Origin of the sequence: Streptomyces sp. NPDC050842 (genome assembly GCF_044456565.1) — a bacterium.
Taxonomy (GTDB): domain Bacteria; phylum Actinomycetota; class Actinomycetes; order Streptomycetales; family Streptomycetaceae; genus Streptomyces.
In genome coordinates, this window is record NZ_JBITGA010000006.1 from 1 (window position 1) to 54978 (window position 54978).

Consider the following 54978-nt stretch of genomic DNA (forward strand, 5'->3'; position numbering starts at 1 on the left):
GCGTACTGCCGCATCGTCCACGGCCGACCCGTGTACATCGACGGATAGACGCCGCGCGTGAAGGGGTACGCGCCCGGCTCGCCCAGCTTCTCGGCGGGATCCCACCCCTCCTGAGCCCCCGGCCCGTAGACCGGCTCGATCGGCAGCCCCGACTCCGACTCGCGCGCCATGTGTTGTGCCTTCCCGATAGACCTGCTGCTCAGCGGTACCGACCCTCGCGACGGACTGTAGCGGCGGGCGTGCGGCCGGTGGAGGGCAGCACGCTGGGACCTTCCTCACAGCTTGCGCGCGCTCGCTTCCGTTCCTTCGTACGCGCGTGCGCAACCGCACGCGCGCGGGAAGCATCCCTACGTACACACGACTCGTCCCGGGGGGCAACAATGAAGCGGACCACGTCCGTCATACGCAGAGCGGTACTGGCGGCGGCAGCGGTGGCACTGGCCGCCGGCTGTACGGCCCAGGCGGCCGATCCGGCAGGCGGCGGCGCGAGCCCGTCGTCGACGGCGCCGAAGGCGACGACGTCCGACTCCCCCAGCGCGACGGCGTCCCCGACCGACGCGCCCACCGACGCGCCCACCACCACGCCGACCGTCTCGCCGACGACGGACGACAAGCCGCCGTCCCCCTCCGCCACCCCCAGCACCGGGGCGCCGACACCCGACGCCCTCATGAAGGACGGCGACGAGAGCCAGCAGGTCCGCGAGCTCCAGGCCCGGCTCCGGCAGCTCGGCCACTTCGACCGGGCACCCACCGGTTTCTACGGGACGATGACGGCGGCCTCGGTCACGGCGTTCCAGAAGAAGCAGGGGCTGCCGCGGACGGGCTCGGTCGACGCGACGACCTGGGAGCGGCTGCTCTCGGCCAGCCGGAAGCCGACCGCCGACGAACTGAAGCCGTCGACGACGAACAAGCTGGACACCCCGGACGCGCGCTGCATGACCGGCCGGGTGCTGTGCATCAGCAAGGAGAGCCGGACCCTGGCCTGGATGATCGACGGCCGGGTCGTCTCGTCCATGGACGTCCGCTTCGGCTCGGAGAACACCCCGACCCGCGAGGGCACGTTCAGCGTGGGCTGGAAGGCCCGCAAGTGGACGTCGACGATCTACCACACGCCCATGCCGTACGCGATGTTCTTCAGCGGAGGCCAGGCGGTGCACTACTCGGCGGACTTCGCGGCCCGCGGCTACAACGGGGCCTCGCACGGCTGCGTCAACGTCCGGGACCGGGCGAAGCTCTCGGCGCTCTTCGACCAGGTGAAGGTCGGCGACAAGGTCGTCGTCCACTGGTAGCGGCGGGGAGAGGAAGAAGGGGCGCGGGTGGGACCGGGGGAACGTGCCCCACCCGCGCCGGGTGCGCGGAGCCGTAGGTACGGGGGGAACCCCGGCTCGTCGCGCGGCCGATGACCAGTCGGCTCACTCAGTACTGCGCCGACGGCCCGGAAAGTGTCACACCTGCTGCGGGAAACGTCCCGCGGAGGCTCTGGTCGGTGTCCTCGGAGCCGCTGTTCCGGCGCTCGGCGCCGTCGTTCCCACCGTCGTTCCCGCCGTCGTTCCCGCTGTCCTTCTTGCCGTCGCGCGTCCCGTCACGCTTCCCGTCGGACGTGTCGTCGTCCTTGCTGCCGTCGTCCTTGCTGCCGTCGTCCGTCTTGCCGTCCTCGCGGGGATCGGCGGACGCGCCCGTGCCGCCGGAGCCGAGGAGCCGGTCGCAGTAACGGCTGAGGGTCTCGCCGCCGCGCAGGGTGCCCGCCAGCTTCCGGCGGTCGGCGGCGTCGAGCCGGCCGGACCGGTAGTCCCGGCAGGCCTTGAGGGCCTTCTCCCGCACGGTCGACCCGCCGGTGCCCGTGTCCCCGCCCGGGCGGGACGTCGTCCGGCCGGGTTCCGGGGTGTGCCGGGTGGCGGGCGGTGCGGTGAGCGAAGGGGACGCGGGCGAGGAGGGCGAGCCGGGAGAGGTCGTGACCCCGGGCGAGGGTGACGAGCCGGGCGAGTGGTGGACGTCGCCCGGTCCCGCCGAGGGCGACTCGGGGTCCTTCCGTACGCCGTGCGAGCCCGTCACGACGGGGTCCGGGGTCTCCGCCGCCGTGACGGAGGCCGCGGGCTCGGGGGTCATCAGCGGCAGCACGCCCGTACCGGCGGCGACGGCGACGCCTCCGACCGTGACGGCGGCGACCGCGGCGGCCAGCCCGTACCGCACGGAACGTCCCCAGCGGCGGCGCGTGGCCGCGGCGGCGGGGGCGAGCCGCACATGGCCCAGTTCGGCGTGGTCGGCGGCACGGCCGGCGCCGGCCGGGGTCGCGGTCCCGGCGAGGGCGGCGCGTTCGGCCGTGGCCCGGCGGAAGGCGGCGAGCGCCGCGGCCTCGCCGGGCAGCTCTGCCCGTCCGGCCTGGACGGACGGCGTACGGGCCGAGTCGAGGGCCTCCGCGAGACGTCTGGCCTCGGGGTGCGCGGGGTCGTCGAGGGCGTCGACCGGCTCGCCCCGGAGCAGCCGCTCCGCCGCCTCCTGGTCGAGCCACTGGTAGCGCTCGTCGGCCATCACATGTCCTTCTGCGTACGCGGACGTGAATGCGTCACACCGCCGGGGCCCGTGGCTCCCGGCCCGCGCCCGCGTTGCGGAGGCACACCGTCCAGTGGAACGACGTCCCCACCGGCCCCGTCCGCTCCGTCCAGCCCGTCCGCCCCGTCCGCCCCGAGGAGTTCGGCGAGTCTCTTGAGCCCCCGGTGCGCGGCGGTCCGTACGGCGCCGGGGCGCTTCCCGAGGGTGTCGGCGGCGCTCTTGGCGTCCAGGCCGACGACGACGCGCAGGACGACGGCCTCGGCCTGGTCCTGCGGGAGTTGGGCGATCAGGTGCATGGTGCGGCCGGTGGCCAGGGCTTCCAGCGCCTCGTCCGCGGTGTCGGACTCGGCGGGCTTGTCGGTGAGTTCGGTGTCGTCGGCTCCCACGGCGGGCCGCCGGCCGCGCATCCGGATGTGGTCGAGCGCGCGGTTGCGGGCGATCCGGGCCGCCCAGCCGCGGAAGCGGTCCGCGTCTCCGCTGAAGCGGTCGAGGTCGCGCGAGATCTGGAGCCAGGACTCCGAGGCGACATCCTCGGCGTCGCCCTCGCCGACCAGTGTGCGTATGTAGCCGACCAGCCGAGGATGCACGGCGCGATACACAGTACGGAACGCGTTCTCGTCCCCGTCCTGCGCAGCGAGCACCGCGGCGGTCAGCTCCGCGTCGTCCCCCAGCACTCCCCAAACCCTGTTCGTCGGTCGCGTCGTCGCGTCATCGCGGCTGGTCACCACCGCCACGCTGCCTCGCGCATCTGCACGCTACGTCGTGTGCCCGCGCCGCGTCCACGCGGTCCGGGGTCTTTGTACAACTCGAAACCTTCGAGAACGGTGCCGGGATGCACGTGCGGGTGCACGTGCCGGTGTGACAGAAAGCGCAGCACCGGCGCTGTATGGAGTACGGAGCCGTGCTGCGGCTCCGTGGATGACGACCGGGGCCTCTCCTGTGGGGGGTGGCGGCCCCGGTCGTCTCCCTTTTCCACCTCCCCCACCATCCAGGCCGACGGCCACCCGTCCCGGGCTGGGCGCAGTGCACCCACTTCACTGTCAACCGACAGTTGACACCCCCTGGGTGTCAACCTAGGGTTGCCTCATGACGAATCCAGTCGGCATGAATGTCCCCGTCCGCCTCGACGAGCTCATCGACGCGATCAAGAAGGTCCATCCGGACGCCCTGGAGCAGCTCTCCGGCGCGGTCATCGCGGCGGACCACCTCGGCGATGTCGCCGACCACCTCATCGGCCACTTCGTGGACCAGGCCCGGCGCTCCGGCGCCTCCTGGACCGACATCGGCCGCAGCATGGGCGTCACGCGCCAGGCAGCCCAGAAGCGGTTCGTCCCCAAGGAGCCGGACGCGGAGAAGATGGACCCGAACGCGGGGTTCAGCCGGTTCACCCCCCGGGCGCGGAACGTGGTCATGGCCTCCCAGAACGAGGCCACGGCCGCCGGGAACGACGAGATCACCCCCGCCCACCTCGCACTCGGCCTGCTCGTCGAGCCCGAGGGGCTCGCGGCGCACTGGATCCTCTCGAAGGGCGTGACCCTCGACCGGGTCCGCGAGGCCGTCGCGGCGACCCTGCCGCCGGCCGCCGCCGAGGCGCCCGCGCTCGTCCCGTACGACGCGGCGGCGAAGAAGGTCCTGGAGCTGACGTTCCGCGAGGCCCTGCGCCTCGGCCACAACTACGTCGGCACCGAGCACATCCTGCTGGCGCTCCTGGAGCACGAGGACGGTACGGGCGTACTGACCGGCCTCGGCCTCGACAAGGGCACGGCGGAACGGGAGATCGCCGAGACGATCGCCTCGGCGACGATCCAGGAGCCCTAGGGGATCAGGCGGTGCGGGCCCGGCGCGAGACGACCGCGCGGAGGACCCGGCCGCCCTCGACGGAGAGCTCACGGGCCCGGCGCAGACCGGTCGGGCCGTGGGCGGCCGATTCGAGGACGGCCTGCTGGCGGCGGAGCTCCCCGGCGAGCAGCGGGCCCGCGCCGTCCGCGTCGCCCGCCCGGCAGCGCTCGACGAGCCCGTCGGGGACGCCGGCGGCGTCGAACCGGCCGTGCAGAACGAGGGCGGTGACGGAGCAGGCGCCGGCCCAGGTACGGAGGGCCTCGACGGTCCACGCGGGCGGGGCGGTGGCCAGCATGGCGCGTACGCCCTCGGCGCCGTCCGTGCGGGCCGCGTCCAGCTCGACGAGGGCCTTGGCGGTGGCCTCGCCCCACGCCGCCCCGTCGCCGCGCGCGACGGCCGCCCACACGGGCCGCAGGGCGTCGCCCCCGTCGGAGGCGAGCAGCGGCAGACAGCGGTCGAGGCAGGCGAGCCCGGCCGCGGCCAGCCCTCGCTCGTCGGCCCCGTCGATCAGTTCCAGCAGGCTCCGGCCCGACCCTGACGTCATGGACGCCTCCTCGCCACCCGATGCGGACGCAGTACTTCCCCTACTGCGCCGAGGGGCGGTTTTTCGTCACTGCGCGGCCGGAATCATGCCAGTGGCCTTGGCGTGCTGCATAGAGGTCAGACGCCGCACGAAGAGGATCGCGAGGACGGCGGCGACGATGTCGAGGGCGTATGCGGCGAGGGACCAGTAGGCCGCAGTGGTGTACGCCTCGGCCGTCTCCGCGCGCTTGTACAGCTGCGCGGCGATCCGGTCCACCACCATGCCGACGGCGAAGAACGTCCACCAGCTACGGAGGAGCGTCATCTCTCCCTTGCCGTCGGCGGCGTACGGCTGCCAGCGGCTGGCCCGCCAGATGTCGGCGGCGATTCCCTGCGGGATCCAGAGGTTGGCGAGCGGGATGAACCAGCCGCCGATGGCCCAACCCGGCTTCCGGCTCTGCAGGTCACCGGCCCAGACCTCGGCGTTCTTCCGCAGCCGGTGGAACCAGACGATGAAGACGATCCCCGTCGCGACGAACAGGGTGAACGCCATGCTGTAGGCCACGTTCAGGTCGAGAGTCCCGAAGACGGCCGGGTCGAAGAAGTCCGTGGTGACGTCGGTGAACAGGAAACGGACCTCGATCGCGCCGAGCAGGACGTCGAAGACGATGTCGGCCGCGAGCAGGACCATCACGGCGTACGAAAGGCCGTTCGGATTGCGGAGCATGGGTGTGCGGTTCCCCCCAGGAACGTGCGGCGCCCCTCCCCGAGGCACCGGCGGCGGCCGCTCGGCCGCCGCCGGGGGAACGTACGCGATCCGGAGTGGCCGCGTCCATGGAGAGGCCTCAGCGCACCCGCGCCGCAAGGGCCCGGAACTGGTCCCAGGTCAGGGTCGGTTTCGTCGGGTCCCAGACCTTCTGGGCCAGGGCCGTCAGGGGCAGGCGGATGCCGTTCGCGACCTGGGTCTGGGTCTGTGCGCCCGAGAGGTCGCACCAGACGGCGAAGCGGGCGCCGAGGATCTGGGGGTCGTAGCGGGCCGGGACCGGTGTCGTGCCGCGGAGCACCAGCGGGGTCCACTGCTCGTAGATGCGGCGGCCGGTGGGGTACGTGAACTCGTTCGGCTCGCCGAGGACATAGTAGAGGTACTCGTCGTTGAGGTTCACGACATCGCGGCCCTCGCTCAGGTACTCGGCCGGCGGCCGGGCCCCGATCTCCTTGCCGGTCCAGTACTCGACCTCGATGCCCTTGTCGGCGTTGACGACACCGCCCCGGAAGAAGCCGTCGTTCCAGGCCTTCGCCACCTTGCCCGTGTCGCGCACCACCGCCGCGCGGTCGTTCAGCCAGCCCTCCGCCAGGTCCTGGACGCGGGCCTGGGGGCCGTACTTCTGGCGTGCCGCCGTGGCCAGCTGCGGGTAGGAGGCCTCCGGGGAGCGGACGGTCAGCGCCTGGTACTCGTCGGCGCCGACATGGAACCAGCCGCCGGGGAAGAGGGCGGCGTACTCGCGCAGCAGCTCGTCCACGAGCCGCGCCGAGGCGGGCTTGGAGATGTCGATCGCACCCTGGCGCGGGACCCCCTGGACGTTGAGCAGGCGCAGGTCGGGGTAGGCGCGCAGGACGGCACCGAGGTGTCCGGGCGAGTCGATCTCGGGCACGACGGTGATGTGCAGGCTCTGCGCGAGGGCGAGGATCCGGCGCACCTCGGCCTTGGTGAGGTGCTGGGCCGAGACGATCTCGGGGTGGGTGTCCGAGGCGATCCTGAAGCCCTGGTCGTCGGAGAAGTGCAGACCGAACTGGTTGAGCTTGAGGTCGGCCATCTCCCGGAGCCGGGCCTCGATCCACTCCGCGGTGAAGAACTTGCGGGCGATGTCGAGGTTCAGTCCGCGCTGGGGCTTCGCGGGGGCGTCGGTGACGGTGCCCTCGGGCATCGCGCCGGTGGCCTTGACCGACTGCTTGAGCGTCCGGGTGCCGTAGAAGACCCCGGCCTCGTCGGGCCCGCTGATCCGCACCCGGCCGTCGCGGACGACGAGGGTGTACGACTCGGCGGCGCCCGTCCCGCCCAGGGCCAGCTCCACGTCGCCGGGTCCGGCGGCGACGGCCCCGCGGTACGGGACGCCGAGCTCGCCGGCGAGCAGCTTCCCCTCGTCGGCGAGGCCCGCGCTGTTCGGGCCGAGGACGATCCCGGCCGTGGGCGCGGGCTTCCAGCCGGGGCCGCGGGCGGCCTCGTGGTCGCGGACGGCGGGGATGGTGCGGGGCTCGGTGGAGAGGGGGTACGTCCGGGTCGGCGTCGGAGTGGGCGTCGGTGTCGGGGAGGGCGGCGCGCTGCTGGGCGCGGCGCTCGTGGCCGTACCGCCGGGGGGCGACGAAGGGGACGGCGCCCCGGAGGGAGAGCCGTTCGAACAGGCCGCCACGGTGGCCAGTGCCACCGCGGTCGCCATCAGTGCGGGGCCCCGGCGGGGCACCCGTATGGAGTACCGCATCATTCGGAATCCTCCCGTACGGAAGGCGGTCCGGCCAATCGGGGGAACGGAACCGGATCGTCCATCACATGTTCCGAAACTCTCCCTTCCGGGTGAAATTCGCGCATCCGTCGGACACTTCCCTCGTCCCGTCGATAACGTTGCGTCACGTCCACCCCACCCGTCCCGGAGTACCGGAGCCCACGCTGACCAGCGACACCCACGCCCCCTGCCGGAAGCCGGGCTCCACGGACACGCCTGGCATACCCGCGCAGAACAAGGGCCCCGCCGCTCGGCCATCCGCTCAGCCGTCCTCGCACCCCTCCCACCTCTCGCCCCATGGGCTCACGCGCTTCAACGCCGCCTCGGCCGCCGAGGCGGAGACCCTGCTCCTCTCCTGCTGCCACAGCCCCCGATGGGCCGAACGGGTGGCCGCGCACCGCCCGTACCCGACGGTCGACGCGCTGCTCGCCGCGGCCGACGAGGCCGGCTACGACCTGTCCCGCGCCGATCTCGACGAGGCGCTGGCCGCCGAGTCCTCCGCCCCTCCGCACCCCGACGCCCCGCCGGCGGCGCGGACGGCGCTGCGGGCCGCCCACGCCGCGTACGAGAGCAGTTTCGGACACGCGTTCGTGATCAGCCTCGAAGGAGTGCGGCCCGGAGAGCGTCTCGACCAGGTATTGGCAGGCATTCGGTCACGTCTCGGCAACGAACCAGAGGAAGAGCGCGTGATCGCCGCCGACGAACTGAGGCGGCTCGCCCGCGCCCGCCTGGCCTTCCGCTTGTCCGAGGGCCTCACGCTCCGACACTCCGAAGCGTGATTCCGACCGGAACAGGGCGATTTCGGCTTGTGGGATAGCCCGTCCGTGCCTGTTTGATCACACCGATGGACCCCGCGCGAGCGAACCGACAAGTCGTCGCTACGATGACCGGGGCCGGTGGACCGTACCCGGCCGGGTCAGACCGACAGAGAAGCCGGCCGACCCTGATCCCCGCTCCCGGAGGGTTTTTCCGTGCCGGCTGGAACGCTGTACCGCGGCCGGGAAGGAATGTGGAGCTGGGTGGCTCATCGAGTCACCGGCGTCCTCATCTTCTTCTTCCTGTTCGTACACGTGCTGGACACCGCTCTCGTCCGCGTCTCTCCCGAGGCGTACGACGAGGTCGTCGCGACCTACAAGACGCCGATCGTCGCTCTTCTGGAGTACGGCCTCGTCGCCGCCATCCTCTTCCACGCGCTGAACGGTCTCCGTGTCATCGCCGTGGACTTCTGGTCCAAGGGCCCGCGCTACCAGAAGCAGATGCTCTGGACCGTCGTGGGCATCTGGGTCGTGCTGATGGCGGGCTCGCTGTACCCCGTCCTCGGCCACGCCGCACGTGAACTGTTCGGGAGCTGACGCCAGATATGTCTGCTGACACCACCTCCTCCGCCGCCATCGGCCCCGTCGAGGGCGCCGTGTACGACGTGGACAACCCCGCGCCGTACATCGAGGCCCCGCGCAAGCGCACCGGCAAGACGCCGAAGGCGACCCGCGGCAACTTCGAGATGGCCGCGTGGCTCTTCATGCGCCTCTCCGGCGTGGTCCTCGTCGTCCTGGTCCTGGGCCACCTGCTGATCCAGCTCTTCCTCGACGGCGGCGTCTCCAAGATCGGCTTCGCCTTCGTGGCCGGCCGCTGGGCGTCCCCGTTCTGGCAGGTCTGGGACCTGCTGATGCTCTGGCTCGCCATGCTGCACGGCGCCAACGGCCTCCGTACGGTCATCAACGACTACGCGGAGCGGGCCAACACGCGCCTGTGGCTCAAGGGCCTGCTGTACACCGCCACGGTGTTCACCATCCTTCTGGGCACGCTGGTGATCTTCACCTTCGACCCGAACATCCGCTAGGCACGGGGCTGAGGTAATCCACGTCATGAAGATCCACAAGTACGACACCGTCATCGTCGGCGCCGGTGGCGCGGGCATGCGCGCCGCGATCGAGTCGACGAAGCGCAGCCGCACCGCCGTGCTGACGAAGCTCTACCCCACCCGCTCCCACACGGGCGCGGCGCAGGGCGGCATGGCCGCCGCGCTCGCCAACGTGGAGGAGGACAACTGGGAGTGGCACACCTTCGACACGGTCAAGGGCGGTGACTACCTGGTCGACCAGGACGCCGCCGAGATCCTGGCGAAGGAGGCCATCGACGCCGTCCTCGACCTGGAGAAGATGGGCCTGCCGTTCAACCGGACCCCGAACGGCACCATCGACCAGCGCCGCTTCGGCGGTCACTCCCGCAACCACGGCGAGGCCCCGGTCCGCCGGTCCTGCTACGCCGCGGACCGCACGGGCCACATGATCCTCCAGACGCTGTACCAGAACTGCGTCAAGGAGGGTGTGGAGTTCTTCAACGAGTTCTACGTCCTGGACCAGCTCATCGTCGAGGTCGACGGCGTGAAGCACTCCGCGGGCGTCGTCGCCTACGAGCTGGCCACCGGCGAGATCCACATCTTCCAGGCCAAGGCCGTGATCTACGCGTCCGGCGGCACCGGCAAGTTCTTCAAGGTGACCTCCAACGCCCACACCCTGACCGGTGACGGCCAGGCCGCGTGCTACCGCCGCGGTCTGCCCCTGGAGGACATGGAGTTCTTCCAGTTCCACCCGACGGGCATCTGGCGCATGGGCATCCTGCTGACGGAGGGCGCCCGCGGTGAGGGCGGCATCCTCCGCAACAAGGACGGCGAGCGCTTCATGGAGAAGTACGCGCCGGTCATGAAGGACCTCGCGTCCCGTGACGTCGTCTCCCGCTCCATCTACACGGAGATCCGCGAGGGCCGCGGCTGCGGTCCCGAGGGCGACCACGTCTACCTGGACCTGACGCACCTTCCGCCGGAGCAGCTCGACGCCAAGCTCCCGGACATCACCGAGTTCGCCCGTACGTACCTCGGCATCGAGCCGTACACGGACCCGATCCCGATCCAGCCCACCGCGCACTACGCCATGGGCGGCATCCCGACCAACGTCGAGGGTGAGGTCCTGTCGGACAACACCACGGTGGTCCCGGGTCTGTACGCGGCCGGCGAGGTCGCCTGCGTGTCGGTGCACGGCGCCAACCGCCTCGGCACCAACTCGCTGCTCGACATCAACGTCTTCGGCAAGCGCTCCGGCATCGCCGCGGCCGAGTACTCCGCCAAGCACGACTTCGTCGAGCTGCCGGAGAACCCGGAGTCCCTCGTCGTCGCGACGATCGAGAAGCTGCGCGAGTCCACGGGTCACGAGCGCGTGGCGGACATCCGCCGCGAGCTGCAGGAGACCATGGACGCCAACGTCATGGTGTTCCGCACCGAGCAGACGATCAAGACGGCCGTCGAGAAGATCGCCGAGCTGCGCGAGCGCTACGAGAACGTGTCCATCCAGGACAAGGGCAAGCGCTTCAACACGGACCTCCTTGAGGCCATCGAGCTGGGCAACCTGCTCGAACTGGCCGAGGTCATGGCCGTCTCGGCCCTCGCGCGCAAGGAGTCCCGCGGCGGTCACTACCGCGAGGACTACCCGAACCGCGACGACGTCAACTTCATGCGCCACACCATGGCGTACCGCGAGGTCGGCGACGACGGCTCCGAGACCGTCCGTCTCGACTACAAGCCGGTCGTCCAGACCCGCTACCAGCCGATGGAGCGTAAGTACTGATGGCTACCCCCGTACTGGACAAGGTCGAGGCGGAGTCCGCCGCCTCCCCGTACATCACGGTCACGATGCGGATCCGCCGCTTCAACCCCGAGATCTCGGACGCCTCGGTCTGGGAAGACTTCCAGATCGAGATCGACCCGAAGGAGCGTGTCCTCGACGCCCTCCACAAGATCAAGTGGGACGTCGACGGCACGCTGACCTTCCGCCGGTCGTGCGCGCACGGCATCTGCGGCTCGGACGCGATGCGGATCAACGGCAAGAACAGGCTCGCCTGCAAGACGCTGATCAAGGACCTCAACCCCGAGAAGCCGATCACGGTCGAGGCCATCAAGGGCCTGACGGTGCTGAAGGACCTTGTCGTCGACATGGAGCCCTTCTTCCAGGCGTACCGGGACGTCATGCCGTTCCTGGTCACCAAGGGCAACGAGCCGACGCGCGAGCGTCTGCAGTCCGCCGAGGACCGCGAGCGTTTCGACGACACCACCAAGTGCATCCTGTGCGCCGCGTGCACGTCGTCCTGCCCGGTCTTCTGGAACGACGGCCAGTACTTCGGTCCGGCCGCGATCGTCAACGCGCACCGCTTCATCTTCGACTCGCGTGACGAGGCGGGCGAGCAGCGCCTGGAGATCCTGAACGACAAGGACGGCGTGTGGCGTTGCCGCACGACCTTCAACTGCACCGACGCGTGCCCCCGTGGCATCGAGGTCACGAAGGCGATCCAGGAAGTCAAGCGTGCGCTGATCACGCGCCGCTTCTGACATCTGGTTCGGCTGCAAACGCCCGCTTCTGTACGCTGCGCGTGCAGGAGCGGGCTTTGTCGTTGCGGAGTTTCGTGGAAAGCGGGGACTGATGAGCGAGCCGAATCCTTACGCGGACGGGGAGTACCAGTGGGGGCCCGGCCAGGGTCCCGGGACTCCCGCGTACGGGTATCCGCACGACGCGACGCCGGGAGCGGGCACGGGACCGGGGCCGTACCAGGCGCCCGCCTACCAGCCGACTCTGCCGGGCGGCGTGGCCCTGCCGCCGCCGTACCCGACGGGCGGGGCGCCGTCGTTCGCCATCGGGGACATCAGCGTGGTCGGTGACCAGATCCTCACCCCGTCCGGGCCGATGCCGTTGAGGGGCGCGGTGTGGAACGCGATGGACCTGTCGCGTACCGAGGAGAAGATCTCGACGGTCGGCATCGTGCTGGCCTGTCTCTTCGTCGCGGTCTGCGGCCTGGGGCTGCTGTTCCTGCTGATCAAGGAGAAGGCGACGACGGGCTTCGTCCAGATCACCGTGAACAGCGGGGGCAGGCACCACTCCACGATGATCCCGGCGATGCACCCCGACACCATCCACTGGGCATTGGCGCAGATCAACTACGCGCGCTCGCTGAGCGTCTGACGGCCTGACGCGCTTCCCGGAGCGCGGTCAGTCCCAGTGGCGGACGTGCTCCGCGCTCTCCGCCTCGACCATGATGCGCCGCAGCAGGTCGTTGAGCTGATTCCGCTCCTCGGCGGAGAGGACGCCGAGGAGGCGGTACTCCTCGTGCCCGAGGACGTCCATGGCGCCGAGCCAGGTCTGATGGCCGGCGTCGGTGAGCTCGACGACGACCCGGCGCCGGTCGGTCGTGGACTGCGTACGGCGGACGAATCCGCGCTTCTCCAGGGCTTCGAGGCGGCCCGAGACGGAGGCGGGGGCGAGGTCGAGGTCCTGGGCGAGTTCGGAGGGGGCGGCGCTGCCGCCGCGGCCCGCGAGCTTGTGGAGGGTGTCGAACTCGTATCGCTCCAGGTCGAAGTCGGCGAGCGACTGCTCCCTGACCCGGCGGAAGTGGACGGAGAGCTTCTTCATCCGGGTGACGGCGCCCTCGACGACGGGGTCGAGGCCGGGCAGGACGGGCTGCCAGCGGGCGACGTGGTCGTCGGTCCAGTCGCGGGGCTGACGGGATTCGCCTGGGGCACGCGGTTCCTCGGGGAGCGCCATGAACTGATCGTACGTCGGCGGACGGGCCCCTTCTCAGGAGAAGTATTTCGTTGACTAATTATTCGGTACCGAAATACTCTGCGGTCCATGCCTGCCGCTCCCGTGCGCGACGCCGCGCCCGCCGCCGTCCCCCACCCCCTGCGCACGCGCTCCTTCCGCCTCCTCTTCACCGGCCGCGCCCTCTCCCTCCTGGGTGACGCGGCGATCCCCGCCGCCCTCGCCCTCGCCGTCCTGGAGGCCACCGGCTCCACGTCGGCGCTCGCCCTCGTCCTCGGCTGCGCGATGGTCCCCCGGCTGCTCCTGCTGCCCCTGGGCGGCGTCGTCGGCGACCGCTTCGACGCCCGTACGGTCGCGCTCGTCACCGACCTCGTGCGCTGCGCCACGCAGCTCCTGGTCGGCCTCCAGCTACTCGGCGGCGCCCCGAGCCTCGCCGTCCTCGCGGTCGCCGAGGCGCTCGGCGGCGCCGCCGGGGCCTTCGCGATGCCGACCGGCTCACCGCTCGTGAAGGGAACCGTCGCGCCCGAGGCGCTGCACCGCGCCAATGCCGCGATGAGCGTCGCCCGGAGCGCCAGCCGCCTCGGCGGACCGGCGCTCGCGGGCACCCTCGTCCTGACCGTGGGGCCCGGCTGGGCGTTCGTCCTGGACGCGGCCACCTTCGCCGTCAGCGCCCTGCTCCTGACGGCCGTACGGGTCGAAAGGGTGCCGATCCCGCGCCGCTCGCTCCGCGCCGACCTGGCGGAGGGCTGGCAGGAGGTCCGCTCCCGGGACTGGTACTGGACCAGCCTGATCGGCCACAGCGCCTGGAACGGCGCCGCGGCCGTCCTCATGACCCTCGGCCCCGCCGTCGCCGTGCAACGGCTCGGCGGCGGCGGGACCTGGGTCGTCCTGCTCCAGGTCGGCGCCGTCGGCTTCCTCCTCGGCGCGCTGCTCGCCGACCGGGCCCGCCCCCGGCGCCCGGTCCTGACGGCGAACCTCGGGCTCGCCACGTACGCCCTGCCGCTGATCCTGCTCGCCGTGGCCGCGCCCGCGCCGCTGACGATCGCGGCCTACGGGCTCGCGCAGGCGGGCCTCGGCTTCCTCTCCCCCGTCTGGGACACCGCCGTCCAGCGCGCGATACCCGACCACGCGCTCGCCCGGGTCACCTCGTACGACTGGCTGCTCTCGCTGGCCGCGATGCCGCTGGGCTACGCCCTGGCCCCGCTCGCCGCCGCCGCGTGGGGGCCGGAGGTGCCACTGCTCGCCGCCGCGGTGGTGGTGGGCGGCTGCTGCCTCGGCACGGCGCTCGTCCCGGGGGTGCGGCGCTTCCGCTGAGGCTCAGACCCCCGCCAGGAAGGCGGTGAGCAGCCGGGCGGTCTCGTCCGGGCGCTCCAGGGCCGGGAGGTGTCCGGCCCAGTCGAGGTCGACCCGGCGGGCGGCGGGCAGGAGGCCGGCCAGGTCGTCGGCGACGGCCCGGAAGTCGGGCACGTCGTGGACGCCGCTGGCGACGAGCGCGGGGACCTCGATCCGGGCGAGCTCGTCCCGGGTGACCTCGGGGTCGACCGGGCCGAACTCCTCGGGCGCGGCGAGCTGGACGTCGAAGGCGCGCCGCTGCATCCGCCGTACGAGGGCACGGGCGGTCTCGTCGGCCTCGGGGCCGAGCCAGGTGTCGACGTTGAGCTCGACGGCGGCGTCGATGTCGCCGGCCTCCAGGAGCGCGTCCTCGCGGCCGCCCCAGGCACGCAGCTCCTCGCTCGGCTCCATGCAGGGGCTGCCGGAGCCGAGCAGGGCGAGCGCGGTGACACGGCCGGGGTGGCGGGCGGCGAACTCCAGGGCGACGACTCCGCCGAAGGAGGAGCCGACGAGGGCGGCGCGGTCGGCGCCGAGGTGGTCGAGGAGGTCGCGGACGTCCTCCGCGTGGGTGTGCGGGGCGTCGACGGGGGTGTCGCCGAAGCCGCGGAAGTCGCAGCGGACGACGCGGTGGCCCGCGTCGGCGAGCGCGTGGAACTGTCCGTCCCACATCCGGCGGTCGCAGACCCCGGAGTGCAGCAGGACGACGGTCGAGGGGCCTTGGCCGGCCAGGTCATGAGAGAGCGTCACCCGCCGACCCTAGAGGGGGCGGGGCCGGGCTGCCACTGATTTGGACATGCGACTTGAACACGTTCAAGAGGAGGTCTACAGTCATGCCCAACAGCTTTTGAACGCGTTCAAAGGAGGGTGGGGCATGGACCTCACTGTCGTCGCGTATGTCGTCTACCTGGTGATCAGCGTGGCGCTGACCGTCTGGGTCGCCCGCACGCTCAGCCGTAACGGAAGGATCTTCCTCGCCGACGTCCTGCACGGGAACGAGAAGCTCGCGGAGGCCGTCAACCACCTCCTCGTGGTCGGCTTCTACCTCGTCAACTTCGGCTTCGTCGCCCTCTATCTGAGCCAGGACGAGGCCGTCCTCGACGCCCGCTCGCTCTTCGAGGCCCTCTCCGTCAAGCTCGGGGTCGTCCTGCTCGTCCTCGGCGTGATGCACCTGGGCAACGTGTACGTGCTCAACAAGATCCGCCGCCGGGGCGTGATGGAGCGCGAACAGGTCCCGCCGGTCGGCCCGCAGGGCTGGACCGCGAGCCCCAAGGTCGGCCCCTGGGCCCCGCCCGCGCCGCAGGGCTGAGGGGGGCCGAGCCGTGCCGACCCCCGTCGGACGCCTGACGGTGCTGTACGACGCCGACTGCCCGCTCTGCGTCCACCTGAGGCACTGGCTGCTGCGGCAGCGGCAGCTCGTGCCCCTGGACCTGGTCCCGGCCGGCTCCCAGGAGGCCAGGCGCCGCTTCCCGGAACTCGACCACTCCGCCACCCTGCGGGAGATCACGGTGGTCGGGGACCGGGGGCAGGTCTACCGGGAGACGAACGCCTGGATCGTCTGCCTCTGGGCACTCGCCGACCACCGGGCCAAGGCCCACTGGCTGGCCACCCCGGCCGGACAGCCCTTCGCCCGGGTGACCGTCCTGGCCGCCGCGAAGTGGCGCGAGGCCCTCAAGGGACCCGCCTGCGAGGACGAGGACGGGCGCCGCGGGGCACCCGGCCGACCCGACTAGGCTCGGGACCGTGAAGGACGTGAAGGAAGAGAAGAAGGCCGACGAGAAGAAGGCCCCGAAGAGCGAGCAGACCCGCACGCTCATCCTCGAAACCGCGCTCCGGCTGTTCAAGGAGCGCGGTTACGACAAGACGACGATGCGGGCCATCGCCCAGGAGGCCGGGGTCTCCGTCGGCAACGCGTACTACTACTTCTCGTCCAAGGAGCACCTCGTCCAGGGCTTCTACGACCGGATCGCCCAGGAGCACCAGGCAGCGGTCGAGTCCCTCCTGAACGGCCCCGAGAAGGACCTCACGGCCCGGATCCGGGGCGTGTACCTCGGCTGGCTCGACATCGCCGAGCCGTACCACGAGTTCGCCGCGCAGTTCTTCAAGAACGCCGCCGACCCGGACAGCCCGCTCAGCCCGTTCTCACCGGAGTCGGAGGGCCCGCGCGAGGCGGCGATCGAGGTCCACCGGCGGGTCATCCGCGGCGCTTCGGTGAAGGTCGACCCGGAACTCGCCGAGGCGCTCCCGCAGTTGCTGTGGCTCCAGCAGATGGGCCTCGTGCTGTTCTGGGTGTACGACCGCTCGGAGGGCGCCGCGAACAGCCGGCGGCTGGTCGAGCGGCTCGCACCGGTCACGGCCCGCGCGATCTCGCTCTCCCGCTTCCGGATCCTCCGGCCGCTCGTCAAGGAGACGCACGAGCTGCTCTCCGACTTCATGCCGACAGCGGCCGGGATGGCGGCCTCGGGCAGGCCCAAGCGGGCCAACCCGAAGCCGGACCCCAAGGGCGGGGCCTAGATCCAGTCGAGCTCCCAGAGGCGCCAGATGCCGGTGCCGTCCGTGAGGTACTGGGAGCCGCCCACGGCCTCCGTGGCGAGGACGTAGTCCTTCTTCTGCCACAGCGGGACGAGCGGGACGTCGTCGGCGACCTCGGTCTGGATCGCCCGGAAGTCCCCGGTCGCCCGGGAGCGGTCGCTGAACTGCTGCGTCGAGGCGACCAGGGAGTCGATCCGCTTGCTGGAGAAGCCGTTGTGCAGGGTGTTCGCCGTGCCGACGAGAGGCGCGGTGAAGCTGTCGGAGTCGGGGAAGTCGGGCAGCCAGCCGACGGTGTACGCGTCGTAGGCGCCGCGCGCGTACGCCTTCTGGAAGCCCTTCCAGTCGGCCTCGACGACCTTGACCTCGAAGAGGCCGGTGTCCTCCAGCTGCCGCTTGATCTCCGCGGTCTCGGCGGCGTAGGTGGCGTCCGCGCGGAAGCCGAAGGTGAACTTCACCGGCGTCTCCACCCCGGCCTCCTTGAGGAGCTTCTTCGCCTTCTTCGCGCTCGGCGCGGGGTTGGCGTCGTAGAACGCCGTGCTGTGCCCCACGAAGCCCTGCGGGATGAGCGAGTACAGCGGCTCCACGGTGCCCTTGTAGGCGCCGGTGGTGATCTCCGGGCGGTCGATGACGGCGGCGACGGCCTGGCGCACGGCCTTGTCCGCCATCGGCGAGCCGGGCCGGACGTTGAAGTTGAGGTTGCGGATCTCCGCGCTCTCGGCCTCGGTGAGCCGGGTCGCGCCCTCGGCCTCCAGGGTCCCGAGGAAGTCCGGCGGCAGCTGCCGGTGCGTGACGTCGACCTCCTGCGACTTCCACGCGCCGGCGAGGTCCTCGGACTTGCCGAAGTACTTCACGAGGACCGGGCCGCCGGCCTTGCTGATGGCGCCCTTGTACGCGGGGTTGGGCTCCAGGAGCGCGGACTCGCCCGGCTCGTACTCCTTGAGGACGTACGGGCCGGAGCCGTCGACGGCCAGGCCGGAGCGCAGCGTGTCGGCCGGGTACTGCTCCCTGTCGACGATCGAGCCGGCGCCCGTGGCCACCTTCAGCGGGAAGGTGGCGTCCCGGCCGCTGAGGTTGAAGGTGACGTCGCGGCCGTCGGCCACCACGTTCTTCAGCGTCGGGAAGAGCGGCTGCGGACCGACGTCCGTCTTGATGCGCAGCATCCGCTCGAAGGAGTACTTGACGTCCTCGGCCGTCACCTTGCGCCCGTTGGCGAAGGTGAGGTCGTCGCGGAGCGTGCACCGGTACGTGGTGAGCTTGGCCCCCACGAACTTGCAGCTCTCGGCGGCGTCCGGCACCGGGGTCGTGAACCCCGGCTTGAACGTCAGCAGCGACTGGAAAACGTTGCTGTACATGGCCCACGAACCGGCGTCGTAGGCGCCGGCCGGGTCGAGTGAAGTGACTTCGTCGGTCGTGCCGACGCTGATCGCATCCGACCGGAGGTCGTCGGAGGGCAGGAGTTGCCAGCCCCCGACCCCGGCCGCCACCAGTACTCCACAAGTGATGAGGATCCGCAGACGGACCGTCGACCGCATTTGCCGTGCTTCCTTTTTTCGTACCACCCCAGGCACGACGCCCCCCGAAAACGCCGCATTGCCGTCAGCCAATCACACGACCTTCACAAGTGGAAGGAAAAACTTTCACACAGCAGGTATATGTCCGGGATATGAGACTTTAAGCCGATGAGCAGCACGTATCGCTCCCGGAGCAGGGAGTGACCTCCTGCTCCGCCGCCCGATTACGCCTGCTTCGAGGCGAGTTCGACGAGGGTGATGTCGGAGGGCGCGCCGACCCGGACCGGGGGCCCCCAGGCGCCCGCGCCGCGCGAGACATACAGCTGGGTGTCGCCGTACCGTTCGAGCCCCGCAACGGTCGGGTTGGCGAGCTCGGCGAGGTAGTTGCCCGGCCAGAGCTGACCACCGTGGGTGTGACCGGAGAGCTGGAGGTCCACACCGTGGCGTACGGCGTCGTGGATGACGACCGGCTGGTGCGCGAGGAGCACGGCGGCGCGGGCCCGGTCGCGGTCGCCGAGGGCGCGGGCGAAGTCGGGACCCTGACCCTCGCCCTCCCCCGCGATGTCGTCGACCCCGGCGAGGTCGAAGCCGGCCGCGATCTCCACGCGCTCGTTGCGCAGCGGGCGCAGACCGAGCTCGCGTACGTGGTCGACCCAGGCGTCGGCGCCCGAGAAGTACTCGTGGTTGCCGGTCACGAAGAAGGAGCCGTGGCGGGCGCGGAGCCGGGCGAGGGGCTCGGCGGCGGAGCCGAGGTTCTCGACGGTGCCGTCGACGAGGTCGCCGACGATCGCGATCAGATCGGGCTGGGTGGAGTTGATCGCGTCCACGATCCGCTGACTGTGGGCACGGCCCAGGATCGGCCCGAGGTGGATGTCGGACACGACGGCGATCCGGTAGCCGTGCGCGGCGCGCGGCACCTTGGCGAGCGGAACGGTGACGCGCTTGATCCGCGGCCCGCGCAGCACGCCGTACGTGCCGTACCCGACGGTCCCGAGGGCGACGGCCGCGGCGGAGCCACCGACGACGCGCGAGACGAAGAGACGCCGGGAGGGGGCGGCCGCCGGGGGCTCAGGAGCCTCCACGGCAGGCGCGGCGGTTTCGGGAACGGTCACGGGCACCGGTGCCGCCGGCTGCACCTCGGCCGTGGCGCGGCGATCGAGCCACCGGCGCAGGACGGGCCGCACGGCCTCGCCGACCACGAGGGCCAGGGTCACGTACAGCAACAGGGCGAGCCACAGGAACCCCGGCCAGGCGACGACCTGCTGGAACCAGAAGGGCGCACCGGCACGCGAGGAGGTCAGCGCCGCGAGCGACAGCACCGGCAGCACGACGACGGCGACCGTACCGACCCGCCGAGCCGTCCCCCCGGGCGCCGTCACATCGCGCACGAGGCGCCGCCACACGTACCAGTGGACCCCGCCGAGCACGGCGAGGACGACGACCAGAACCAGCAGAAACACGAGCACGCCCCGAACCCCCCTCTTTCTCTTCGCCGACTAGGAGCTGTGACCGGTGTCGCGACGCGCGGCACGCACTCCACGCAACCCGAGCACACCGATCACCGTCCCCAAGACAAAGGACGTGACGGCGAGCAGCAGGTGAACCCAGAAATAGGCCGTCGGGTCGCCCGCGTCGTCGAAGGCGAGGCCGCTCCCGTCGTTCCAGAGGTTCTTGACGAAGGTGATCCAGATGAACCAGCTCCACACCCCGAACGCGAGCAGGAACCAGGAGACGCGACGGCTGAGCTTCATGGCCCCAGTATCACCGTCCGCCTCTCCGGCCCCGCGTCCGGGTGGACGAGCGTGGACGAACCGCCAGGCGGGGTTCGGATCCCTGTTCCGTACCTGTACGTTCTCGACCGTGTCTGCTTCGAAGAAGACCGCTTGGGCGGTCGCCGCTGCCGTACTCCTGCCGCTCGTCATCGCCGCGCCGGCGGCCCACGCGGACGAAGGGAAGGACGCGAAGGACAAGCAGCCCAAACCGCCCGCCACCATGTCCGCGGTCGGCGGCGCGCTGCTCGGCAAGCCCGGTACCCAGGTCCAGCTGGGGCCCGGTGCCCCGGTGCTGCCGAAGGACCTGTCCGCCCGGTCCTGGATCGTCGCGGACGCGGAGAACGGCGAGGTCCTCGCCGCGCACAACGCGCACTGGCGGCTCGCTCCGGCGTCCACGCTCAAGATGCTCTTCGCGGACACCGTGCTGCCGAAGCTCGGCAAGACGCAGAACCATCTGGTCACCAACCAGGACCTGGCCGGGCTCGGCTCCGGCTCCAGCCTGGTCGGCGTCAAGGAGAAGCAGACCTACAGCGTCCGCGACCTGTGGCTCGGTGTCTTCCTCCGCTCCGGCAACGACGCCGTCCACGTCCTGTCGGCCATGAACGGCGGCATCCCCAAGACCGTGAAGGACATGAACGCCCGCGCGGCCGAGCTCCAGGCGCTCGACACGTACGTCGTCTCCCCGGACGGTTACGACGCCCCGCGCCAGGTCTCGTCCGCGTACGACCTCACGCTCATCGCCCGCAGCGGCATGCAGAACGAGGACTTCCGCGAGTACGCCGCCACGCCCCGCGCCGCCTTCCCCGGCGAGCTGAAGCCGGGCAAGAAGCGCGAGACGTTCGAGATCCAGAACACCAACCGGCTGCTGACCGGCGACCTCGGCGTCGCCCCGTACCAGGGGATCGCGGGGGTGAAGAACGGCAACACCACCCATGCCGGATCCACCTTCACGGGGGTCGCGGAGCGGGGCGGGAAGGTCCTGCTCGTCACCGTGATGAACCCGTCCTCGAAGGAGCAGCACGCGGTCTACAAGGAGACCGCCCGGCTGCTCGACTGGGGCTTCGCCGCGGCCGGGAAGGTGACCCCGGTGGGCGAGCTGGTGCCGCCCACGTCGGCCCGTACGGGCACGGGGTCGGAGTCGGGTACGGGGGCGGAATCCGGGTCGGGTACGGGGACCTCCGACGGCGGGACAGCGCCCGCGCCCGGGAAGAACGCTCCGGACGCGTCGGCGACCGCCGCCGCCTCCTCGGAGAAGTCCGGCGGCGTCGGGATCGCGCTGAGCGTGGCGGGCGGGGCGCTCGTCCTGCTCGCCGGCGCCGTCTTCCTCGTCAACCGGCGCTGGCCGCTGGCCGGTTCGGGGGCGCGTCGTCGTCGCTCGCGGACGCCGCTGGATCCGGACGTGAACCCGTAGCGGTCCAGGCCGCGCTGAACAGCAGCAGTTTCGCGGTGAGGTTGATCCACAGCATCAGGGCGATCGGTGTGCCGAACGCCCCGTACATCGACTTCCCCGCGACCTCCTTCATGTAGCCGCCGAGCAGCAGTTTGAGCAGCTCGAAGCCGACGGCGCCGAGGAGCGCCGCCACCACGAGCCGGCGGCGGGGCGGGTGGACGCCGGGCAGCAGCGTCAGGACGTAGAGCAGCATCAGGAAGTCGGCGGCGACGGCGACGAGGACGGCGGCCGCCTGGAGCAGGTAGCCGCCCGCCCCGTCGCCGGAGATGCCGACGCGGTCGGCGCTCCAGCCGACGGCGGTGGAGCCGAGCCAGGACGCGGCGAGCGAGCAGACCGCGACGCCGCCGAGGCCGAGGAGCACGAGCGCGTCCTTGCCCTTGCGCACGATCGGGTTGCCCTCCTCGGTGTCGTCGAGCCCCCACACGACCCGCAGGCACTCCCGCATGGAGCCGATCCAGCTGATGCCGGTGACGAGCAGGAGGGCGCCGGCGATGAGTCCGACGGTGCCGGCGTTGGCGACGAGCCCGTCGATGTCGAGCTGGTCGGAGATGCCGGGTACCTGGTCGGAGATCTTCTCCTCGATGTTGTCGAGCTGTTCCGTGGAGAGGAGCGCGGCACCGATCGCGGCGGCGACCGTGATCAGGGGGAAGAGGGCGAGGAAGGAGAGGAAGGTGATCGCGGCGGCGAGCCGGCTCCAGTGGACCTCGTCGAGGGTCTCGTACGAGCGCCAGGCGTGTGTCCGCATGAGGCGGGTGGCCACGGGGCCGATGACGGGGAGCTTGGTCAGCCAGTCCATGTCGTACGCGTACCCCTTGATCCGTTGGTCCAGAGATGGCCGGAGTACGAGAATCCCCCGGCGGAGCACGCGGGACGGTGAACGACATCCCGGAGGCAATGGCGGCATAAGCGACAGACGCGGCTATACGGTCACCCTGATGGCTGTCGAGACCCACCGCCCTCTGAGGAGTACCCCACCATGAAGGACGCCTTCGGCACCCCGCAGTCCCTGCTCGTCCTCGGCGGCACCTCCACGATCGGGCTCGCCACCGCGCGCCGGATGATCGCCCGCGGCGTCCGTACGGTGTGGCTGGCCGGCCGCCCCTCCCCCGCGCTCACCGCCGCCGCGGACTCGCTCCGCGCGCTCGGCACGGACGTGCGCACCGTCCCCTTCGACGCGCTCGACACCGAGTCGCACGAGGAGCGGCTCGGCAAGATCTTCACGGAGGGGCCCATCGACGTGGTGCTGCTCGCCTTCGGGGTCCTCGGCGACCAGGCGCACGACGAGGCCGACCCCGTCGCCGCCGCGCGGGTCGCGCAGACCAACTACACGGGCGCCGTCTCGGCCGGTCTGGTGTGCGCGGGCGCGCTCCAGGCGCAGGGGCACGGCTCGCTGGTGGTGCTCTCCTCGGTGGCGGGCGAGCGGGCCCGGCGCGGTGACTTCATCTACGGCTCGTCGAAGGCGGGGCTCGACGTGTTCGCCCAGGGCCTCGGGGACGCGCTGTACGGCACGGGCGTGCACGTCATGGTCGTCCGGCCCGGGTCCGTCCGGTCGACGGCGGCGGCCGGGCGCGCGAGGCCGCGGGCCCGGCTCTCGGCGACCCCCGAGGCGGTCGCGACCGCGATCGAGCTGGGGCTGCGGCGCCGCTCGGAGACGGTGTGGGTGCCGGGGACGCTGCGGATGGTGATGGCGGCGGTACGGCACGTGCCGAGGCCGCTCTTCCGCCTCCTGCCGGTCTGAGAGCGGCGGGGAGGCCGACTCAGCCGGCGGGGGTGACGGTCGGCGTGTCGACCGGGCTGCCGCCCTGGGTCGGGACGGCCGAGATCGGCCGGCCGCTGCCGAACTCGTAGTCGTACAGCTTCCGCCACACGCCGTCCGGGCCCTGCTCGTACAGCGCGAACGAGCGGCACGTCCAGGCCGCCTCGTATCCGGCGAGCTCCTCGAACGCCCGGTCCATCCCCTCCTCGGAGATGGCGTGCGCCACGGTGACGTGCGGGTGGTACGGGAACTGGAGCTCGCGCGCGAGCGGTCCCGCCTCGTCCCGGATCCGGTGCTGGAGCCGGTTGCAGAGGGGGACGCCCTCCTTGAGCTTCACGAAGACGACCGGGGACAGCGGGCGGAACGTCCCGGTGCCCTTCAGGCGGACGGGGAACGGCTCGTACGAGGCGGCGACCCCGGCGAGGTGCGCCTCGATCTCCGGGAGCCGCTCCTCCGCGACCTCGGTCGGCGGGACGAGGGTGACGTGCGTGGGGATGCCGTGCGCGGCGGAATCCCCGAAGCCAGCGCGCCGCTCCTGGAGCAGGCTGCCGTAGGGCTCCGGGACCGCGATCGAAACGCCGAGCGTTACGGTCCCCACGTCGTTCTCCTCCGTCGTCCGTCGAGTCGTGTGCTTGTGGTGTGCTCGTGGTGTGCTCGTGGTGGTGCAGCCGCCAGTGTGCGTCCTGCACCACCCTCGTGGCCAGGGTCCTAGGACTCAGTGCTTGGCGGGCAGGAAGCCCATCCGGTCGTAGGTCTGCGCCAGCGTCTCGGCGGCGACCGCACGGGCCTTCTCCGCGCCCTTGGCCAGGACCGAGTCCAGCGTCTCCGGGTCGTCCAGGTATTCCTGGGTGCGGGCCCGGAACGGCGTGACGAAGTCCACCATGACCTCGGCCAGGTCCGTCTTCAGCGCGCCGTACATCTTGCCCTCGTAGCTCTTCTCCAGGTCGGCGACGCTCGTCCCGGAGAGGGTGGACAGGATGGTGAGCAGGTTGGAGACGCCCGGCTTGTTCTCCGCGTCGAAGCGGATCACGGTGTCCGTGTCGGTGACCGCGCTCTTGACCTTCTTCGCGGTGACCTTCGGCTCGTCCAGGAGGTTGATCAGGCCCTTCGGCGTGGACGCCGACTTGCTCATCTTGATCGTCGGGTCCTGGAGGTCGTAGATCTTCCCGGTCTCCTTGACGATGTACGGCTTGGGGACGGTGAAGGTGTCGCCGAAGCGGCCGTTGAAGCGCTCCGCGAGGTCGCGCGTCAGCTCGATGTGCTGGCGCTGGTCCTCGCCGACCGGGACCTCGTTGGCCTGGTAGAGCAGGATGTCCGCGACCTGGAGGATCGGGTACGTGAAGAGGCCGACGGTGGCGCGGTCGGCGCCCTGCTTCGCCGACTTGTCCTTGAACTGCGTCATGCGGGAGGCCTCGCCGAAGCCGGTGAGGCAGTTCATGACCCAGCCGAGCTGCGCGTGCTCGGGGACGTGGCTCTGGACGAACAGCGTGCAGCGGTCGGGGTCGAGGCCGGCGGCGAGCAGCTGCGCGGCGGCGAGGCGGGTGTTCGCCCGCAGCTCGGCGGGGTCCTGCGGAACCGTGATGGCGTGCAGGTCGACGACCATGTAGAAGGCGTCGTGGGACTCCTGGAGTGCGACGTACTGACGGACCGCACCGAGGTAGTTGCCGAGGTGGAACGAGCCCGCCGTGGGCTGGATTCCGGAGAGCGCGCGAGGACGATCAGAGGCCATGCACATCATTCTCTCAGGTGTGGGAACCGATCCCCGACTGCCGGTGTATCAAGAGTGTGAGGACACGGGAGGGGGGCCTGGTCGACGACGAGGCCGTGGTGATCGCACGGGTGCGCGCCGGAGAGCCGGAGGCGTACGCGGAGCTGGTCCGCGCGCATACGGCGGTGGCGCTGAGGGCGGCCGTGGCGTGCGGCGCGGGACCGGAGGCCGAGGACGTGGTGCAGCAGGCGTTCTTCAAGGCGTACCGGTCGCTGGGGCGGTTCAAGGAGGGCGCGGCGTTCCGGCCGTGGCTGCTGCGGATCGTCGTCAATGAGACCAGGAACACAGTGCGCTCGGCGGGTCGGCAGCGGGCCGTAGCGGACCGGGAGGCGGACCTGCTCGGGGGCGAGCCGCGGATACCGGAGTCGGCGGACCCGGCGGTCGCCGCGGAGGAGCGGGAGCGGAGCCGGCGGCTCCTCGACGCCCTGGACGGCCTCACGGAGGACCACCGCCAGGTGGTGATCCACCGCTATCTCCTCGAGCTGGACGAGGCGGAGACGGCCGCGGCGCTGGGCTGGCCGAGGGGGACGGTGAAGTCCCGGCTGAGCCGGGCGCTGAGGAAACTGGGACGGGTGCTGGAGGGACACGTGCGGGAGGGAGGTGAGGAGCGTGGCTGACGAGCGGCTGCCGGAGGAACTGCGGGAGCTGGGGCGGCGGCTCCAGGTGCCCGATGTGGACGGTGAGTCCATGGCGGAGCGGGTGCTCGCGCAGCTCCTCGCCGAGCACGTACCGACGCCCGCGCCGACGCCCGTGCCGGAGCCTCGACCGGAGCCTCTGCCGGTGTGGCGCCGGTGGTGGGCATCGGTGCGGGGGTGGGCGCGCGGGCGGTGGCGGGCGCTGGTGGCGGGTCTGACGGGGGTGCTGATCGTGCTCGTGCTCACTCCGCCCGTGCGGGCGGCGGTCGCGGACTGGTTCGGCTTCGGCGGGGTCACCGTGCGGTACTCCGACGATCCCGCCGGCCGCAGTGCGCCGCCCGGCGGGGCGGCGGTGCCGGGGTGCGCCGACCCGGTGAGCTTGGCGGAAGCCGGGCGCAGGGCGGGCTTCGAGCCGCTGATACCGGGTGTCCTCGGCGCGCCGGACGCGGTCGCCGTGACGGGGTCGGCCGAGCGGGGCCGGGCGGTGATCAGCCTGTGCTGGCGGGACGGGGAGCGGACGGTCCGGCTGGACGAGTTCCCGGCCCGGCTGGACATCGGCTTCGCCAAGGAGGTCACGACGCGGCCGGAGTGGGTGGACCTCCCGGACGGCGCGCAGGGCTACTGGTTCGCGGCGCCGCACCTGCTGACGGTCCCGATGACGGACTCGACGGGCCGGGTCTGGACCCATGAGGTCCGTACGGCGGGGCCCACGCTCCTCTGGACACGGAGCGGGGGCGCGCTCACCTTCCGGCTGGAGGGCATACCGGACGCGGAGGAGGCGCGCGGGGTGGCGGAGTCGGTCGGCCGGGGGTGACCGCCCGGCATGCGCTTCCGGAGCGGTGGGCGCGCCGTCGCCGAGGTTTCCGCTTCGGGCGGGCGAGCGACGATAAGAAGGGGAGCCCCAACCTCTGAGCTCCCGGGCCGCAGGACGAACGGAGACCCCGTGTCGAGGACGCAAGACGCGATCGCTTCCGCGGAGGCGCACAGCGCCCACAACTACCACCCCCTGCCGGTCGTCGTCGCCTCGGCGGACGGCGCCTGGCTGACCGATATCGAGGGGCATCGTTATCTCGACATGCTCGCCGGCTACTCGGCGCTCAACTTCGGGCACGGCAACCGGCGGCTGATCGATGCCGCGAAGGCGCAGCTGGAGCGGGTGACGCTGACGTCGCGCGCCTTCCACCACGACCGCTTCGCCGAGTTCTGTACGCAGCTCGCGGCGCTGTGCGGCAAGGAGGCGGTGCTGCCGATGAACACGGGGGCGGAGGCGGTCGAGACGGCCGTGAAGACCGCCCGGAAGTGGGGGTACGAGGTGAAGGGCGTGCCGGACGGGCACGCGAAGATCGTGGTCGCGGGGAACAACTTCCACGGCCGGACGACGACGATCGTCAGCTTCTCCACGGACCACGAGGCGCGGGACCACTTCGGCCCGTACACGCCGGGGTTCGAGATCGTGCCGTACGGGGACCTGACGGCCCTGGAGGCGGCGGTCACCGAGAACACGGTGGCGGTGCTGCTGGAACCGATCCAGGGCGAGGCGGGGGTGCTGGTGCCGCCGGCCGGTTATCTGCCGGGGGTGCGGGAGCTGACGCGCCGGCGGAACGTGCTGTTCATGGCGGACGAGATCCAGACGGGTCTGGGCCGGACGGGGAAGACGTTCGCGTGCGAGCACGAGGGCGTGGTGCCGGACGTGTACATCCTGGGGAAGGCGCTGGGCGGCGGTGTCGTGCCAGTGTCGGCGGTGGTCGCCGACCGGTCGGTGCTGGGGGTGTTCCGACCGGGCGAGCACGGGTCGACGTTCGGCGGGAATCCGCTGGCCTGCGCGGTGGCCCTCGAGGTGATCGCGATGCTGCGGACGGGCGAGTTCCAGGAGCGGGCGACGGAGCTGGGCGAGCACCTCCACGCCGAGCTGGGGCTGCTCGTGGGCGGCGGGGCGGTGGAGGCGGTGCGCGGGCGCGGCCTGTGGGCGGGGGTGGACATCGCGCCGTCGCACGGCACGGGCCGGGAGATCTCGGAGAAGCTGATGGAGCGGGGGGTCCTGGTGAAGGACACGCACGGGTCGACGATCCGGATCGCGCCGCCCCTGGTCATCTCGAAGGAGGATCTGGACTGGGGTCTTGAGCAGTTGAGGGGCGTACTGGCGGACTGACGAGGTCCGTTTCGGGAAGGGGCGGAGGCGCGCCCGTACCGGTCTCACGCGGGGCAACTCGGGCCATTGACACGACAGTTGGTCTAGGCCAATGATGCCGCCATGCCGAGACTCCGTCTGCGTCACGCCGTGCGTGCCGCGCTCGCCGCCCTCGTCCCCCTCGCGCTCCTCGGCGCCTCCACGGGACCCGCGCACTCCGCCCCCGGGGCGGCCTGGCCCGAGCCCGTCCCGGTGGTCTCGCACGTCGACACCACCGACCCGGTCGTCTTCATCACCATCGACGACGGCTGGTACCACGACCCCGCGGCGGCGAAGCTGCTGCTCGACCGCCGGGTGCCCGCCTCGCTCTTCCTGCTGCCGGGCGCCTACTCGTACGACTCCGGCTACTTCCACACCCTGCTGAACCAGGGCCGCTCCCGCGTCGAGAACCACACCGTCGACCACCCGGACCTGACCACGCTCGACGCCGCCGGCCAGAAGGCGGAGGTGTGCGGGGCACGCGACCAGCACCTGGCCCAATTCGGCGACGGCCCGCGGCTGCTGCGCCCGCCGTACGGCACGTACGACGCGACCACCCGGACCACCGCGCGCGCCTGCGGGGCGAAGGCCGTGGTGACGTGGACGTACGACCTCACGACCTGGGGCGGGTGGACCCCGCCGACGCCGACCCTCAAGGCCGGCGACATCATCCTGCTCCACTTCAACGAGACCCTGGAGCAGGACCTGACGCGGGCCCTGGACCTGGCCGAGGCGGCCGGCCTCAAGCCCGCGCCGCTCAGGGAGTACGTCCCCGAGTAGGGCCGGGGCGTCCTACAGGATCACGTGCGGGAGGAAGCGGGCGTACTCGTCGGTGACGAGGCCCGCCGACTCCCGGATCCCGAGCCCCGCCGCCTCGTTCTCGACGACCCACGCGCCGAGCACCACCTTGTTGCCGTCGAAGTCGGCCAGCGGGGCCAGTTCCTGGTAGCAGCAGGCCTCCCCGTCCCGTACGAAGGGCTCCGTACCGGCTTCGTGCAGGGTGACGCCCGCGCCCTCGCGGCCGAGCAGCGGCTTGGCGACCCACCCCGTGGTCGTGGCGAGCTCGCGCGGCCCGTCGAGGTAGGCGGGGAGCAGGTTCGGGTGACCCGGATTCAGCTCCCACAGGATCGCGAGCAGCGCCTTGTTGGAGAGGAGCATCTTCCAGGCGGGTTCGATCCAGCAGGTGGTGCCGGTCCCGCCGCCGTTGTCGAGGGTGTCGAGGACGTGCTTCCCGAAGCGGTCGGTGGTCAGCCACTCCCAGGGGTAGAGCTTGAAGCAGCTGCGGATGAAGCGGAGCCGGTCGTCGACGAAGCGGCGCGAGAGCCGGTCCCAGCCGATCCGCTCGACGGAGAGCGCCTCCGTGTCCAGCCCGGCCTGCTGCGCGGTCTCGCGCAGATACGCGACCGTCATCAGGTCCTCGCCGAGCTCGTCGCCGTCCGAGTGGACGAAGTGGACGGGGCCGGGCGGCAGCAGGGGCGCCTGGCGCTTCCAGGCGTCGACGAGCCGCTCGTGGAGGGAGTTCCACTGGTCGGCGCCGGGGAACCGTTCCTCCATCCAGAACCACTGCGGGCTGGCGGCCTCCACCAGCGAGGTGGGGGTGTCGGCGTTGTACTCCAGCATCTTGGCCGGGCCCGTACCGTCGTAGCGCAGGTCGAACCGCCCGTAGAGGGAGGGGAGCTCGTCGCGGCGCCGCCAGGACTCGGCGACCAGGGACGCGAGCTTCGGGTCGGTGATCCCGAGCTCGGCGAACCGGTCCCGCTCGACGATGTGCGCGGCGGCGGCCAGGCACATCGCGTGCAGCTCCTCGACGACCTCCTCCAGGGCCTCGACCTCGGGCAGCGTGAACGAGTAGTACGCGCTCTCGTCCCAGTACGGACGCAGCGAACCGTCCGGGTAGCGGGTCAGGGGGTAGACGACCCCCTGCTCCTCCACGATCGCCTGCCAGTCGGGCCGGGGCTCGATGGTGTGCCGCTTCATGTGCCGGGCCCTCCTCAGCCGCCGCCGGAGCCCGAGCAGCCGAAACCGCCGGTGTCGACGGCCGCCTTGCTGAAGCTGCCGCCGCTCACCTTGCCGCTCCGGACGGAACCGCCGTAGTAGTACGAGCCCCGCGTCGTGGTGCCGTTGCTGTCGTCATCGTCATCGCCGCCACCGCTCTCGCACCGGTAGCTGGGCAGCTCCTCCCGGGTCAGCGGGTCCACACACCGCTGGTCCGGCTCCGAGCCGCACGCGGTGATCGTCGCCGCGAGCACACCCATCCCGCCGAGCACCACCGTGCTCGACCTCAGCCTCCGCATGTCCCTGGCCCTCCCCTTCGCAGTCGCGACCGCACAGTGTAGGCCGGTCAATTCCAGCCGCAGCGCCTAGAGTCATTTCGTGCTACTCGGGATGATTTGTGCGCTCGCTGCGTCGGTCTGCTTCGGCGCGGCCTCGGTTCTCCAGGCGATGGCGACCCGCGCCGTGACACCGGGGACCGGCGGCGGAGTCGACCTCGCGCTGATGGGGCGGGCGCTGCGGCAGTGGCGGTACCTCGCCGGCCTCAGCGCGGACGGCATCGGTTTCGCCCTGCAGATCGTGGCACTGCGGACCCTGCCCATCTACGTGGTCGGCGCGGCCCTCGCCGCGAGCCTGGCGGTCACGGCGGTCATCGCCTCCCGGGTGCTGCGGGCGCGGCTCAGCCGGGTGGAGTGGACCGCGGTGGGCGTGGTCTGCGCGGGGCTCGCGCTGCTGGGCCTCGCCTCCGGGACGGAAGGCCACCAGGACGGCCCCGAGTGGCTGCCCTGGGCGCTGCTCGCGAGCGCCTTCGGGGTGCTGCTGCTCGGCGTCGTGGGCGGGCGGCTGCCGGCGAAGCCCCGCGCCCTCGTCCTCGGCCTCGGGGCGGGCTTCGGCTTCGGGGTGGTGGAGGTGGCGGTCCGGCTGATCGACGGCATCGATTTCGCCGATCCGGTCTGGTACGCGCTCCTGGTGGGCGGCGGGGCCGCGTTCATGCTGCTGGCCTCGGCGCTCCAGCGCGGCTCGGTGACCACGGCGACGGCGGGCGCGGTGCTCGGCGAGACCATCGGCCCCGCGATCATCGGGGTGGTCTGGCTCGGCGACACCACCCGGGAGGGCCTCGGCTGGCTCGCGGTCACCGGCTTCGCGATCGCGGTGGCGGGCTCCCTGACCCTGGCCCGCTTCGGCGAACCACCGGAGGTGGACGCGAGCGGGCGGACGGTGGAGACGGGGGCGGGGGCGGCGGCGAGGGCGGGCTCCGGCCAGAGCACCGGCCGGGGCTCCGGATCCGGCCCGGGCCCCGGGCCCGGCCCCGGGCCCGGGCCCGGGCAAGACTCCGCCGAGAAACCCCCGGGCACCTTCTAGGCGCCCCCTGTTCTAGGCGCCCCCCGGCGCCTGGGGCAGTACCCGGCACAGGGCCTGGAGCGCGCCCTGCCAGCCGCTGTCCGGGGGTGTGGCGTAGCCGACGACGAGACCGTCCAGGGCCGGCTCCACGCCCGGCCGGCGGAACTGGTTCACCCCCTGCACGGCGAGACCGTGCCAGGCGGCGGCCCGCAGGACGTCCTGCTCGGTGCCGGGCGGCAGGGCGAGGACCGCGTGGAGGCCGGCGGCGATCCCGCTGACCCGCGTCGGCGGCGAGTGCGCGGCCACCGCCTCCACCAGCTGGTCCCGGCGCCGCCGGTACCGCAGCCGCATGGCCCGTACGTGCCGGTCGTACGCCCCCGAGCCGAGGAACTCGGCGAACGCCAGCTGGTCCGGAGCGCTCGACGCCCAGTCCACGGCCCCCTTCGCGGCGACCACCTCGCCCACCAGGCCCTCCGGCACCACCATCCACGCCAGCCGCAGCCCGGGCGCCAGGGACTTGCTCGCGGTCCCCAGATAGACGACCCGCTCGGGATCCAGACCCTGGAGCGCGCCCACCGGCTGCCGGTCGTAGCGGAACTCGCCGTCGTAGTCGTCCTCCAGGACGAAGCCTCCCGAGGCGCGCGCCCAGTCGACGACGGCCGCCCGCCGGTCCGGCGGCAGGGCACCGCCCAGCGGGAACTGGTGCGCCGCCGTCAGGAGGACACCCCCGGCGCCCGTCAGCTCCTCGACGCGCGTGCCGCGTGCGTCGAAGGGCAGGACCGGGGTCCCGAGCCCGGCCCGGACGAGGAGGTCGGCGTGGACGCCGAGCCCGTACGACTCCACCGCCACGTCCCGCACCCCCCGGCCGCGCAGCACCTCGCCGATCAGCATCAGCCCGTGCACGAACCCCGCGCAGATCACGATCCGTTCGGGCCGGGCGTGCACGCCCCGCGCGCGGGCGAGGTACTCCGCGAGCGCGGTGCGCAGTTCGATCCGGCCGCGCGGGTCGCCGTAGCCGAAGGCCTCGTTCGGGGCGGCGGTCAGCGCCCGCCGGTACGCCGTGAGCCAGTCGGCGCGCGGGAAGGAGGCGAGGTCGGGTGTGCCGGCCTTGAGGTTGTGCGCCGGGGCGGAGAGCCGGGCCCGTACCGCCGTCGTGGGCGTGGCGGACGTGGCAGGGGCGGGGGGCGCGGCCCTGCGGGGCGCGGCCCGGCGGGCGACACGCGTGCCCGAGCCCTGCCGGGCCGTCAGCCAGCCCTCGGCGACCAGCTCGGCGTAGGCGTCGGCGACGGTGTTGCGGGCCATGCCCAGGTCGGCGGCGAGCGAACGGGAGGACGGCAGCCGTGTGCCCGCCTCCAGGCGCCCGCTGCGGACCGCCTCCCGGAGCGCGTCCATGAGTCCGGCGCGCAGCCGCGGACCGCGCAGCTCCAGATGGAGGTCGGCGCCGAAAGTGGCCCACTCGTTTGCCATGGAAATGGACCATACTCCTGCGCCATCCTGCTCGTACGGTGAGAAGCATGACGACCACCACGACGACGAACCGGACGACCCCGTACGCGCACGAGCACGCGCCCCGCCTCGCCCTGGCCGAGCGGGTCCCCGAGTTCTACCGGGCGATGATCCGGCTGGAGACGGCGGCCGCGAAGGACGTCGACCCGACCCTCTACCACCTGATCAAGATCCGCGCCTCGCAGGTCAACCACTGCGCGTTCTGCATCGACATGCACACCAAGGACGCGCTGGCGGAGGGCGAGACCGTCGAGCGGATCGTGCAGCTCTCCGCCTGGGAGGAGTCCCGGCACTTCTACACCGAGCGGGAGCTCGCGGCCCTCGCCCTGACCGAGGCCGTCACCGTCCTCACCGACGGCTTCGTCCCCGACGAGGTGTACGCGCAGGCGGCCGCGCACTTCGACGAGACCGAGCTCGCCCGGGTCATCGCCGCGATCGTCACGATCAACGCCTGGAACCGGATCGGCGTGACGACCAGGCTGACGCCCGGCCACTACACCCCCCGCAGCGCGTGAGCCGGGGACCGAAGGCCGACGTCCTGCGCGCCCTGCACCGGGGCCGGGCGGCCGGCGATCCGCTGGTGCTGCCCGGCCCGTGGGACGCCGTGAGCGCCCGCGCCTTCGAGGAGGCCGGTTTCCCCGCTCTCGCGACGCCGAGCGCCGGGATCGCCGCCGCCCTCGGGTACGAGGACGGGGAGACGCCGGCGGCGGAGATGTTCGCCGCAGTGGCGCGGATCGCCCGCGCCGTCTCCGTACCCGTCACCGCCGACCTGGAGGGCGGCTACGGGCTGCCGGCGGCCGAACTGGTGGAACGCGTACGGGAGTCCGGCGCGGTCGGGGTGAACCTGGAGGACGGCGACCGGGGCGGCGGGCTCAAGGACCCGGACGCCCATGCCGCGTGGCTGGCGGAGGTCCGGGCGGCCGCGGGACCCGGGCTCTTCGTCAACGCGCGCGTGGACGTGTACATCCGGAAGGCGGCCGACGGGACGGCGGTGCGGGACGCCGCGGTGTCCCGCGCCCGGCTCTACGCCGAGGCGGGCGCGGACTGCGTCTACCCGATCGCGGCCCCGCCCGCCGACCTCCCGGCCCTGCGCGCCGCGCTCGGCGACCTCCCCCTCAACGCCCTGTCCGTCCCCGGCGGCCTGTCCTTCGCCGAGCTCGGCCTGCTGGGCGCGACCCGCGTCACGTTCGGCGACGGCCTGCTCCTGCGCGCCACGGCCGACCTCACGGCCCTGGCGGCGAGGCTCCGGAGCGGTGCCGTGACCACGGGCTGAACACAGGACCGTCGGACCGAGCGCGGCACCGTCTGACTGAGCGCGGCGCCGCCTGACGGAGCGCGGCACCGTCGGACCGAGCGCGGCACCCGTCCGTGGGAACGGCGCCGTCGCCGTCAGTACGCGCCCGGGCGGAAGAACTGCAGGGCCACGCGCAGGACCTCGCGCTGCTTCGGCCAGTCGGCCTCCGGGCCCGCGGCGAGGATGGCGTAGTGGTTGCCGTCCGCCGCCGTGAAGGCGCGGTCGACGACCTTGCGGCGGCCGCCGTCGCGGTCGTACGCGTACACCAGCTCGGCGGAGTCGGCCGGGGCGCCCGGTTCGCCGGTGACCCGGTCGAGGCCGATCTCCACGTAGCCCGGCTTGTTGGCCTCGCCGTCGTCGGAGGCGCCGCGCAGGGCCTCGTACGGCGTCATGCCGGGCTCGGTGACGACGAAGACCTGGAGGAGGCTCTTCCCGTCCGGCGCGTTGTAGAAGACGCCCTCCTTGTCGGACTCGGTGCGGTGCCAGCCCTCGGGGACGGCGATCGTGAAGCCCTTGAGGTCCTTCTGCACCTTGTAGGTGGGCGGGGGGACGTCGTCGGCGGGAGAGGTGGTGGCGGAGTCGGAGGGCGTGGGCGAGTCCGACGGGGAGTCGGTCTCGTACGGGGTCTCCGTGTCCGTCGAGTCGTCCGTCGGGTCGTCCGAGGACGTCGACTCCAGCGGCGCCGAGACGGAGGCCGCCGGGCCCCCCGCCCCCGGGGCGTTCCCGTCCTCGCCCCGGCCCCAGAGCAGCCACGAACCCACCGAACCCGCCGCCAGGACGGCGACGGCCACGCCTGCCGCGACCGCCCCGCGCGCCGCCCGCGGCCGCCCGGCCGGGCCCGGTGCGGTGACGTACTGCCACTCCCCCGTCTCCGGTACGTACTCGGGGGCGTACGAGGGCGGGGGAGGCGGCGGGGGCGCGACGGGACCGGAAACGGGAGCAGGACCGGGAGCGGGACCGGGAGCGGGAGCGGGCGTCGGTGACGGGCCGGGGGCCGGAACGCCGCCCCCGACCGTCTCCCAGCTCTGCGTCTCGTCGTTCCAGCGGGCGCTCATCTCACCCTCCGAGCAGGGCGCCGACGGCCTGCCCGACGGCCACGCCCGAGGCGAGGATCCCGCTCACCGCGCCCGCGTCCACGAGCGCCCGGCGCAGCCGGGTCAGGCGGCCCGTACCGGCGTGTCCCGTGCCCTCGATCTCGTCCTCGGCGTCGGAGAGCTCTTCGTCCAGGGCGGCGGTCTGCTCGGAGGCGACGACCCCGCCGAGGTCGGCCCGGAGCCTGCGGATGGCCTGGAGGAGCTCCTCCTGCCGCGGATCGCGGGCCGGCTGCGCCCCGTTCACCGCGGTGGTGACGGTGTTGTTGTCGCCGATGGTGACGTTCCCACTGGTGTTGGTGACGTGAATGCCGCCGCGGGCCCTGTCGTTGCCGCTGTCAGCCACGGTCGCCTCCGGTCGTCGAGGTGGTGAAGGTCTTGTTGGTGACGGTGTTGTGGTTGCCCAGGGTGACGTTGCCCTTGGTGTTCTCGATGAACGTGCCGCCCTCGGCGACGTGGATGATCTTCTGCTCGAACTCGGCGGTCTCGTAACCGGCTTCGCGCAGCGCGACGGTCACGCCGTTCGCGACCCGGTCCTGAATGCTCTTCAGGTAGCGGCTGACGTCCATCTCCTGGAAGAGGGAGGCCTCGTCGTCGGAGCCGCGCTCGCGGACCGAGAGCCAGGGCCCCTCGGGCAGCGCGTTGGCGTGGCCCGCCGTGAGAAGCCGCCAGCCGTGGCCGAGCGCCCGCCAGAGGGTGACGACGGCCTGCCCGCCGGAGCGCGGGATCCGGCCGAGCGCCCAGACGGCCTTCCCGAAGTGGTGGTTGTGCCGGTAGCGGTGGGCGATCCGGTCGGCGTCCCGGTAGAGCCGCTTCACCGGCCGCAGGACGTGCGGGGCGACCTCCAGCATCAGCATGCCGCCCTGCGTGTGGACGCGGACGAAGACGGTGGCGACGATCTCCTCGCCCCAGCCGCCGACCCGGACGCGGAGGAAGTGACGGCGGGTCTCGCCGCCCTCCTCGATGGCGCCCGAGCGGTGCAGCTCGAAGCCCTCAGGGGTGTACGGGGCGGCGGTACGGGCCGGCAGTCCGTCGACGGGCAGGAAGACGACCTCGTCGATCTCCAGCTCGCGCAGCCGGTCGCGCACGGCGGCCTGGATCTGCGGCGAGCCGTGCGGCGAAGGCACGCGGAGCGCCTCCACGAGCGGGACGACGTGCCGCATGATCGCGCTGTTGTCGAGCGGCTCGGGCGCCTTGCCGTCGAGGCTCTTGCGGGGGCGCAGCTCGATGGAGAGCGACCAGGGCTCGTACGGGGCGCCGGCGCCGCAGAACGGGTCGTCGGAGCCGTACATGACGAGGCGCGCGTGCTGCTCGACGCGGATCCGGTCGCGCAGGCGGCGGGAGCGGACGCCCTCGGCCTGCTCGGCCGGGTCGGAACGGAGGTCGGGGAAGCGCTCCTTGGAGAGCTCCTGGGTGAGCGCGCGGGCGAACTGGCCGTGCTGGGTCGCCACCGCCCAGGCCACGAGCAGCGGCACGGCGATGGTGATCCACACCTCCAGCGGGCCGATGCCGAACATCCCCTCGGCGGCGACGCCGAGCGCGAACCCGAGGAACTCGCCCGCCTCGGAGACGTCGCCGAGGAGCTCCCAGCCGGTCTCGTCGTCGCCGAAGGCGAGGAAGAGCAGAAGGAGCGCCGACTGGACGAACGTGATCCGCCCGTACCAGCGCAGGACGAAGGCGGGGACGGTGCGGTAGAGGGGCGCGGCGTCGGACCGGCCGCGGACCCAGCGGGCGAGGCCGAGCACGAGGAACGGGGCGATCAGGAGGACGATCAGACCCTTGGTGAGCGGGATCGCGATGATCCAGAGGGCGAGGATGCCGACGGCCCAGGCGAGTTCTATGCGGCGGGCGCGCAGCGCGTGCGCGAGGACGCGGCTCGCGTCGAAGCCGAGGGAGGGCGCGGCGAAACGCTCCTCGTGGACGTACAGCTGGTCGATGACGGCGTCCCGGAAGCCGTCGTCGAGGTAGGTGCCGGCGCAGAGCAGGCGGGTCGACTCGCTCGCGGAGGGTAAGCGGCGCGGATCGACGGCGGGCGGTGTGGTGGGTGGCGTACCCGGCGGCGTACTGGGTGGCTGGCCGGGTGGCTGACCGGGTGGCTGACCGGGCTGCTGGGGTACGAACGATTGCGCCAAGACTCCCCCGATTACTGCGGAACTGTCCGTGTCGGCGGTCCACTTGGACGGGACCGGTGGGACAGCATAGGGGAGGCGGGGACTCCGTGTCGGCGCGGAAGTCGGCGCGGAAACGGCGCGAAAAGACGGCGCCCCCGGGCCGTACGGTCGGTCGTACGGTCCGGGGGCGCCGGGTGTGCGGGGGCCGGGTCAGGCCCTCGGGTCGCGGCTCAGATGAGGCCGAGCTCGCGGACCGCTTCGCGCTCCTCCGACAGCTCCTGCACGGAGGCGTCGATGCGGGCGCGGGAGAAGTCGTTGATCTCCAGGCCCTGGACGATCTCGTACTTTCCGTCGGTGCAGGTGACGGGGAAGGAGGAGATGAGGCCCTCCGGGACGCCGTACGAACCGTCCGACGGGATGCCCATGGAGGCCCAGTCGCCCGCGGCGGTGCCGTTGACCCACGTGTGGACGTGGTCGATGGCGGCGTTCGCGGCGGAGGCGGCGGAGGACGCGCCACGGGCCTCGATGATCGCGGCGCCGCGCTTGGCGACGGTCGGGATGAAGGTGTCGGCCAGCCACGCCTCGTCGGCGACGACCTCGGCGGCGTTCTTGCCGGCGATCTCCGCGTGGAAGATGTCCGGGTACTGGGTCGCCGAGTGGTTGCCCCAGATGGTGAGGCGCTTGATGTCCTCGACGGAGGCGCCGGTCTTCTGGGCCAGCTGCGTGAGCGCGCGGTTGTGGTCCAGGCGGGTCATCGCGGTGAAGCGCTCGGCCGGCACGTCCGGGGCGGCGGCCTGGGCGATCAGGGCATTGGTGTTGGCCGGGTTGCCGACGACGAGGACCTTGATGTCGTCCGCGGCGTGGTCGTTGATGGCCTTGCCCTGCGGCTTGAAGATGCCACCGTTGGCGGCGAGCAGGTCACCGCGCTCCATGCCCTTGGTACGCGGGCGGGCGCCGACGAGCAGCGCGACGTTGGCACCCTCGAAGCCCTTGTTCGGCTCGTCGAAGATGTCGATGCCCTTGAGCAGCGGGAACGCGCAGTCGTCGAGCTCCATGGCGGTGCCCTCGGCGGCCTTCACGCCCTGCGGGATCTCGAGGAGGCGCAGCTTGACCGGCACGTCCGCGCCGAGCAGGTGGCCCGAGGCGATGCGGAAGAGCAGCGCGTAGCCGATCTGGCCGGCCGCGCCGGTGACGGTGACATTCACGGGAGTGCGGGTCATGGCGATCTCCGTAAGACAGCTGGCGGTGGGGGTCCCTGCCCCGGGTTTCCGGACGTCTCCTCGTGATCGACGATCGACGATCGATCAGTGCGATCGATCGGTGTCTCGACGTGAAGAGATTTCCAGCGGTCAGGCTATCGGACCCGGGGGCCCCCGGACCCCCACCCCGTTGTGGTCCGGCTCACTGCCACCCGTCCGAGACCGCGAGGGTCCGTCAGTTCGTGGTGCAGGCCTCGCTTCCGTCCGCGAGCGTGGCGCAGGCCGTCGCGTCCGCGCCGGAGGCGACGGCGAGCATCGGGGTGTACGCGTCGGTGTCGGCGCCCGCGCTCACCTCGGCGCGCCGGGTGGCCCCCGCGGCCTTCACCGTGACGGTGTCCCCCGGTACGGCTCCGGTGATCCGGGCCCAGGCCGCCGCGCAGGTCTCGCTGTGCCGGACCTCGAGCTGGGCGGTGCCGACGCGGGTGCGGGCGACGGTGGTGGCGAGGGGGCCGCCGCAGCCCATGGCCTCCGGGTCGCGGCCCGTGCAGCCGGGACCCGCGCACTTCACGCCGGCGGGGAGGCTGACGCTGGGCGCGGCCGTCGGGGCGGTCGGCGAGGGCGGGGTCGCGGCCCGGTCGTCGGTGCCGTCGCCCGTACCGCCCAGGTCGACGAGGAGGAGGGCGGCGGTGACGACGAGCAGGGCGCCGAGGATCCCGGCGGCGTAGAGGAGGGGCGTCCGGCGGGGTCGAGGTCGGGACGTGGCCGGGGCCGGAGCCGGGGATGCGGGCGCGGCGGCGGAGGCGGGGACCTGGGGGACCTGCCCGAGGCGCCGGATCTGCATGGTTCGGTCGTCGCCAGGGCTGTCGGCATTGGCGTCTGCGTCGCCCGGGTCGCCGGCACCGTCGAGACCGTCGGGGCGATCGGGGCGATCCGGACGGCCGCTCCGCGACCACCCCCGTTCGGCGCGTTCCCACTCCGCCGCCAGGTCCCCGGGGTCGGTTCCGGTCACTTCGGCGAGCGCCGCGACCGCGTTCCTCGGGACGGGCCGGCGCGCGCCCAGATAGGCGTCCCACGTGCTCCGGTCGTGTCCGGTGCGCTCGGCCACGGCGGTGACGCCGAGGCCGCTGCGGTCGACCAGCCGGCGGAGCCTCTCGACGAACGCGCGGACGTCCGGGTCGAGTTCGTCCGACAGCGCCTTCCAGCCAGGCATGTACGCCCCCCTTGTCCGCGGCCTCCCCTGCGTTCTCGAAGGATGGCAGCTCCGAGGGCGATCCGCGCCCCGGATGCGGAGGCCAGGTGGCGGAATGGTCACTTCCGTGACACAGCGAGCGGCCGGAACTTGAACCACATTGGCACGTACATGACTCTTGATCGCAGCGGCGCCCGCCCTCCCACGGGGGAGAGGGCGGGCGCCGTACGCAGCCTGTCGTCCCTTACGTCACCGCTCTACGTCACGGTGAGATGGAGGACGTCCTCCAGGAACGGGATCCGCAGCCAGGGCCGCGGCTGCACCATGAGCGCGAGCAGCACGATCAGGCCGCCCATGACCCCGTACGTGATCATGTCCGTGAAGCGGGACCGCACGGCCAGCATGCCCACGGACGGCACCACCCGGCGCATCACGGCGCCGAGGAGCAGGGCCGCGCCGACGAGCATCGTGCCCACCCGGAAGGCATGCGGAAACGGGTCCGTACCGACCACGACGAGGCCGATGCCGGCCAGGACGAGAACGGTGAGCAGGGGCCACTGACGCGCGGGCGCCGAGGCGTCGCCGGCCGCCGCCCGGCCGCCGCCCTCGGGCCGCGCGGTGTCGGTGGTCAGACCGAACCGGCGCCGCCTGGCCCCCTTGGCGGCCTCGCTCTCGGCGGCACCGCCCCCGAAGGCCCCACCCTCGGAGGCCATGTCAGAGCGCCGCGGCCGCGCGCTCGGCGGCCTCGACGACGTTCACGAGGAGCTGTGCGCGGGTCATCGGGCCGACACCGCCCGGGTTCGGGGAGATCCAGCCGGCCACCTCGGCGACACCGGGGTCCACGTCGCCGAGGATCTTGCCCTCGCCGTTGCGCGAGACGCCGACGTCGAGGACGGCCGCGCCCGGCTTCACGTCCTCCGGCTTGATCAGGTGCGGCACGCCGGCCGCCGCCACGATGATGTCGGCGTTGCGCAGGTGCGCCGACAGGTCCCGGGTGCCGGTGTGGCACTGGGTCACGGTCGCGTTCTCGGAGCGGCGGGTGAGGATGAGCGGCATCGGGCGGCCGATGGTGACGCCGCGGCCGACGACCACGACCTCCGCGCCGTTGATCTCCACGCCGTGCGCGCGGAGCAGCGTGATGACGCCGTTCGGCGTGCAGGGCAGCGGGGCGGGCTCGTTGAGGACGAGCCGGCCGAGGTTGGTCGGGTGCAGGCCGTCCGCGTCCTTGGCCGGGTCCATCAGCTCCAGGATGCGGTTCTCGTCGATGCCCTTCGGCAGCGGGAGCTGGACGATGTAACCGGTGCAGGACGGGTCCTCGTTGAGCTCGCGTACGACCGCCTCGATCTCCTCCTGCGTGGCGGTGGCCGGAAGCTGTCGCTGGATGGAGGCGATGCCGACCTGGGCACAGTCGCGGTGCTTGCCCGCGACGTACTTCTGGCTGGCCGGGTCGTCGCCGACGAGGACGGTGCCCAGGCCAGGCGTGATGCCCTGGTCCTTGAGGGCCGCCACACGGACGGTCAGTTCGGTCTTGATCGCGGCTGCGGTGGCCTTGCCATCGAGAATCTGGGCACTCATGGAGACATCCTCCCGGATGACCCCCGCCTTGTTCCAATTCGCTCCTGCCGGACGGCTCGCCATACGGGACGACAGATTGCACTTGCACAACTCCGAGGCGTATCGACTGGACAAGAACTCGACGTTGCTACGACGATGACCTGCGCAACACCGCGGAAAGTGCCGGGGGGAAATCCGCTCATATGTCGTGAAAGTCCTCCGCGCGGCCGCGTCGTCCCCGCACAGAAACATTCTCGGAGGAACCCCGCGATGAGCTTCGGCGATCCGAACAACCCCTACGGCCAGCCTCAGGGGCAGCCCCAGGGCCAGCCCCAGCAGCCCGGCTACGGCTACCCGCAGCAGGCCCCTCAGGGCGTGCCGCAGCAGGGGTACGGCTACCCCCAGCAGCAGCCGGGCGCGTACCCGTCGGCGCCGGGCACGATCCAGGCCAACAACGGCTACATCAACCTGCACGGTCTCGGGACCGTCCAGGTCGGCTCGATGGGTCTGCGGTTCGCCGCGCGCCTGATCGACGCCGTGGCCATCGGCGCCCTCGTCTGGATCCTGTCGTTCCTCGGCGCGGCGGGCATGGTCGGCGCGGCCGAGACCGTCGACGACTGCACGAGCATCGACCCGCTGACCCCGGCGTACCAGGACTGCGTGAACGAGCAGGCCGCCGCCGTCGGTGGCATCCTCGCCGCCTTCTTCGGCTTCCTGTTCCTGCTGTTCATCGCCACGATGCTCTACGAGTGGCTGATGATCTCCTTCGTCGGCGCCACCCTCGGCAAGATGGCCGTGGGCCTCCGCGTCGTCAAGGAATCCACGGGCAGCAAGCCGGGCCTCGGCGGCGGCTTCATCCGCTGGATCATCCCGATGGCCGGCGCGCTCGTCTGCGGTATCGGCCAGCTCCTCGTCTACCTGTCGCCGTTCTTCGACAGCACCGGCAAGACGCAGGGCTGGCACGACCGTGCCGCCGGCACGGTCGTCATCAAGAAGTAACGCTTGCGGCGGGCTCCCCCGCTGCTCCGAGGGCCGTCCGGCACACCGCCGGGCGGCCCTCGCCCGTTCCCCCGCCAGGGCGCCCGGGGGAGCGAGCCCGGGGCTCACACCCGCTTGAGCACAGCGAACCCGTCCGACCGGTACGTGATCTCGTACCGCGCCTCCGGATGCAGTTGCGAAGCCAGCTGCGTCGGGTCCGAGATCTGCTGTGACCAGCCGCGCAGGTCGAAGGCGAGGTAGTCCGGGGTGGCGCCCTTCGAGGTGCCGACCCAGTAGACCCGGTGGTCCGCCGTGAGGTGGGCGAGGAGCGAGACGTCCGCCTCCACGCTCGCGCCCTCCGGCACCGCGGCCACGGCCGCGCGCGCCTGCTCGGCCCGGGTGTCCGTGCGGTACGTCTCCGACTTCAGCAGCTCCCGCAGCGGCAGGTTCATGGCGAGCACGAGCGCGACCGCCGTCGCGACGGGGACGACGACCTTCCCGTACGCGGCGAGCCAGGCGCGCGGCGAGGTGCGCACCGACCGGGCCGCGTCCACGAGGGCCAGGAAGAGCACCGGCATGAGGATGGCGCTGTAGTGCCAGTGCAGGCCCCAGTGGTTGGGGTCCTGGGACACGAAGCGCCAGCCCAGGGTCGGCAGGACGAGCAGGACCAGCGGGGAACGCAGGGCGAGGAAGCCCGTGACGGCGAGCAGGAAGAGCACCATCTCCCAGCGTTCGCCGGAGACGAGGGCGTCACCGATGACCTGCCCGATGGAGGTCTCCGCGCCCTCGCCCGTCTTCTCGATCTTGGACCAGTAGTCGTACTCGCCGACCCGGCTCGCCGCCGGGATCAGGACGAGGACCGTGAGGGCGAAGGCCGCCACGCCGAACCCGGCCAGGGCGGCGCCCAGCTTCTTCCGGCCCTTCACGAAGAGCACCACGCCGACCATGGCGACGGTGAGCCCCATGTCCTCCTTGACGAGGACGAGCGGGGCGGACCAGGCGACGGCCGCCGTCCAGCGCCCGAGGAGCAGGGCCCGGCAGGTCAGGGCGAGCATCGGGACGGCGAAGGCGATCTCGTGGAAGTCGGACTTGACGGCCTCCTGGAGCCCCCAGGAGAGCCCGTACGCGACGGCGAGTCCGATGCCGGCGGCGCGGCTGCCGAGGACCTGCTGGGTGGTGCGGCCGACGACGACGGCGGAGGCGGCGAAGAGCGCGGCCTGCCCGAGGAGCAGGGCGGCGGGCGAGGGCCAGATCCAGTACAGGGGCGCGAGCAGTGCGGTGACCGGGCTGAAATGGTCGCCGAGTATGTGGAAGCCGGGGCCCTTGATGTCGACGACGGGGGCCCGGAACTCGGCGTACGCCCTGACGGACTGTCCGAAGATCCCGAGGTCCCAGGAAGGGGTGCGGAAGTGCGCGTACTGCACCCAGGAGTAAAGGAAGTACAGGCCGCAGAGGACGACCGCGAGGATCACATAGGGCCTCAGCGGTGCCGGGGAGAGGCCGTCCGACGACGCGTCCGCGTCGGTGGTATCCGCAGCGGGCCTGTTCAGTACGTCCAACACCACGTCCCCCACAACCGGCGGCCGACAAAAGAGCAACCCATTAGACCAGAGTCCACCCGATCGGCCGATCCGTAAGCGGTACGTGACGTTCTGCATTCGTTTATCGCCGCTTCCTAGCCTGACCGCGCAGGCAGACCTCGGGAAAGGAAGCGTCATGTACAGCATCATCGTGGTGCCCGCACCCGCCGCCGGCCCCGGGAGCCAGGTCAGGCTGGCACCCGGCGAGAGGCTCCACTTCGGCCGCGCCACCCCGCAGACGGCCGGCGCACCGCGCCACCACCTGGACATCCCCCACCCCGGGGTGTCCCGCACCGCCGGCGAGATCGGCGCCACGGCGAGCTACTGGACGCTCAGCAACTTCAGCGCGGCCTCGACCTACGTCGTCGAGAACCCGGAGGGCGCCGGGGAGCACATCAAGATCGCGCCGGGGCGGGTCGACGCCCCCGTACCGTTCGAGTTCTCCCGGGTCGTCCTGCCCGCGGGCGGCGACCTGCTCGACTTCAGCGTCTGGGCTCCCCGCCACGACTACGTGGAGCGCGCGTACTCCGCCTCCGCCGAGGAGGGCGAGCCGACCGCGCTCGCCTTCCCCCTCGACCGATCCAAGCGGTACTTCCTCGTCCTCGCCGCGCTCTGCGAGTCGCGGCTGCGCGGCGCCCCGCACGCGCCGCTGCCGACGGTCGACCGGATCGTGGAGCGGCTGCGACCGCTGTGGCCCGCGGTGAACCGCGCCTCGGTGCAGTGGAACATCGACTACCTGGCCGTGAAGTTACGGCTCAAGCCGGGCCCGGACACGGCGGACGCGGGTCCGCGCCTCAACGGCAAGAAGGAGTCCCTGGTCTCGCTCGCGCTCCGCTTCGACCTCGTCCGCGAGGACGACCTGACGACGCTGACGTCCCCGACGACCCCGACGACGCTGACAGCCCCGACGCCCCTGCCGGAGGCACGGTGAACTGCTTCCCGCTGACCGTGCCGACCGGGTACGAGGTCGGCGACTGGACCGTCGAGCGCCCGCTGGGCGCCGGCGCGTTCGGCAGCGTGTACGCGGCACGCCGCACGGGCGACCCCCGGCCCGGACGGGGTGATCTCCCCGCCCGGGCCGCGCTCAAGTTCCTGCCGACCGGCACCCACACCCCGCGCCAGCTGCGCCACCTGCGCGACCTCGCCGACCGCGAGGTCGACCTGCTGAGCCGGCTGCGCTCACCGCGCCTGATCCGGCTGTACGAGACCCTGACGGTCGACGACCCGGCACACCCGGAGCTCGACGGCGCCACCGTCCTCGTACTGGAGGAGGCGGAGCGCCCGCTCCAGTCGCTGCTCACGAACACGGCGGCGCCGCCGCCGTCCGGCCCCGCGCTGCTCGTCCAGATCTGCGAGGGCCTGCACCAGCTGCACACGGCGGGCTGGGTGCACGGCGACCTCAAGCCGGGGAACGTCCTGCTGATGAAGGACGGCAGCGTCCGGCTCGGCGACTTCAGCACGGCGAGCGAGCTGGAGGGCAGCCACGCCTACGCCGCCGGCTTCGCCACGCCCGACTACACACCGCCCGAGCTGCTCTGGTCGGAGGTCGGCGACCGGGGCACGCGGATCCGTCCCAGCGCCGACGTCTGGGCCTTCGGCGTCCTGGCCCACACCGTCCTGACCGGCTCCTCCCCGCTCCCCGGCGGCACGCCGACCGCCCGCCGGGACGCCGCCCTCCGCTACGCGCGCGGCGAGGAGGAGCTCCGGCTCTCCCCCGAGCTCCCGACCGTGTGGCGGGAGATCGTCACCGACTGTCTGAGCCGCACCCACGAGGAGCGGGCCGCCCACGACGCGACGTCCGTCCTGCGCCGGGTCCGGGAGGCGGCGGCGGGCCGGATGCCGCGCCGCCGGCGCCGCGGACGACGACGTCTCGTGCCGCTCCTCGCCGCCGCCCTGGCCGGTCTGACGGCGGCGGGCCTCGGTCTGAACGCCCTGCTCGACCGGCAGGACGGGGAGAACGTCGCCGCCGGGTACGAGCGGTGCGCGCCGGGATACGTCTGCTTCTTCTCCGAAGCGGGCGGCCGGGGCGAGATGTGCGACTGGGAGAACGACGACCCCGAGTGGTTCGACGGCGACACGGTCTGCGCGTGGGCACGGAAGGAGGGCCCCCGCTCGGTGTTCAACAACGGCGCCGCCGACCCGAAGGGCTTCGTCCACGTCGCGTTGTTCGCGGCGAAGGACCTGAAGGACGACCTGGGCTGCGTACGGCAGGGCGCGCGCCGCGACCTCGCCCTGCCCCGGCCGATCGCCTCGCACACCTGGTCCACGAGCTGCGAGGCGGCCGCGACCCTCTGATCTCCGAGTGCGGGCGGAGCGCCGGACTTCGGGACGGTGGGACGGCCATCCGATCGCGAGAAGGGAACACGAACGTGTCCTACGCACGACCGCGCGCCGCACTCCTGGCGTTCCTGACGGCCCTGGGCCTCACCCTCGGACTCGGGGCCACCTCGGCCGGAGCCGCCACCGAGGCGGTGACCGCCGCCCCGCCCGCCGGCAAGCCGGCCTTCCAGCTGCCCTTCGCCTGCGGCACGAAGTGGCAGCTCGACACCTGGGGCCATGACCCGGCGCTCGACATCGTCAAGGAGGGCAACCCCGGCTCCGACGGCCTGCCCGTCTACGCCTCCGCCCCGGGCACGGTCTCGGCCGCGTACGGGAACAGCGGCTCCGGCAACACCCTCCAGATCAGTCACGGCAACGGCTGGTTCACGGCGTACTACCACCTCCAGGAGGCGCCGGACGCGTACGTGAAGGTCGGCGGCCAGGTCACCGGCGCCACCCAGATCGGCCGCGTGGGCAAGTCCGGCGCGGCCGGCGACTGGGCCCACCTCCACTACGAACAGCGCTACCTGGCCTCCGGCACGTTCACGGACGAGACCCACCGCAGGCCCGTCCACTTCGGCGGCGTCGAGTACAGCGGGGCCGGGCGCCAGTGGGCGAGCGTCACGAGCGGCAACTGCGCACAGCCGCAGACCGCCCCGTACCAGCCGTGGAACTGCCCCAACGGCTCCGTCTGCTTCTACTCCGAGACGGGCGGCCGGGGCACGGTCTGCAAGACCGACAGGAACGTGCCGGCGAGCACCTGCGGCCTGCGCACGTCCTTCTTCAACAACGGCAACCCGGAGGCCGGCAGCGACCACGTGTACGTCTCCTTCGCGGAGGGCGGCACGTCGTGCCTGCACCACGGCTGGGCGGACGGCCGGGGCGACTTCGCCGCCGGCGGCCGGACGATCAGGTCCGTGACCTGGGGCGGCGAGTGCTCCTGAGCCTTCCCTAGGAGTTACGAGGTACCCCGGTGCCCGACCGGGCGCCAAGGTGTGACTGCGCCGCGAAGGGGCGGCGCAGCCACAGGGGGGACCTGCGATGAGGCACTTGCCCGTGCGTGTCCGCGCGGCCGTCGCCGTGACGGCGGTGACGGCGGCGGTGGCGGTGGCGGTGGCGGTGGCGGCCGGCTGCTCGACACCGGCGGCCGCGCCCCGGCCGGAGCGCGAGCTGACGCCGACCGAGCGGCTGCGGATCTCGGACGCCAACGAGGTGCTGGTCAAGCAGTGCATGAACCGGGCCGGCTTCTCGTACTGGACGGGCCCCAGGCCCAGCCTGGAGGAGAGCCGCGCGTCCGGTTACGTCAGCGACGACGTGGAGTGGGCGCGGAAGCACGGCTACGGCAGCCGGATCGCGGCCGCGGCCGACCGCTACCGGCGGACGAACCCCAACGGCGCGTACCGCGAGGGCCTCTCCGCCGAGCGCCGTAAGGCCTACGACGAGACGCTGGACGGCGGCGGCCGGGCACGGATCCTCACCGCGAAGGTCCCCGGCGGCTCCGCCTCCGTCCGCAAACGGCTCGGCGGCTGCTCGGAGGAGGCCGAGCGGGAGCTGTACGGGGACCCGGGCACCTGGTTCCGGGCCGACAAGGCCGTCACCAACCTCCAGCCCCTGTACGTCCCCGAGATCCTGCGGGACGAGCGGTTCACGACCGCCCTCGCGGGCTGGGCGGCCTGCATGAAGCGGTCCGGCTTCGCCCACCCCGACCCCGCGGCGGCGCGGGACGCGGCGGCCCGGTCGGGGGACTTCACGAGCGAGACGCGTACCGCGGTCGCCGAGGCCCGCTGCGCCCGCGAGACCTCGCTGGCCACTGTGGCCCGCGAGCGCCAGACGCACTACCTGAACGCCCTGCGCGACGAGTACGGCGAGGAACTGGACGCCCATCGCCGGCTCCAGCACAGGGCCTACGAGCGGGCTGCCGGGATCACCGGCGCCCGGGTCTGACCGACCCGCCCTCACCAGTCACACCCACACCCACACCCACACCCACCGAAGGAGCCAATCATGCGCAAGTTCGGCATGTCCGTCGCCGCCCTCGGCCTCGCCGTCGCGGGCCTGATCGCCCCCGCCACCGCGGCCCAGGCATCGGGCACGGGCACCACGGCCAACCACTGCAACGACATCTGGCCGGGCCGGAACGGCAAGGTGTACGCGTACGACAGCACCTACTGCTACACCTACCTCGGCAGCACCCCGGGCGACGACCTGGACTGGAACGCCTCGGGCGGCGGTTTCGAGAACGACGGGGACAAGGCGTCGTCCGTCATGAACGCCGGCTACACGGGTGGCGAGGACAAGGTCAAGTTCTACTACCTGGCGAACCGCGGCGGTGGCTACAACTGTCTCGCGCCGAACGAGTTCTTCGTCGACAACCTGTCCCGGAACACCTTCAGCAACGGAATCAACATGAACAACAACATCCGCGGGCACGAGTGGGTGTCCGGCTGCGACCGCTGGATGAGCTGACCCGAACGACGGAGGGCCCCGCCGGTACGCACCACGTACCAGCGGGGCCCTCCGTCCGCTTCCGCGCGAGGATCAGTGGAAGAAGTGACGCGTACCGGTGAAGTACATCGTCACGCCCGCCTTCTTCGCCGCCTCGACGACCAGCTCGTCACGGACCGAGCCGCCGGGCTGCACGACCGCCTTCACACCGGCGGCCGTCAGGATCTCCAGGCCGTCGGGGAAGGGGAAGAAGGCGTCCGACGCGGCGTACGCACCGCGCGCCCGCTCCTCGCCCGCCCGCTCGACGGCCAGCTTCGCGGAGTCGACGCGGTTGACCTGGCCCATGCCGACGCCGACCGAGGCGCCGTCCTTGGAGAGCAGGATCGCGTTGGACTTGACCGCGCGGCAGGCCTTCCAGGCGAAGGAGAGCTCGGCGAGCTCCTCGGCCGACAGCGCCTCGCCGGTCGCCAGGGTCCAGTTCGCCGGGTCGTCGCCGTCGGCCTGGAGGCGGTCGGTGACCTGGAGCAGCGCGCCGCCGTCGATCGGCTTGACCTCGACCGGGTTGGCCGGGGCGCCGTCGGCGCGGAGGACGCGGATGTTCTTCTTCTTGGCCAGGACCTCGACCGCGCCGTCCTCGTAGCCGGGGGCCACGATGACCTCGGTGAAGATCTCGGCGACCTGCTCGGCCATCGCGACCGAGACCGGGCGGTTGACGGCGATGACGCCGCCGAACGCGGACAGCGGGTCACAGGCGTGCGCCTTGCGGTGGGCCTCGGCGACGTCCGCGCCGATCGCGATGCCGCACGGGTTGGCGTGCTTGATGATCGCGACGCAGGGCTCGGCGTGGTCGTACGCGGCCCGGCGCGCGGCGTCGGTGTCCGTGAAGTTGTTGTACGACATCTCCTTGCCGTGCAGCTGCTCCGCCTCGGCGAGGCCGCCCGTGCCGTCGACGTAGAGCGCGGCGCCCTGGTGCGGGTTCTCGCCGTAGCGCAGCACGTTGGAGCGCTCGTACGTGTGGCCGAGGAAGTCGGGGAAGCCCGACTCGTCGGCGGCGGCGTAGTCCGCGGCGAACCAGGAGGCGACGGCCACGTCGTACGCGGCGGTGTGCTGGAAGGCCTGGGAGGCGAACCGCTTGCGCAGGCCCAGGTTGGAGCCGCCCTCCTTGACCGCCAGGAGGACCGCGTCGTACGCGCCCGGGTCGGTGACGACCAGCACCGACGGGTGGTTCTTGGCGGCGGCGCGGACCATCGACGGGCCGCCGATGTCGATCTGCTCGACGCACTCGTCGGGGGTGGCGCCGGAGGCGACGGTCTCCTTGAACGGGTACAGGTTCACGACGACCAGGTCGAAGGGCTCGACACCCAGCTCGGCGAGCTGGTTGCGGTGGTCCTCCAGGCGCAGGTCGGCGAGGATGCCGGCGTGCACGCGCGGGTGCAGCGTCTTGACGCGGCCGTCCAGGCACTCGGGGAAGCCGGTCAGCTCCTCGACCTTGGTGACCGGGATGCCGGCGGCGGCGATCTTCGCGGCGGTGGAACCGGTGGAGACGAGGGCGACACCCGCCTCGTGCAGGCCGCGGGCCAGCTTCTCCAGGCCGGTCTTGTCGTAGACGCTGACGAGTGCGCGGCGGATGGGGCGCGTCGTACCTTCGGCGGTCACGGGATTGTTACCTTTCGTCCCTCAATGCGGTAGCCGTGCCGGGCCAGACGCCCCACGACCTCGACGAGCAGCGAGCGCTCGACTTCCTTGATGCGCTCATGGAGCGCGGTTTCATCGTCCTCGTCCCGGACCTCGACGACGCCCTGGGCGATGATCGGGCCGGTGTCGACGCCGTCGTCGACGAAGTGGACGGTGCACCCGGTGACCTTCGCGCCGTAGGCGAGGGCGTCACGCACCCCGTGGGCACCGGGAAAACTGGGCAGCAGCGCCGGGTGGGTGTTGACGACCCGGCCGCCGAAGCGGGCGAGGAACTCCTTGCCGACGATCTTCATGAACCCGGCCGAGACGACGAGGTCCGGCTCGTGGGCCGCGGTCGCCGCGGTCAGGGCGCGGTCCCACTCCTCGCGGGTCGCGTGGTCCTTGACGCGGCAGACGTAGGTCGGCAGCCCGGCGCGCTCGGCGCGCTCCAGACCGACGATGCCGTCGCGGTCCGCGCCGACGGCGACGATCTCCGCCCCGTACCCGTCGGGGTCGGCGGCGATGGCGTCGAGGAGGGCCTGCAGATTGGTACCGGACCCGGAGACCAGGACGACGAGGCGGGCGGCAGCCACTGGGTCACTCTTTCCGTGGTGTTTGTACGGTCGTACGAACGAATCGTGTCGCTCGATACGGGGAACCCTACGAATGGCTCGACCGTCAGCAACGATACCGGCACACCGGACGGCCCCCACGGGACGGGGGCGGAGCAGGGCGGTAGCGTCAGGGTCCGACGCCGGACGAGACACCGGACAGGACACCGGGCAGCACTCCGGACGAGACCGGACAAGACGCCGAGCGAGACGCCGGACACGGCGCCGGACACGGCACGCAGAAGACCACGCAGAAGTGCACGCAAGAAGTGCACGCAGAAGAGACAGCAGCGGAGACCGCGGGTGCGGCCGCGGTCGCGACGACAGAGGGAAGACGTCCAGCACATGCCGGAGCGCCAGTCCACGAACGACAACAACCCGTTCGCGCCGCCGCCCGAGGGCCGGCCGGATCAGCCGTGGCAGCCCCGGCGACCGGAGGGCTCGGACGACGACGCGTCCGGTTCCTCGGGGTCGCCGGACGCTCCGGGATCGGAACCGGGCGGGCCCACCGGGCCCACCGGGTCGTCCGGGGCGCCCGACGGGCGCTGGAGCCCGCGCCAGCCGGGCCGTTCGACGGACGGGTTCGGCCGGGGTCCCGACCGCCGGGGAGGCCCGGAGGGCGGACCGGGGCAGGGCGGGTCCGGCCGTGACAAGGGGATGCGCTGGGATCCGACGGACCCGGCGCAGCGGCGGGCGCGCTACGCGATCCTCGCGGGCATGTGGGCCTTCTTCTTCGCCATCTTCGAGATCCCGGAGCTGGCGCTGCTGCTCGGCGCCCTCGGGCTCTACTGGGCCATCAGCTCCCTGCGCGCGAAGTCGAAGGACGCGGCGGCGGCCGACGCGTCGCCGACGTCACCGTCGGAACCGTCCGCCTCTCAGCCCTCGGACGCGCCCGCCCCCGCTCCCGCTCCGACTCCGACTCCGGCGGCCACGCCGGTCCGCTCCCTGCGGACGGCCGCGATCAGCGGTCTGGTGGCATCGACCGTGGCCCTGATGATCGTCGCGGTCGGCTTCACCATGCAGCTCGTCTACGCGGACTTCTACGAGTGCCGTGACGACGCCCTGACCCACGCGGGCGAGCTCGCCTGCAACGACCTCCTGCCGAAGCCGCTGCGCGCGGGCTTCGGCGTGCGGGAGTAACCCCCGCTCAGCCCTTGAGGTCCGGCGGCGGGGAGGACTCCCACGCCGCCGGGAGGTAGTCGTAGGGCTCGTAGCCCGGGTCGTCGTCCAGGTCGAGGCCCAGAGCCGGGACCGGGGCGGCGGCCTTCGTCGTAGCTGCCGGGGTGCCGGGATCGGTCCCGGTGGTTTGCGACGCCTGGCCGCCGGGAGAGGCGGTGGCACCGGCAGCGGCAGCGGTCGTGGCAGCCGTCGTGGGGTCCGGAGCGGCGTCCGGCTGCGCCTCCAGGTCGAAGGGGTCCCCGAACCCCGCTCCCGGGGACGCGGTCACCTGCGCCGTCGCGGGTGCGGTCACGGGTGCCGGGACGGGCAGCGGCAGCGGCTTGGGCCGGAGCGCCCGGAGGCCCCATGCCCGTACGCCCAAGGCCACCGGCACCCCGACGCACGCGCCCCACAGCACCGTCGCCGCGCCGGCCTGCCACCACACCGGGCCGAAGGCGGACAGCCGCCCGGAGCCGAGCGGGCCGCCCGCGGCGGCCGCGAGGACGGCCACGGCCGCCCCGCACGCCCAGGCCGCGGCCAGCGCCGTCAGGGCCACGTCCCGGGCCGGCCAGCCCCGCGCCGTACGGCCCACACGCCACCCCTGCACCAGGGTCGCGGCCAGCGGGACCGCGACCGCCGCCCAGTGCGTCCACGTACCGCGCCCCTCGGCGGGCAGTGCGGCCAGCAGCGGGAACGACGGCACGGCCGGGTCGCCGGCGAGACCCAGCGGGGTCGCGAGCGCGCCCGTACCCAGGGTGAAGCCGGGGCCGAGCCCGTACGCCGCGCCCCACACGGCCGCGTTCGGCAGCAGCGCCAGGACGAGGAGCACGACCGCCGCCTGCCCCGACCACTCCCCCGCGAGGCCCTCGAACGCCGCCTGCGCCTCGCCCGCGTGCCAGGCCAGCGAGACCGCGGCGAGCACCGCGCCGCCGCCGCACAGCGTCACGATCCCGAGGCCCGCCGCGCGCACGGCGGCCGCCGCCTGCCGCTGTCCGGGCAGCGGGCGGCCGAGCGCCGTCCAGACGCCGGTCCCCGCCGCGCCGAAGACGACGGCGGGCAGCCAGAAGCCGGCGCTGATCAGCTCGGCGGGCAGCGGGCCGCTCTCGCTGTAGACCACCACGACCGCCGCGACCAGCAGGTATCCCCCGGCGACCGCGGCCACCGCACCGCTCGGAGAAGGGCGCGGCCGGTCGCTGTCGCCGCCGGGGTCGAGGGTGTCGCGGGCGGCCCGGTGGACGAGCCAGACGGGCAGGACGGCGAGGAGCATCGGCACGACGCCGAGGGGCGCGGGCAGCCCGGACAGCGTGTCCGTACGGATCAGGTCCACGCCGTGGGCGAGGAGCCAGAGCCCGGCGGCGAGGTGCAGGGCGCCGCCGGGGCCGCTGTCGGGGTGCGGGGAGCTGATCCAGGCCGCGGTCACCAGGACGGCGAGGGCGCCGAGACCGAGCCCGGCGGCGACTCCGCCGCGGACGCAGGCGGTGGCCAGGGCGGCGGAACGGCCGCCCTGGACCAGGGGGTGCTCGGTCAGATGGGTCACGGGGCCATGCTGCCAACGACACGCGCTTAAGCCGCGTAACAGGCAAACCTCCGCTGTGTCGCTCAAGATACGTTTATGTACTTTTCCGCCCATAGCAGCTCTGCGGGAGGTCGACGCCGATGAGCCGGAGCACCACGGATTCCGCATCCTCCGCGACCCTGCCGACACCGAAGGAGCGGCGCAGGTTGCGTGAGGCCCTCGCCCTGAGCGAGGAGCAGGTCGCCGAGGCCATGGGCGTCACGAAGGCCACCGTCAAGGCCTGGGAGACCGGGCGCTCGGCGCCCCGGGGCCGCAAGCGCGAGGCGTACGCGAAACTGCTCGGCGCGGCGGAGGTCGCCGAGGCCGCCCGCGCATCGGAGCACACCCCGCCCGCGCCCGCACCGATGTCCGCGGCCACGTCCGCGGTCACACCAATGGCCCTGCCCCCCTCCTCGGCCTCCGCCTCCGCCTCGGTCCGGCCCATGGCAGCCGTGAAGCGGGCCGCCAAGCCGCCCAAGGCCCCCTCGCCGGTCCCGGCCATCGCGCCCGGCGCCGCACGCAAGGGCGCCTCGAAGCCGCCGGAACGCCTGAAACCGGCGGGAGCGGAGGCTGCCTGGGAGCCCGCCCCCGAGCCCGTACCCGCGCAGCCACCCGTCGAGCCGGGCCTCACGCCCGCGGAGGCCTTCGACGCGCTGTACGCGCACGCCGCGCCCGGGCTCGTCCACCAGACCTATCTGCTCACGGGGCGCCGCCGGCTCTCCCGCGAGTCCGTCGAGTACGCCTTCCACCACGCCTGGGAGCACTGGCCCGAGGTCGCCGTCGACGCGGACCCGGTGGGCTGGGTGCGGGCGGCGGCGTACGAGTACGCCCTCTCCCCCTGGCACCGGCTGCGGCGCGCCCACAAGCACCCCGACGCGCCGCCGACCGAGGCGAGCCGGCGGGCGCTGCTCGCCGCGCTGCTCGAACTGCCACCGCCGTACCGCCGTACCGTCCTCCTCTACGACGGGCTCGGCCTCGACCTGCCGGACACGGCCGCCGAGACGGAGGCGAGCACCCCCGCCGCCGCCAACCGGCTGCTGCACGCCCGGACGGTCATCGGGCAGCGGATCCCCGAGCTCGCCGAGCCGGAGACCCTGCACCGGCGGCTGCACGAGCTGGTCTCCGAGGCGCCGACGGCGACCCTCCCGGCGGCGCGCGCGGTCCGGACGGGCAGCGAGCGGCGGACCCGCAAGTGGACGCGGACGGTGCTCGGGGTGACGGCGGCCCTGATCTGCGTGACGGCCTTCACGGCGGCGACCGCTCCGACGCGCTACCTGCCCGTGGAGGTCCCCGGCGAGACCGTCAACGGGGTGCCGGTGCGCGGCGGCCCGCAGAAGCTCGGCCCTGAGGACGTCGAACTCCGCGACAAGCTCCGCAGCGAGCCGAACCCCGGCCCGGAGCGGCTGATCCCGTCGGCGGAGTAGGCAGGCGCACGAAAGCAGGCGGTACGCGAGTGGGCCCCGCCCCCGC

57 protein-coding genes are annotated in these 54978 nt (G+C 72.5%); 29 read left to right on the forward strand and 28 right to left on the reverse strand.

Annotation, left to right across the window (positions count from 1 at the left end; genetic code table 11):
- Nucleotides 1-170: methylmalonyl-CoA mutase family protein (locus ACIBG6_RS20630; RefSeq protein ID WP_399224512.1), on the reverse strand; the 170-nt coding region annotated here is incomplete at its 3' end.
- A 210-nt stretch (nt 171-380) separates the two neighbouring features.
- Here ACIBG6_RS20630 and ACIBG6_RS20635 point away from each other — a divergent pair.
- Nucleotides 381-1289, forward strand: coding sequence for a L,D-transpeptidase family protein (locus ACIBG6_RS20635; protein ID WP_399224037.1), 909 nt, complete (start codon nt 381-383; stop codon nt 1287-1289).
- Between the two features lie 127 nt (nt 1290-1416).
- Here ACIBG6_RS20635 and ACIBG6_RS20640 read toward each other — a convergent pair whose 3' ends face one another.
- Nucleotides 1417-2529 carry a hypothetical protein gene (locus ACIBG6_RS20640; RefSeq protein WP_399224038.1) on the reverse strand — a complete coding sequence of 371 codons (1113 nt, stop codon included), beginning with the start codon at nt 2527-2529 and terminating at the stop codon, nt 1417-1419.
- Nucleotides 2529-3224 (reverse strand): RNA polymerase sigma factor, encoded by a 696-nt coding sequence (locus ACIBG6_RS20645; protein WP_399224039.1) that lies wholly within the window; start codon nt 3222-3224, stop codon nt 2529-2531. Before ACIBG6_RS20645 ends, ACIBG6_RS20640 begins: the two co-directional genes overlap by 1 nt.
- Nucleotides 3225-3636: 412 nt before the next feature.
- On the opposite strand from ACIBG6_RS20645, the gene ACIBG6_RS20650 reads away from it, so the two are divergent.
- Nucleotides 3637-4368, forward strand: coding sequence for a Clp protease N-terminal domain-containing protein (locus tag ACIBG6_RS20650; protein WP_399224040.1), 732 nt, complete (start codon nt 3637-3639; stop codon nt 4366-4368).
- A gap of 4 nt (nt 4369-4372) precedes the next feature.
- On the opposite strand, the gene ACIBG6_RS20655 is transcribed toward ACIBG6_RS20650, so the two are convergent.
- From ACIBG6_RS20655 to ACIBG6_RS20665, 3 genes are all read right to left on the reverse strand, one after another.
- The gene (locus tag ACIBG6_RS20655) at nt 4373-4933 is read right to left on the reverse strand and encodes a hypothetical protein (RefSeq protein WP_399224041.1); all 561 of its coding nucleotides are present in this window, start codon (nt 4931-4933) and stop codon (nt 4373-4375) included.
- A 66-nt stretch (nt 4934-4999) separates the two neighbouring features.
- Nucleotides 5000-5638 (reverse strand): DUF4328 domain-containing protein, encoded by a 639-nt coding sequence (locus ACIBG6_RS20660; protein WP_399224042.1) that lies wholly within the window; start codon nt 5636-5638, stop codon nt 5000-5002.
- A gap of 118 nt (nt 5639-5756) precedes the next feature.
- Nucleotides 5757-7391, reverse strand: a complete 1635-nt coding sequence (locus ACIBG6_RS20665; RefSeq protein WP_399224043.1) for a glycoside hydrolase family 20 protein — start codon at nt 7389-7391, stop codon at nt 5757-5759.
- A gap of 182 nt (nt 7392-7573) precedes the next feature.
- Between ACIBG6_RS20665 and ACIBG6_RS20670 the strand changes: the two genes are divergently transcribed.
- The 6 genes from ACIBG6_RS20670 to ACIBG6_RS20695 all read left to right on the forward strand — a co-directional run bounded on the left by ACIBG6_RS20670 (nt 7574) and on the right by ACIBG6_RS20695 (nt 12415).
- Nucleotides 7574-8188 (forward strand): 2-oxo-4-hydroxy-4-carboxy-5-ureidoimidazoline decarboxylase, encoded by a 615-nt coding sequence (locus ACIBG6_RS20670; RefSeq protein WP_399224513.1) that lies wholly within the window; start codon nt 7574-7576, stop codon nt 8186-8188.
- Nucleotides 8189-8380: 192 nt separating this feature from the next.
- The gene (sdhC, locus tag ACIBG6_RS20675; RefSeq protein WP_015035721.1) at nt 8381-8761 is read left to right on the forward strand and encodes a succinate dehydrogenase, cytochrome b556 subunit; all 381 of its coding nucleotides are present in this window, start codon (nt 8381-8383) and stop codon (nt 8759-8761) included.
- A gap of 8 nt (nt 8762-8769) precedes the next feature.
- Complete coding sequence (locus ACIBG6_RS20680; protein ID WP_141295397.1) at nt 8770-9249, forward strand: succinate dehydrogenase hydrophobic membrane anchor subunit; 480 nt, start codon at nt 8770-8772, stop codon at nt 9247-9249.
- Between the two features lie 25 nt (nt 9250-9274).
- Entirely contained in the window at nt 9275-11029 is a 1755-nt protein-coding gene (gene sdhA / locus ACIBG6_RS20685; protein ID WP_317598554.1) for a succinate dehydrogenase flavoprotein subunit, read from the forward strand.
- The gene (locus ACIBG6_RS20690; protein WP_329621590.1) at nt 11029-11787 is read left to right on the forward strand and encodes a succinate dehydrogenase iron-sulfur subunit; all 759 of its coding nucleotides are present in this window, start codon (nt 11029-11031) and stop codon (nt 11785-11787) included. The genes sdhA and ACIBG6_RS20690 overlap by 1 nt, the downstream gene beginning before the upstream one ends.
- A gap of 91 nt (nt 11788-11878) precedes the next feature.
- On the forward strand, nt 11879-12415 hold the full coding sequence (locus ACIBG6_RS20695) for a hypothetical protein (RefSeq protein WP_399224044.1): 537 nt from the start codon (nt 11879-11881) through the stop codon (nt 12413-12415).
- 27 nt (nt 12416-12442) lie between these two features.
- Here ACIBG6_RS20695 and ACIBG6_RS20700 read toward each other — a convergent pair whose 3' ends face one another.
- Nucleotides 12443-12994, reverse strand: a complete 552-nt coding sequence (locus ACIBG6_RS20700; RefSeq protein ID WP_399224045.1) for a MarR family winged helix-turn-helix transcriptional regulator — start codon at nt 12992-12994, stop codon at nt 12443-12445.
- Between the two features lie 87 nt (nt 12995-13081).
- Here ACIBG6_RS20700 and ACIBG6_RS20705 point away from each other — a divergent pair, with 87 nt between their 5' ends.
- Complete coding sequence (locus tag ACIBG6_RS20705; protein ID WP_399224046.1) at nt 13082-14305, forward strand: MFS transporter; 1224 nt, start codon at nt 13082-13084, stop codon at nt 14303-14305.
- A 3-nt stretch (nt 14306-14308) separates the two neighbouring features.
- Here the strand turns inward: ACIBG6_RS20705 and ACIBG6_RS20710 are convergent, their stop codons facing one another.
- Nucleotides 14309-15070 carry an alpha/beta fold hydrolase gene (locus ACIBG6_RS20710; protein WP_399224048.1) on the reverse strand — a complete coding sequence of 254 codons (762 nt, stop codon included), beginning with the start codon at nt 15068-15070 and terminating at the stop codon, nt 14309-14311.
- A gap of 124 nt (nt 15071-15194) precedes the next feature.
- On the opposite strand from ACIBG6_RS20710, the gene ACIBG6_RS20715 reads away from it, so the two are divergent.
- From ACIBG6_RS20715 to ACIBG6_RS20725, 3 genes are read left to right on the forward strand one after another with little or no spacing between them, the layout of a single operon-like run.
- Nucleotides 15195-15629, forward strand: coding sequence for a hypothetical protein (locus ACIBG6_RS20715; RefSeq protein WP_399224049.1), 435 nt, complete (start codon nt 15195-15197; stop codon nt 15627-15629).
- A 13-nt stretch (nt 15630-15642) separates the two neighbouring features.
- Nucleotides 15643-16053 carry a thiol-disulfide oxidoreductase DCC family protein gene (locus tag ACIBG6_RS20720; RefSeq protein ID WP_399224050.1) on the forward strand — a complete coding sequence of 137 codons (411 nt, stop codon included), beginning with the start codon at nt 15643-15645 and terminating at the stop codon, nt 16051-16053.
- A gap of 10 nt (nt 16054-16063) precedes the next feature.
- The gene (locus ACIBG6_RS20725) at nt 16064-16834 is read left to right on the forward strand and encodes a TetR family transcriptional regulator (RefSeq protein WP_399224051.1); all 771 of its coding nucleotides are present in this window, start codon (nt 16064-16066) and stop codon (nt 16832-16834) included.
- Here the strand turns inward: ACIBG6_RS20725 and ACIBG6_RS20730 are convergent.
- From ACIBG6_RS20730 to ACIBG6_RS20740, 3 genes are all read right to left on the reverse strand, one after another.
- Nucleotides 16831-18384 (reverse strand): ABC transporter substrate-binding protein, encoded by a 1554-nt coding sequence (locus ACIBG6_RS20730; RefSeq protein WP_399224052.1) that lies wholly within the window; start codon nt 18382-18384, stop codon nt 16831-16833. The genes ACIBG6_RS20725 and ACIBG6_RS20730 overlap by 4 nt on opposite strands.
- A 203-nt stretch (nt 18385-18587) precedes the next feature.
- Nucleotides 18588-19829: a metallophosphoesterase gene (locus ACIBG6_RS20735; RefSeq protein ID WP_399224053.1), complete on the reverse strand. Its 1242-nt coding sequence runs from the start codon at nt 19827-19829 to the stop codon at nt 18588-18590.
- Nucleotides 19830-19859: 30 nt separating this feature from the next.
- Entirely contained in the window at nt 19860-20114 is a 255-nt protein-coding gene (locus ACIBG6_RS20740) for an SCO4848 family membrane protein (protein WP_317598544.1), read from the reverse strand.
- 109 nt (nt 20115-20223) lie between these two features.
- Between ACIBG6_RS20740 and ACIBG6_RS20745 the strand changes: the two genes are divergently transcribed.
- Nucleotides 20224-21546 (forward strand): D-alanyl-D-alanine carboxypeptidase family protein, encoded by a 1323-nt coding sequence (locus ACIBG6_RS20745; RefSeq protein WP_399224054.1) that lies wholly within the window; start codon nt 20224-20226, stop codon nt 21544-21546.
- On the opposite strand, the gene ACIBG6_RS20750 is transcribed toward ACIBG6_RS20745, so the two are convergent.
- Entirely contained in the window at nt 21464-22381 is a 918-nt protein-coding gene (locus ACIBG6_RS20750) for a YihY/virulence factor BrkB family protein (protein ID WP_399224056.1), read from the reverse strand. The two genes, ACIBG6_RS20745 and ACIBG6_RS20750, sit on opposite strands and share 83 nt — an antisense overlap.
- A gap of 180 nt (nt 22382-22561) precedes the next feature.
- Here ACIBG6_RS20750 and ACIBG6_RS20755 point away from each other — a divergent pair, with 180 nt between their 5' ends.
- The gene (locus tag ACIBG6_RS20755) at nt 22562-23323 is read left to right on the forward strand and encodes a decaprenylphospho-beta-D-erythro-pentofuranosid-2-ulose 2-reductase (protein ID WP_399224057.1); all 762 of its coding nucleotides are present in this window, start codon (nt 22562-22564) and stop codon (nt 23321-23323) included.
- Nucleotides 23324-23342: 19 nt separating this feature from the next.
- On the opposite strand, the gene ACIBG6_RS20760 is transcribed toward ACIBG6_RS20755, so the two are convergent.
- Both ACIBG6_RS20760 and trpS read right to left on the reverse strand, forming a co-directional pair.
- Nucleotides 23343-23939 carry a 2'-5' RNA ligase family protein gene (locus ACIBG6_RS20760; protein ID WP_399224058.1) on the reverse strand — a complete coding sequence of 199 codons (597 nt, stop codon included), beginning with the start codon at nt 23937-23939 and terminating at the stop codon, nt 23343-23345.
- Between the two features lie 117 nt (nt 23940-24056).
- Nucleotides 24057-25070 carry a tryptophan--tRNA ligase gene (trpS, locus tag ACIBG6_RS20765; RefSeq protein ID WP_399224059.1) on the reverse strand — a complete coding sequence of 338 codons (1014 nt, stop codon included), beginning with the start codon at nt 25068-25070 and terminating at the stop codon, nt 24057-24059.
- A 56-nt stretch (nt 25071-25126) separates the two neighbouring features.
- Here trpS and ACIBG6_RS20770 point away from each other — a divergent pair, with 56 nt between their 5' ends.
- From ACIBG6_RS20770 to ACIBG6_RS20785, 4 genes are all read left to right on the forward strand, one after another.
- Nucleotides 25127-25726 (forward strand): RNA polymerase sigma factor, encoded by a 600-nt coding sequence (locus ACIBG6_RS20770; protein WP_399224061.1) that lies wholly within the window; start codon nt 25127-25129, stop codon nt 25724-25726.
- Nucleotides 25719-26558 (forward strand): hypothetical protein, encoded by an 840-nt coding sequence (locus ACIBG6_RS20775; RefSeq protein ID WP_399224062.1) that lies wholly within the window; start codon nt 25719-25721, stop codon nt 26556-26558. Before ACIBG6_RS20770 ends, ACIBG6_RS20775 begins: the two co-directional genes overlap by 8 nt.
- Nucleotides 26559-26687: 129 nt before the next feature.
- On the forward strand, nt 26688-27893 hold the full coding sequence (rocD, locus tag ACIBG6_RS20780; protein ID WP_399224063.1) for an ornithine--oxo-acid transaminase: 1206 nt from the start codon (nt 26688-26690) through the stop codon (nt 27891-27893).
- A gap of 102 nt (nt 27894-27995) precedes the next feature.
- The gene (locus ACIBG6_RS20785) at nt 27996-28691 is read left to right on the forward strand and encodes a polysaccharide deacetylase family protein (protein ID WP_399224064.1); all 696 of its coding nucleotides are present in this window, start codon (nt 27996-27998) and stop codon (nt 28689-28691) included.
- A gap of 12 nt (nt 28692-28703) precedes the next feature.
- On the opposite strand, the gene ACIBG6_RS20790 is transcribed toward ACIBG6_RS20785, so the two are convergent.
- Nucleotides 28704-29888, reverse strand: coding sequence for a glutathionylspermidine synthase family protein (locus ACIBG6_RS20790; protein ID WP_399224065.1), 1185 nt, complete (start codon nt 29886-29888; stop codon nt 28704-28706).
- Nucleotides 29889-29902: 14 nt separating this feature from the next.
- Entirely contained in the window at nt 29903-30205 is a 303-nt protein-coding gene (locus ACIBG6_RS20795; RefSeq protein WP_024755284.1) for a hypothetical protein, read from the reverse strand.
- Between the two features lie 91 nt (nt 30206-30296).
- Between ACIBG6_RS20795 and ACIBG6_RS20800 the strand changes: the two genes are divergently transcribed.
- Complete coding sequence (locus ACIBG6_RS20800) at nt 30297-31265, forward strand: hypothetical protein (RefSeq protein WP_399224066.1); 969 nt, start codon at nt 30297-30299, stop codon at nt 31263-31265.
- Nucleotides 31266-31277: 12 nt separating this feature from the next.
- On the opposite strand, the gene ACIBG6_RS20805 is transcribed toward ACIBG6_RS20800, so the two are convergent.
- Nucleotides 31278-32711: a PLP-dependent aminotransferase family protein gene (locus ACIBG6_RS20805; protein ID WP_399224067.1), complete on the reverse strand. Its 1434-nt coding sequence runs from the start codon at nt 32709-32711 to the stop codon at nt 31278-31280.
- Nucleotides 32712-32758: 47 nt separating this feature from the next.
- Here ACIBG6_RS20805 and ACIBG6_RS20810 point away from each other — a divergent pair, with 47 nt between their 5' ends.
- Nucleotides 32759-33265 carry a carboxymuconolactone decarboxylase family protein gene (locus tag ACIBG6_RS20810; protein ID WP_399224068.1) on the forward strand — a complete coding sequence of 169 codons (507 nt, stop codon included), beginning with the start codon at nt 32759-32761 and terminating at the stop codon, nt 33263-33265.
- Nucleotides 33262-34023 (forward strand): isocitrate lyase/phosphoenolpyruvate mutase family protein, encoded by a 762-nt coding sequence (locus ACIBG6_RS20815; RefSeq protein WP_399224069.1) that lies wholly within the window; start codon nt 33262-33264, stop codon nt 34021-34023. The genes ACIBG6_RS20810 and ACIBG6_RS20815 overlap by 4 nt, the downstream gene beginning before the upstream one ends.
- A gap of 116 nt (nt 34024-34139) precedes the next feature.
- On the opposite strand, the gene ACIBG6_RS20820 is transcribed toward ACIBG6_RS20815, so the two are convergent.
- The 7 genes from ACIBG6_RS20820 to ACIBG6_RS20850 form a co-directional block, all read right to left on the reverse strand.
- Nucleotides 34140-35099 (reverse strand): serine/arginine repetitive matrix protein 2, encoded by a 960-nt coding sequence (locus tag ACIBG6_RS20820; RefSeq protein ID WP_399224070.1) that lies wholly within the window; start codon nt 35097-35099, stop codon nt 34140-34142.
- A gap of 1 nt (nt 35100) precedes the next feature.
- A complete protein-coding gene (locus ACIBG6_RS20825; RefSeq protein WP_399224071.1) occupies nt 35101-35481 on the reverse strand; it encodes a hypothetical protein in 381 nt (126 codons plus the stop codon).
- Nucleotides 35474-37267: a hypothetical protein gene (locus tag ACIBG6_RS20830; protein WP_399224072.1), complete on the reverse strand. Its 1794-nt coding sequence runs from the start codon at nt 37265-37267 to the stop codon at nt 35474-35476. Before ACIBG6_RS20830 ends, ACIBG6_RS20825 begins: the two co-directional genes overlap by 8 nt.
- Nucleotides 37268-37476: 209 nt before the next feature.
- Nucleotides 37477-38466, reverse strand: coding sequence for a malate dehydrogenase (locus tag ACIBG6_RS20835; protein WP_399224073.1), 990 nt, complete (start codon nt 38464-38466; stop codon nt 37477-37479).
- A gap of 214 nt (nt 38467-38680) precedes the next feature.
- Nucleotides 38681-39655 (reverse strand): DUF2690 domain-containing protein, encoded by a 975-nt coding sequence (locus ACIBG6_RS20840; protein ID WP_399224074.1) that lies wholly within the window; start codon nt 39653-39655, stop codon nt 38681-38683.
- Nucleotides 39656-39891: 236 nt separating this feature from the next.
- Entirely contained in the window at nt 39892-40347 is a 456-nt protein-coding gene (locus ACIBG6_RS20845; RefSeq protein ID WP_399224075.1) for a DUF3017 domain-containing protein, read from the reverse strand.
- A gap of 1 nt (nt 40348) precedes the next feature.
- Nucleotides 40349-41209 (reverse strand): bifunctional methylenetetrahydrofolate dehydrogenase/methenyltetrahydrofolate cyclohydrolase, encoded by an 861-nt coding sequence (locus ACIBG6_RS20850; RefSeq protein WP_329621621.1) that lies wholly within the window; start codon nt 41207-41209, stop codon nt 40349-40351.
- A gap of 249 nt (nt 41210-41458) precedes the next feature.
- Between ACIBG6_RS20850 and ACIBG6_RS20855 the strand changes: the two genes are divergently transcribed.
- Nucleotides 41459-42187 carry an RDD family protein gene (locus ACIBG6_RS20855; RefSeq protein ID WP_399224076.1) on the forward strand — a complete coding sequence of 243 codons (729 nt, stop codon included), beginning with the start codon at nt 41459-41461 and terminating at the stop codon, nt 42185-42187.
- Nucleotides 42188-42291: 104 nt separating this feature from the next.
- Here the strand turns inward: ACIBG6_RS20855 and ACIBG6_RS20860 are convergent, their stop codons facing one another.
- Complete coding sequence (locus ACIBG6_RS20860) at nt 42292-43728, reverse strand: DUF2079 domain-containing protein (RefSeq protein ID WP_399224077.1); 1437 nt, start codon at nt 43726-43728, stop codon at nt 42292-42294.
- 154 nt (nt 43729-43882) lie between these two features.
- On the opposite strand from ACIBG6_RS20860, the gene ACIBG6_RS20865 reads away from it, so the two are divergent.
- From ACIBG6_RS20865 to ACIBG6_RS20885, 5 genes are all read left to right on the forward strand, one after another.
- Entirely contained in the window at nt 43883-44677 is a 795-nt protein-coding gene (locus tag ACIBG6_RS20865) for an FHA domain-containing protein (RefSeq protein ID WP_399224078.1), read from the forward strand.
- Nucleotides 44674-46041: a protein kinase gene (locus ACIBG6_RS20870; protein ID WP_399224079.1), complete on the forward strand. Its 1368-nt coding sequence runs from the start codon at nt 44674-44676 to the stop codon at nt 46039-46041. Before ACIBG6_RS20865 ends, ACIBG6_RS20870 begins: the two co-directional genes overlap by 4 nt.
- A gap of 74 nt (nt 46042-46115) precedes the next feature.
- Nucleotides 46116-47009, forward strand: coding sequence for a peptidoglycan DD-metalloendopeptidase family protein (locus ACIBG6_RS20875; RefSeq protein WP_399224080.1), 894 nt, complete (start codon nt 46116-46118; stop codon nt 47007-47009).
- A gap of 97 nt (nt 47010-47106) precedes the next feature.
- A complete protein-coding gene (locus ACIBG6_RS20880; protein ID WP_399224081.1) occupies nt 47107-48009 on the forward strand; it encodes a hypothetical protein in 903 nt (300 codons plus the stop codon).
- Between the two features lie 60 nt (nt 48010-48069).
- The gene (locus ACIBG6_RS20885) at nt 48070-48531 is read left to right on the forward strand and encodes a hypothetical protein (RefSeq protein ID WP_399224082.1); all 462 of its coding nucleotides are present in this window, start codon (nt 48070-48072) and stop codon (nt 48529-48531) included.
- 72 nt (nt 48532-48603) lie between these two features.
- Here ACIBG6_RS20885 and purH read toward each other — a convergent pair whose 3' ends face one another.
- Entirely contained in the window at nt 48604-50166 is a 1563-nt protein-coding gene (gene purH, locus ACIBG6_RS20890; protein WP_399224083.1) for a bifunctional phosphoribosylaminoimidazolecarboxamide formyltransferase/IMP cyclohydrolase, read from the reverse strand.
- Nucleotides 50163-50777 carry a phosphoribosylglycinamide formyltransferase gene (purN, locus tag ACIBG6_RS20895; RefSeq protein WP_399224084.1) on the reverse strand — a complete coding sequence of 205 codons (615 nt, stop codon included), beginning with the start codon at nt 50775-50777 and terminating at the stop codon, nt 50163-50165. The genes purH and purN overlap by 4 nt, the downstream gene beginning before the upstream one ends.
- Nucleotides 50778-51140: 363 nt before the next feature.
- Here purN and ACIBG6_RS20900 point away from each other — a divergent pair, with 363 nt between their 5' ends.
- On the forward strand, nt 51141-51935 hold the full coding sequence (locus ACIBG6_RS20900; protein WP_399224085.1) for a hypothetical protein: 795 nt from the start codon (nt 51141-51143) through the stop codon (nt 51933-51935).
- A gap of 7 nt (nt 51936-51942) precedes the next feature.
- On the opposite strand, the gene ACIBG6_RS20905 is transcribed toward ACIBG6_RS20900, so the two are convergent.
- On the reverse strand, nt 51943-53490 hold the full coding sequence (locus ACIBG6_RS20905) for a DUF6350 family protein (protein ID WP_399224086.1): 1548 nt from the start codon (nt 53488-53490) through the stop codon (nt 51943-51945).
- A gap of 119 nt (nt 53491-53609) precedes the next feature.
- Between ACIBG6_RS20905 and ACIBG6_RS20910 the strand changes: the two genes are divergently transcribed.
- The gene (locus ACIBG6_RS20910) at nt 53610-54932 is read left to right on the forward strand and encodes a sigma factor-like helix-turn-helix DNA-binding protein (protein WP_399224087.1); all 1323 of its coding nucleotides are present in this window, start codon (nt 53610-53612) and stop codon (nt 54930-54932) included.
- Nucleotides 54933-54978 lie beyond the last annotated feature (46 nt).

Bases quoted from the DNA above. Each gene is read 5' to 3' on its own strand.
- ACIBG6_RS20785 (WP_399224064.1), top strand. From the start codon at position 27,996: ATGCCGAGACTCCGTCTGCGTCACGCCGTGCGTGCCGCGCTCGCCGCC.
- ACIBG6_RS20705 (WP_399224046.1), top strand. From the start codon at position 13,082: ATGCCTGCCGCTCCCGTGCGCGACGCCGCGCCCGCCGCCGTCCCCCAC.
- ACIBG6_RS20700 (WP_399224045.1), bottom strand. From the start codon at position 12,994: ATGGCGCTCCCCGAGGAACCGCGTGCCCCAGGCGAATCCCGTCAGCCC.
- ACIBG6_RS20850 (WP_329621621.1), bottom strand. From the start codon at position 41,209: ATGAGTGCCCAGATTCTCGATGGCAAGGCCACCGCAGCCGCGATCAAG.
- ACIBG6_RS20885 (WP_399224082.1), top strand. From the start codon at position 48,070: ATGCGCAAGTTCGGCATGTCCGTCGCCGCCCTCGGCCTCGCCGTCGCG.
- trpS (WP_399224059.1), bottom strand. From the start codon at position 25,070: ATGGCCTCTGATCGTCCTCGCGCGCTCTCCGGAATCCAGCCCACGGCG.
- ACIBG6_RS20715 (WP_399224049.1), top strand. From the start codon at position 15,195: ATGGACCTCACTGTCGTCGCGTATGTCGTCTACCTGGTGATCAGCGTG.
- ACIBG6_RS20810 (WP_399224068.1), top strand. From the start codon at position 32,759: ATGACGACCACCACGACGACGAACCGGACGACCCCGTACGCGCACGAG.
- ACIBG6_RS20910 (WP_399224087.1), top strand. From the start codon at position 53,610: ATGAGCCGGAGCACCACGGATTCCGCATCCTCCGCGACCCTGCCGACA.
- ACIBG6_RS20650 (WP_399224040.1), top strand. From the start codon at position 3,637: ATGACGAATCCAGTCGGCATGAATGTCCCCGTCCGCCTCGACGAGCTC.
- ACIBG6_RS20730 (WP_399224052.1), bottom strand. From the start codon at position 18,384: ATGCGGTCGACGGTCCGTCTGCGGATCCTCATCACTTGTGGAGTACTG.
- ACIBG6_RS20640 (WP_399224038.1), bottom strand. From the start codon at position 2,529: ATGGCCGACGAGCGCTACCAGTGGCTCGACCAGGAGGCGGCGGAGCGG.
- ACIBG6_RS20795 (WP_024755284.1), bottom strand. From the start codon at position 30,205: ATGCGGAGGCTGAGGTCGAGCACGGTGGTGCTCGGCGGGATGGGTGTG.
- ACIBG6_RS20680 (WP_141295397.1), top strand. From the start codon at position 8,770: ATGTCTGCTGACACCACCTCCTCCGCCGCCATCGGCCCCGTCGAGGGC.
- ACIBG6_RS20655 (WP_399224041.1), bottom strand. From the start codon at position 4,933: ATGACGTCAGGGTCGGGCCGGAGCCTGCTGGAACTGATCGACGGGGCC.
- ACIBG6_RS20805 (WP_399224067.1), bottom strand. From the start codon at position 32,711: ATGGCAAACGAGTGGGCCACTTTCGGCGCCGACCTCCATCTGGAGCTG.
- ACIBG6_RS20900 (WP_399224085.1), top strand. From the start codon at position 51,141: ATGCCGGAGCGCCAGTCCACGAACGACAACAACCCGTTCGCGCCGCCG.
- ACIBG6_RS20800 (WP_399224066.1), top strand. From the start codon at position 30,297: ATGATTTGTGCGCTCGCTGCGTCGGTCTGCTTCGGCGCGGCCTCGGTT.
- ACIBG6_RS20820 (WP_399224070.1), bottom strand. From the start codon at position 35,099: ATGAGCGCCCGCTGGAACGACGAGACGCAGAGCTGGGAGACGGTCGGG.
- ACIBG6_RS20845 (WP_399224075.1), bottom strand. From the start codon at position 40,347: ATGGCCTCCGAGGGTGGGGCCTTCGGGGGCGGTGCCGCCGAGAGCGAG.
- ACIBG6_RS20690 (WP_329621590.1), top strand. From the start codon at position 11,029: ATGGCTACCCCCGTACTGGACAAGGTCGAGGCGGAGTCCGCCGCCTCC.
- ACIBG6_RS20660 (WP_399224042.1), bottom strand. From the start codon at position 5,638: ATGCTCCGCAATCCGAACGGCCTTTCGTACGCCGTGATGGTCCTGCTC.
- ACIBG6_RS20695 (WP_399224044.1), top strand. From the start codon at position 11,879: ATGAGCGAGCCGAATCCTTACGCGGACGGGGAGTACCAGTGGGGGCCC.
- ACIBG6_RS20635 (WP_399224037.1), top strand. From the start codon at position 381: ATGAAGCGGACCACGTCCGTCATACGCAGAGCGGTACTGGCGGCGGCA.
- ACIBG6_RS20790 (WP_399224065.1), bottom strand. From the start codon at position 29,888: ATGAAGCGGCACACCATCGAGCCCCGGCCCGACTGGCAGGCGATCGTG.
- ACIBG6_RS20880 (WP_399224081.1), top strand. From the start codon at position 47,107: ATGAGGCACTTGCCCGTGCGTGTCCGCGCGGCCGTCGCCGTGACGGCG.
- ACIBG6_RS20750 (WP_399224056.1), bottom strand. From the start codon at position 22,381: ATGGACTGGCTGACCAAGCTCCCCGTCATCGGCCCCGTGGCCACCCGC.
- ACIBG6_RS20740 (WP_317598544.1), bottom strand. From the start codon at position 20,114: ATGAAGCTCAGCCGTCGCGTCTCCTGGTTCCTGCTCGCGTTCGGGGTG.
- ACIBG6_RS20865 (WP_399224078.1), top strand. From the start codon at position 43,883: ATGTACAGCATCATCGTGGTGCCCGCACCCGCCGCCGGCCCCGGGAGC.
- ACIBG6_RS20755 (WP_399224057.1), top strand. From the start codon at position 22,562: ATGAAGGACGCCTTCGGCACCCCGCAGTCCCTGCTCGTCCTCGGCGGC.
- sdhA (WP_317598554.1), top strand. From the start codon at position 9,275: ATGAAGATCCACAAGTACGACACCGTCATCGTCGGCGCCGGTGGCGCG.
- ACIBG6_RS20835 (WP_399224073.1), bottom strand. From the start codon at position 38,466: ATGACCCGCACTCCCGTGAATGTCACCGTCACCGGCGCGGCCGGCCAG.
- ACIBG6_RS20665 (WP_399224043.1), bottom strand. From the start codon at position 7,391: ATGATGCGGTACTCCATACGGGTGCCCCGCCGGGGCCCCGCACTGATG.
- ACIBG6_RS20840 (WP_399224074.1), bottom strand. From the start codon at position 39,655: ATGCCTGGCTGGAAGGCGCTGTCGGACGAACTCGACCCGGACGTCCGC.
- ACIBG6_RS20855 (WP_399224076.1), top strand. From the start codon at position 41,459: ATGAGCTTCGGCGATCCGAACAACCCCTACGGCCAGCCTCAGGGGCAG.